We start from the raw sequence: 57,671 nt of genomic DNA on the forward strand, positions 1-57,671 counted from the left end.
CGCTTACCGGGCCAACAGATGCACGAACGTAGGCCGGGTAAGGCAAAGCCGCCACCCGGCAATCACAGCTAAAATGCCTGCCCCACTTTCAGTACCGCCGCGATGTTTCTGGCGGCCATCCTGACGTTCTCGCTGGCGTTTTCCAGCGCATCTTCCAGCGAGCAAATGGTGTAAATCACGCTGAATACCGCGTCGATACCGTGATCGTGCACCACGCCGACGTCCGCCGTCAGGCTGCCGGCGATCCCGATAACCGGTTTGTTATAGCGTTTCGCGACCCTGGCTACCCCAACGGGCACTTTACCGTGGATAGTCTGGCTGTCGATTCGCCCTTCGCCGGTAATCACCAGATCCGCGTCCGCTACCTGTTCATCCAGGTGCAGCGCGTCTGTGACGATTTCAATCCCCTGACGAAGCTGGGCACCGCAGAAGGCGTAAAGCGCAGCGCCCATTCCCCCTGCCGCACCGCCACCCGCAAGGTGCAGCACATCGATGTCTAAATCCCTGGCGATGACCTGCGCGTAATGCTCCAGCGCGTTATCCAGGGTGACGATCATCTCCTGCGTGGCCCCTTTCTGCGGGCCAAAGATCGCGGATGCGCCCTCTTCGCCAGTCAGCGGATTGGTGACATCGCAGGCCACCTCGATCCGGCAATCCGCCAGGCGGCGATCGAACTCACTCACGTCGATACGCACCAGGTTAGCGAGCTCACCGCCACCCTGTCCGACAGGCTGCCCGTGGGCGTCCAGCAGTTTTGCGCCCAGCGCCTGCACCATGCCCGCGCCACCGTCGTTGGTCGCACTGCCGCCAATGCCGATAATAATATGCTTAACGCCCGCATCCAGCGCGTGGCGGATGAGTTCGCCTGTGCCCCACGACGTGGTGATCAGCGGGTTGCGCTTAGACGGTGCGACACGCTCAAGCCCGCTCGCCGCCGCCATTTCGATAAACGCGCTCTGCTCGTCGCCGGACAGGCCGTAAAATCCGTCTACCCGTTCACCCAGCGGCCCCGTCACGTCTACAGGGACAATGCGCCCTCCAGTCGCGGCGACCATGGCTTCAACGGTGCCTTCGCCGCCGTCCGCCACCGGGAGTTTGACGTATTCAGCCGTCGGGAAAATGTCGCGAAAACCGTTTTCTATCGCTGTCGCTACCTCAAGAGCGCTCAAACTTTCCTTGTAGGAGTCCGGTGCGATAACAATTTTCATAAGCCGTCCTTACGCATATTAGTTACGTTAAGCATATACCACCCAAGAGACCGCTCATGGGAGCGGTCCCAGTTGGTTTATCGTACCATGCACGGGCGCTTATTGTCGAATGTCCAGTTCGGGATCAGGTACTGCATCGCGGTGGCATCATCGCGCGCGCCGAGGCCGTGCTGGAGATACAGTTCATGGGCTTTCATAACGCGATCCATATCCAGCTCGACCCCCAGGCCCGGCGTGGCAGGGACCTGCACCATCCCGCCCTTAATTTCAAACGGCTGCTTAGTCAGACGCTGGTTGCCTTCCTGCCAGATCCAGTGGGTATCGATGGCGGTGATCTTGCCGGGCGCAGCAGCCGCAACATGGGTAAACATCGCCAGCGAGACATCGAAGTGGTTATTGGAGTGTGAGCCCCAGGTCAGGCCGAACTCATGGCACATCTGCGCCACGCGAACCGATCCCTGCATCGTCCAGAAATGGGGGTCAGCCAGCGGGATATCGACAGACTGCAGCGACAGGGTATGCCCCATCTGGCGCCAGTCGGTGGCAATCATGTTGGTTGCAGTCGGCAGGCCTGTGGCGCGGCGGAATTCCGCCATCACTTCCCGGCCAGAGAACCCCTGTTCCGCACCGCACGGATCTTCTGCATAGGCCAGAACGCCCTTCAGCTGTTTGCCGATGTTGATGGCTTCTTCCAGAGACCAGGCACCGTTCGGATCCAGGGTGACGCGTGCCTGTGGAAAACGTTTAGCCAGCGCCGAAATGGCCTCGGCTTCTTCTTCACCAGCCAGCACGCCGCCCTTCAGCTTGAAGTCGTTGAAACCATATTTTTCGTACGCGGCCTCAGCCAGGCGCACCACCGCATCCGGGGTCATCGCCTCTTCATGACGAACGCGATACCAGTCGCAGGTTTCGTCCGGCTGGCTCTGATACGCCAGCGGCGTCAGCTTGCGGTTGCCGACGAAGAACAGATAGCCCAGCATTTCCACTTCGCTGCGCTGCTGCCCGTCGCCCAGCAGAGAGGCGACGTTCACGCCCAGGTGCTGGCCCAGCAGATCCAGCATTGCGGCTTCGATACCGGTTACAACGTGAATGGTGGTGCGCAGGTCAAAGGTTTGTAGCCCGCGCCCGCCCGCATCGCGGTCAGCAAAGGCGTTACGCACCGCGTTCAGAACATTTTTATATTCGCCCAGCGTTTTACCCACTACCAGCGGAATGGCATCCTCCAGCGTTTTGCGGATCTTTTCGCCGCCGGGGATTTCGCCCACGCCGGTATGCCCGGCGTTATCCTTCACGATCACGATGTTGCGGGTAAAGAATGGCGCGTGTGCGCCGCTCAGGTTCATCAGCATGCTGTCATGGCCCGCAACCGGAATGATCTGCATGGAAGTGACTACAGGGGTAGAAAATGTGCTCATCGTTCAATCCTTTATCAGTGACGTCCAAATACCGGGCGCTTGCGGTCAAATGTCCAGCCGGGGATCAGGTACTGCATCGGGCCTGCGTCGTTGCGCGCGCCGCCCGGCAGTTTTTTATACGCCTCATGCGCTTTGTGGATCTGATCCCAGTCAAGCTCGACGCCCAAACCTGGCGCATCCGGTACGGTAATGTTGCCATTTTTGATTTCCAGCGGATTTTTGGTCAGGCGGGCTTCCCCTTCCTGCCAAATCCAGTGGGTATCAATCGCGGTCGGGTTACCCGGTGCCGCTGCGCCAACGTGGGTGAACATCGCCAGCGAAATATCGAAATGGTTATTGGAGTGGCAGCCCCAGGTCAGGCCCCAGTCGTCGCAAAGCTGCGCCACGCGGACCGCACCAGAGAGCGTCCAGAAGTGCGGGTCGGCTAAGGGGATATCGATCGCATTGAGCATCACCGCGTGGCCCATTTCGCGCCAGTTGGTGGCAATCATGTTGGTGGCGACCGGCAGCCCGGTGGCGCGGCGGAACTCCGCCATCACTTCGCGCCCGGAGAAGCCCTGCTCGGCACCACAAGGGTCTTCTGCGTAGGTCAGCACATCACCCAGCCCTTTACACAGAGCGATGGCCTCATCCAGCAGCCATGCCCCGTTCGGATCAACGGTGATACGCGCATCCGGGAAGCGTTTCTTCAGCGCGCGGGCGGTGTCAATTTCCTGCTCACCGGGCAATACCCCGCCCTTCAGCTTGAAATCTTTAAACCCGTAGCGATCCTGCGCCGCTTCGGCCAGGCGGACCACCGCCTCGCTGGAGAGCGCCTCCTGGTGGCGCAGGTGATACCATTCATGGCTGCCCGGCGAACGCGACAGATAAGGCAGGTCGGTTTTTTCACGATCGCCGATGTAAAACAGGTAACCGAGCACCGTCACCGCGTCGCGCTGTTTGCCCGGCCTTAACAGCTCGCAGACCGGCACGTTCAGCGCTTTGCCCAGCAGATCGAGCAGGGCCGCTTCCAGCGCGGCCACCGCGTTAACGCGCAGCTCAAAGGTCCAGGCCCCCTTGCCGAAGGTGTCGAAATCCGCCGACTGGTTGCCCTTGTGCACCCGCTGAACCACGTTGTTCAGACGAGCCACTTCATGACCAACAACCTGCGGGATGGCATCGACCAGCGTCTGGTAAATGACCTCACCTCCCGGCGCTTCACCGACGCCCGTATTTCCGGCGCTATCGGTGAGCACCACGATGTTGCGGGTGAACCAGGCGTTATGCGCGCCGCCGATATTGAGCAGCATACTGTCCTGCCCGGCCACCGGAATGACCTTCATCTCAGTAACGACAGGGGTTGATTGGGTTGTCATCATCCACGCTCCGCAACAGGTTTCAGTTCAACACGTTTGATATCCCCTACCAGCACCAGATAGCTCAGTACTGCGACCAGGGCATGCACGCCAACGTAAATCAGCGCGCCGTTAAATGAGCCGGTCGTGCCAACGATGTAGCCGATGGCGATTGGGGTGACGATCCCGGAAATGTTGCCGAACATATTGAACAGGCCACCGCTCAGGCCGCTGATCTCTTTCGGTGCGGTATCCGCCATCACCGCCCAGCCCAGCGCGCCAATCCCTTTGCCGAAGAAGGCCATCGCCATAAAGCCGATAATCATCCACTCTGCGCTGACGTAGTTACAGAACACCATGGTCATGGAAAGCAGCATACCGAGCACAATCGGCGTTTTACGGGCGATATTTAGCGAGCCGGTGCGGCGCATCAGCCAGTCGGAAATTACGCCGCCCAACACACCACCGACGAATCCGCAGATCGCCGGAACCGAGGCGACAAACCCCGCTTTGAGGATCGACATGCCGCGAGCCTGCACGAGATAAACCGGGAACCAGGTGATGAAGAAGTACGTCAGGGCGTTAATGCAATATTGGCCAAGATAGATCCCGATCATCATGCGCGATCCGACAAGCTGTTTGATCTGCGCCCACTTCTGGCTGAACGGTACTTTTGCCTTTTCGGATTTCTGATCCATGTTGATCAGCGCCCCGCCTTCCGCAATGTACTCCAGCTCCTTCTTGTTCACGCCCGGATGCTGGTTCGGTTCGTGGATAACCTTCAGCCAGATAAAGCTGATGACGATCCCCAACCCGCCCATGAAGAAGAAGACGTGTGACCAACCTACCTCATGCGTCAGCCAGCCCATGATCGGCGCGAAGATCACCGTGGCGAAGTATTGGGCCGAGTTAAAGATCGCCACCGCCGTGCCCCTCTCCTGCGCCGGGAACCAGGCCGCCACAATTCGGCTGTTGCCGGGGAAGGAAGGCGCTTCCGCGAGCCCCACCAGGAAGCGCAGGGTAAAGAGCGCAACGATAATGCCAAAGCCGCTAAAGATATCGACGAAGCCCTGCAGCAGGGTAAACATCGACCAGATAAAGATGGACCAGAAGTAAACGCGTTTGGAGCCAAAACGGTCGAGCAACCAGCCGCCAGGGATTTGGCCGATCACATAGGCCCATGAAAATGCCGAGAAGACGTAACCCATGCCGACCGGATCAAGCCCGATATCTTTTGCCATTTCGGAACCGGCAATCGACAGCGTGGCGCGGTCGCCGTAGTTGAAGGATGTGACGATAAACAGCATCACCACTATCCAGTAGCGAGCGTTGGTGCGCTTTTCAGCGCCGCTCGCGGCCTGGCTTAATGTACTCATAGTTGCACTCCTGAATCATGGCTTGCGCCAGTTCATTCTGTACAGCACCTGTAGGGTAATCAGAATGAGAGGTTAGTGTTGGGCAGTTTTGGTACGGCTCAGCGCCGTTTTATAGTGAAGCACTGCCTTTTCTGGTAACTGACGGGAAAAGTATATGAAGGAGTGACGCGCTTCCTCACCGTGCATCGACACAACATTCAACGGGGAGGAAGACGTGGTTTGGGGCATAAGCCCAAAGCAGTTGAAGATACTTCACGGAATTGCGGTTTTAATGCGGCTTTATGGCCGGGTGGCGGCTTCGCCTGACCCGGCCAGTAAACCCTGCCGCCGGGCAGGGATTAGCTGAGAAGTGTGGCCCAGTGCTCAACCCACGGGTTTGATTCGCTTTCTGGCTCCGGGTGTTCACCCGCATCAATCAGCAGCATCTCACCGACGCGCTGGGCGCTCTGTTCCTGCAGGAGCGCATCGAACTGTTTACCGCCGCCGCAGAAATTGGCGTACGAACTGTCACCCAGAGCAATGATGCCGTAGTGAACGTCGGGCTGATAACCAAGCCGATCTTTAATGCCCTGGTAAAGCGGAGCGATGCTGTCCGGCAGATCGCCCTGCCCGGTTGTCGACGTCACGACGAGGATGTATTTATCCTGGTACTTCTTCCAGTCGTCCAGCTCAGGATCTTCGTATACCGTGGCCTTATGGCCCTGATTCACAAGGATTGCCTCTGCCTCTTCTGCTACCAGCAGCGAGTTGCCGTACATTGTGCCGACAAAAATGCCTACTTCAGCCATGCGTTGTTCCCTTGATTAATGCGCCTGCTGTTCATCCTGAACGTTGCCTGCCGCAAACTCAACCCTTTCATTTTCGGGGAGTTGTCCCCGCCAGCCAAACTGTGACAGCGCCTGCATCCAGACATCGTCCAGCCCCGCGCGGATGCTCAGCGGTTCACCGGTGAACGGGTGCGTCAGGCTCAATTCGCTGGCGTGCAGCATCAAACGGTGACAGCCAAAATGTTCGGCCGCACTGCGGTTCTGACGCAGATCGCCGTGCTTGCTGTCGCCGATAATGGGGTGGCGAAGATGCGCAAGGTGGCGGCGCAACTGGTGTTTACGCCCGGTTTTAGGCAAAAGCTCCACCAGGCTGTAGCGCGTGGTGGGAAATTTGCTGGTGGCGACCGGCATTTCCGTGGTCGCCATTGCGCGATAATCGGTCACCGCAGGCTGCGGGCCTTTATCGTCGCGGGCAAATTTATCGGCTATTTTATCCAGCTCTTCAACCAGCGGATAATCCAGCGTGCCGGATTCCGTCAACCAGCCGCGCACGATGGCGTGATAGCGCTTCTGCATCTGGTGCTGCTCAAACTGTTGGGAGAGCAAACGCCCTGCCTCGCTGGATAACCCCATCAGCAGTACGCCAGAGGTCGGCCTGTCCAGACGGTGCGCGGTAAAAACATGCTGACCAATCTGGTCGCGCACGGTCTGCATCACGACGACCTTTTCGTCGCGATCCAGCCAGCTTCGGTGCACCAGCCAGCCTGACGGTTTATTCACCGCCACCAGCCACTCATCCTGATAGAGGATTTCAAGGGTCATGCATCGTCACCGGCAAACAGCGCATCGAGACGAGCCAGCTCGGCCAGCATGACGTCGCGGGCTGGATGGCTGGCCTCAAGCGCCATTTCATAATAGGGAGAAACCACAAATGCCTGCGGCAGCGGATGCCCGCCGTCCAGCAGTGCATGCATGCGGGGGATCAGCACCCACTGCAGCCACTCAAAGGGTTCCAGCGTATCGAGACAGAAAGGTTGTGTACTCGCGAATGCCTCTGGCTGCGGCGCGCTTGCCTGCCACAGCTGATGCTGGCGCAAAAGGGCTTCGATGGTGTGCAGCTGAGCACGAACGCTATCGTGATTCGTCATAAGAACCTCAACGTAAATACGGAACGGCGCGCAGCATAGCATTGCGGGAAGAAGAAATAAAAAAAGGGAGCACTGTATAAACAGTGCTCCCGGTTCGTTCCGCAGCATTCCAGCTACAATTCGTGCTCCCTGCTCATCCGTGACAACTTTTCCTGATGCCCGAAGGGCGTTGGTTATCCGTTAACCGTTGCATCCTGCTCACATCATCCTGATGTGTGTGTTTCGTCCTGAAACGTCCTGGCCTTCCTGACCCACCGACCATCCTGACCGGCTCTCGTTCTCCTTCCTGGAGGTGTCCCTTACGCATCCTGCGTTATCCACTTTGCTTCATCCTGAAGCCTTCCTGCAGCGCCATCCTGACGAGTCCTTGCTGAGATACGCCATCATCCTGATGTTCGTTTCTCGTGTCGGCGTCCTGTCGACAGAGATAGAATCCGCTATTCCGCCGCATCTTACAACCCACCTACTACGCCCTGTAAGCCATCAGAGATGCTGTGAGATCGCGTCATTTGTCTTTAATGTCTTGAAAAATAAGACGATACTTATCTTAAACCTTTGAGACAAAACTCAACGTTCCAGCGATCTCTCACAAAGCGTGTAAGAGATCTCTCACACGCGCAGTAGCAACATGGATTACAGAACAGGCTCAAGTCGGGTGAGGAAATCCGCAAGTGAAGGGGCGAGGACATCGCGGTTGCGGGTGCCGATCGTCTCTTTGACCACTTCCCCGGACAGGTTGCAAACGGAGATAACGTCCAGCTCGCTGTCGAGTGTGGCAATAAAGAGCGTCGGAGAAAGCTTAAGGCGCTTTTGCGTGACCAGGTGACCAATCAGGTTTTCCTGAACACGCTGGAGGTCGACCTCACTCCAGGTTTGCAGCAACGTCAGCGCGATATCGGCAAAGCGCGCGGTCATATCCCCGGCAAACTGCGCGGTATAATACGCGTGAACCGCTGGTTGTACCACAAGGTCCATTGCGCGTTCAACCGCATTTACATTCTGCTCAACCGTGAAGGGTTTGGGCTGCCAGAGCACGCTGTCTTCAAGCGTGGTGATAATGCACGGCGACGGCACGCCGTAAAGATCGGCGCTCTGCGGCCACGTCCCATGCTGTTCATGCCATGCATCGCAGTAGCGGGTGGTGAAAGTAGTTAGGGCATGTGCAGTTTCGATATCCACCGATTTCTCTCTTCTTGTAAGACAGGATAAACTCAGCCCATAAGTGTACCTGTAAAGTGGCTATGAAACATGTCTTACGAAAATCATCAGGCGTTAACGGGCCTGACGCTGGGCAAAACGACCGATTACCGCGACACCTACGATGCAAGTCTGTTGCAGGGCGTTCCCCGCAGCCTGAACCGCGACCCACTGGGCCTGCACGCCGATGCGCTGCCGTTTGTCGGCGGCGATATCTGGACGCTGTACGAACTCTCCTGGCTTAACGCCCGCGGCCTTCCGCAGGTGGCGGTCGGCCACGTTGAGCTGGATTACGCCAGCCAGAACCTGATCGAATCCAAAAGCTTTAAGCTGTATCTCAACAGCTTTAACCAGACCACATTTAACAGCTGGGAAGATGTACAGCACACGCTGCAGCGGGATTTAAGCGCCTGCGCGCAGGGCGACGTGGCGGTGTCGCTCTATCGCCTGCATGAACTGGAAGGCCAGCCCGTTGCCCACTTCCACGGTACCTGCATCGACGATCAGGATATCGGGATCGACAGCTACGAATTCAGCGCCGACTACCTCGAAAATGCGGCAAGCGGCAAGGTTGTCGACGAGACGCTGGTCAGCCATCTGCTCAAGTCTAACTGCCTGATTACCCACCAGCCCGACTGGGGCTCGGTGCAGATCCAGTATCGCGGTCCGAAGATCGATCGCGAGAAGCTGCTGCGCTATCTGGTGTCGTTCCGCCACCATAACGAATTCCACGAGCAGTGCGTGGAGCGCATCTTCAACGATATCATGCGTTTCTGTCAGCCGGAGAAGCTGAGCGTCTACGCGCGCTACACCCGCCGCGGCGGCCTGGACATTAACCCGTGGCGTACCAACACCGATTTCGTGCCTGCCACGGGCCGGCTTGTGCGTCAGTAATCTAAATATTTTCACAATATGCGGGCGGTATTCCGCCCCGGGTGTTGTGAAACGTCATAAGCCAGGGCTATTGTAATCTACAGGGAAAGACGATCTTCGTCCCGTAAGGAGCTCACTTGATTACACATATTAGCCCGCTTGGCTCAATGGATATGTTGTCGCAGTTGGAAGTCGACATGCTTAAACGCACGGCCAGCAGCGACCTTTATCAACTGTTTCGCAACTGTTCACTTGCCGTACTGAACTCCGGAAGCCTGACCGACAACAGCAAAGAGCTGCTGTCCCGCTTTGAAAGTTTTGATATCAACGTGCTGCGCCGCGAGCGCGGCGTAAAACTGGAAGTGATTAACCCACCGGAAGATGCCTTTGTTGACGGGCGCATTATTCGCTCCCTGCAGGCAAACCTCTTCGCCGTGCTGCGCGATATCCTGTTCGTTAACGGGCAGATCAGTAACGCCGGGCGTTTCCAGCATCTTGACCTTGAAAGCTCGGTTCATATCACCAACCTGGTGTTCTCTATTTTGCGCAACGCCCGCGCGCTCCACGTTGGTGAAGCGCCCAATATGGTTGTGTGCTGGGGTGGTCACTCCATTAATGAAACCGAATATCTCTACGCGCGCCGCGTGGGGACCCAGCTTGGCCTGCGCGAGCTGAATATCTGTACCGGCTGCGGTCCGGGCGCGATGGAAGCGCCGATGAAAGGTGCCGCCGTAGGTCACGCGCAGCAACGCTATAAAGAGGGGCGCTTCATTGGCATGACCGAGCCGTCGATCATTGCGGCTGAGCCACCGAACCCGCTGGTTAACGAGCTGATTATTATGCCGGATATTGAAAAACGTCTTGAGGCGTTTGTCCGTATCGCGCACGGCATTATTATCTTCCCGGGCGGCGTCGGCACAGCGGAGGAGTTGCTCTATCTGCTCGGCATTCTGATGAACCCGGCCAACAAAGATCAGGTTTTACCGCTGATCCTCACCGGGCCAAAAGAGAGCGCCGACTATTTCCGCGTGCTGGACGAGTTTATCGTGCATACGCTGGGTGAAGACGCGCGCCGTCACTATCGCATCATCATCGACGACGCTGCGGAAGTGGCGCGCCAGATGAAAAAAGCGATGCCGCTGGTCAAAGAGAACCGCCGCGATACCGGAGATGCCTACAGCTTTAACTGGTCAATTCGCATTGCGCCCGACCTGCAGATCCCGTTCGAGCCGTCCCACGAAAACATGGCGAACCTGAAGCTTTATCCGGATCAGCCGGTGGAAGTGCTGGCCGCCGATCTGCGACGCGCCTTCTCCGGCATTGTGGCGGGTAACGTCAAAGAGGTGGGCATTCGTGCGATCGAAGAGTTTGGCCCGTATAAAATTCACGGCGATCCTGACATGATGCGCCGAATGGATGACATGCTGCAGGGCTTTGTCGCCCAGCACCGTATGAAGCTACCGGGTTCTGCCTATATCCCGTGCTACGAAATCATCAAATAACGCTTTAGCGATCCTCTGCCAGGCCGGAATGCGACGTCTCGCTTTCCGGCTTTTTTTATTCGTGAATTAATTCATAGACATCCCTTATGTCATTTACAAATCCATCACCTGCGCAAACGTTTACTCCCTTTTCCAACCATCAATTATCAGCCTTAATCCAAATTACCTGCCACAAAACACTAAAATCCCATTTTTTTATAGCGTAAGCCACCTAACTCAGGGGCGACTTCTTCACGCCATATGTTGTTAATGGTAGCCTTCGCGCCCGTAAATTCTCTTTGATGTTTTTTTGACAGATAAATGGTCTAAATATGCCCATCCTGAAAGTATATTATTGCAATTGGGATCAGGATCACTGATAGATTCATAACTAGAATGTATCTTTCCGCCCGCCAATAGTTACGGGCAAAAATTATTAAAAAACCGTCACTGAACGAATTTCATATTACCGTCAGGCACTTTTTCATCGGATTTGACTAAAAACCTGACAATTTGCTTCCTCCAGGAGATACAGATGGAAACCACTCAAACCAGCACCGTTGCTTCGATTGATTCCCGAAGCGGTTGGCGCAAAACGGATACCATGTGGATGCTTGGCCTTTACGGCACAGCAATCGGCGCTGGTGTACTGTTCCTTCCTATCAACGCAGGCGTTGGCGGCTTAATCCCGCTGATCATCATGGCGATTATCGCCTTCCCGATGACCTTCTTTGCACACCGCGGTCTGACCCGCTTCGTGCTGTCCGGTAAAAACCCGGGTGAAGACATCACCGAAGTGGTTGAAGAGCACTTTGGCGTGGGCGCGGGTAAACTGATTACCCTGCTCTACTTCTTCGCAATTTACCCGATTCTGCTGGTGTACAGCGTGGCGATCACCAACACCGTGGAAAGCTTCATGACGCACCAGCTGCAGATGACGCCGCCACCGCGCGCCATCCTTTCGCTGATCCTGATCGTGGGTATGATGACCATCGTGCGCTTCGGCGAGCAGATGATCGTAAAAGCGATGAGCATTCTGGTGTTCCCGTTTGTCGCCGCCCTGATGGTGCTGGCCTGCTACCTGATCCCACAGTGGAACGGGGCGGCGCTGGAAACCCTGTCTCTGAGCAGCGCATCCGCAACCGGCAACGGCTTGCTGTTGACCCTGTGGCTGGCAATCCCTGTCATGGTGTTCTCCTTCAACCACTCGCCAATCATCTCTTCTTTCGCGGTTGCGAAGCGTGAAGAGTACGGCACCGGTGCAGAGAAGAAGTGCTCCAGCATCCTGGCACGCGCCCACGTGATGATGGTACTGACCGTTATGTTCTTCGTATTCAGCTGCGTGCTGAGCCTCTCCCCGGCAGACCTGGCGGCGGCGAAAGAGCAGAACATCTCTATTCTGTCTTACCTGGCAAACCACTTTAACGCACCGCTGATTGCGTGGATGGCACCGATCATCGCGATTATCGCTATCACCAAATCCTTCCTCGGCCACTATCTTGGCGCACGTGAAGGCTTCAACGGTATGGTGATTAAATCTCTGCGCGGTAAAGGTAAGAGCATTGAAATCAACAAGCTGAATAAAATCACCGCGCTGTTCATGCTGCTGACGACCTGGGCAGTCGCCACGCTGAACCCAAGCATCCTGGGCATGATTGAAACCCTGGGCGGCCCGGTTATCGCGATGATTCTGTTCCTGATGCCGATGTACGCGATTCAGAAAGTACCTGCGATGCGTAAATACAGCGGCCATATCAGCAACGTTTTCGTTGTGGTTATGGGTCTGATTGCCATCTCCGCTATTTTCTACTCGCTGTTCAGCTAATACCTCCTGCGCCGTCTTCGGGCGGCGCACTCCTCCCCTCTGACTGATAGCAATGGACGCATCATGATTAGCGTATTCGATATCTTCAAAATCGGTATTGGTCCTTCCAGCTCTCACACCGTCGGACCAATGAAGGCCGGTAAACAATTCACGGATGACTTGATTGCACGCGGCATTTTGCACGACATCACCCGCGTGGTTGTCGATGTATACGGTTCCCTTTCCCTTACCGGTAAAGGCCACCATACCGATATCGCCATTATCATGGGCCTGGCGGGAAATCTGCCGGACACCGTTGATATTGATGCGATCCCTGGTTTTATCCAGGACGTCAATACCCATGGCCGCCTGCTGCTGGCAAACGGCGATCACGAGGTTGAATTCCCGGTTGATCACTGCATGAATTTCCATGCGGATAACCTGTCGCTGCACGAAAACGGCATGCGTATTACCGCGCTGGTTGGCGATAAAGCGGTTTACAGCCAGACGTATTATTCCATCGGCGGCGGTTTTATTGTCGACGAAGACCACTTTGGTCAGACCAACAACGCGGCGGTTGAAGTGCCGTACCCGTACAAAAACGCTGCGGATCTACAGCGTCACTGTCAGGAAACGGGTCTGTCCCTGTCCGGCCTGATGATGAAAAACGAACTGGCGCTGCACAGTAAGGAAGCGCTGGAGCAGCACTTCGCCAACGTCTGGGAAGTGATGCGCGGCGGTATTGAGCGCGGGATCACCACCGAAGGCGTACTGCCGGGTAAACTGCGCGTACCGCGCCGTGCGGCAGCGCTGCGTCGTATGCTTGTCAGCACCGACAAAACCACCACCGACCCGATGGCGGTCGTGGACTGGATCAACATGTTCGCGCTGGCAGTAAACGAAGAAAACGCGGCGGGCGGCCGCGTCGTCACGGCACCGACCAACGGTGCCTGCGGCATCGTCCCGGCGGTTCTCGCGTATTACGACAAGTTCATCCGTGAAGTGAACGCTAACTCGCTGGCGCGCTACCTGCTGGTTGCCAGTGCGATTGGCTCCTTGTACAAAATGAACGCCTCCATTTCCGGTGCGGAAGTGGGCTGTCAGGGTGAAGTCGGCGTGGCCTGTTCTATGGCGGCGGCGGGTCTGGCTGAACTGCTGGGCGCAAGCCCAACTCAGGTCTGCATCGCGGCGGAAATCGGCATGGAGCATAACCTTGGCCTGACCTGCGATCCGGTCGCCGGACAGGTGCAGGTACCGTGCATTGAACGTAACGCGATCGCCTCCGTGAAAGCGGTGAACGCGGCACGTATGGCGCTGCGCCGCACCAGCGAGCCGCGCGTGTGCCTCGATAAAGTCATTGAGACCATGTACGAAACCGGTAAAGACATGAACGCCAAATACCGCGAAACCTCCCGCGGTGGTTTAGCCATGAAGATTGTCACCTGCGATTAAGCCTCAAAAAGAAGCCTCGTTTTGCGAGGCTTCTTCCCGTTTTACCCACCGCACATAGTTTCATACTGCTGACAGTGTTACCCTTCACCCATTAGATAGAAGGGAGATTATCTGTGGCTGTTCATTTGCTTATCGTCGACGCGCTTAATCTGATCCGCCGAATCCATGCGGTACAAGGCACGCCCTGCAAGGATACCTGCCTGCACGCGCTGGAACAGCTTATTCGCCACAGCGAACCGACTCACGCGGTTGCGGTGTTCGATGATGAAGCGCGTAACACCGGCTGGCGACACCAGCGGCTGCCCGACTACAAGGCCGGACGCGCGCCCATGCCTGACGATCTTCACGCTGAAATGCCCGCCATCCGGGCAGCCTTTGAACAGCGCGGCGTGCCCTGCTGGGGCGCGCACGGCAACGAGGCGGACGATCTCGCGGCCACGCTTGCCGTTAAAGTGGCAAGCGCGGGGCATCAGGCCACGATAGTCTCGACCGACAAAGGCTACTGTCAGCTGCTTACCCCCACCATCCGTATCCGCGATTATTTCCAGAAGCGCTGGCTTGACGCACCGTTTATCGCCAGTGAGTTTGGCGTCTCACCCGCGCAACTTCCTGACTACTGGGGTCTGGCGGGCATTAGCAGCTCTAAGGTTCCAGGCGTGGCAGGCATAGGCCCGAAGAGTGCCGCGCAGTTGCTAACGGATTTTCAACATCTGGAAGGGATCTACGCCCGGCTGGATGAGGTGCCGGAAAAATGGCGCAAGAAGCTGGAGGCGCATAAGGAGATGGCGTTTATCTGCCGCGAGATTGCGACGCTACAGACGGATTTACAGCTGGACGGGAATTTGCAGCAGTTGCGGTTAGAGCGTACCTGACGGGCGTCCGTTGGCACCGTGCTTATTGGGCCTGCTAAACCGTCCCCTCTCCCTGTGGGAGAGGGTTAGGGTGAGGGGAACTATCGCTCGTCGCGACGCCCACCCACAGCCGCCCACCAGCGACGAACATGCACCGTCACCTCTTCGCGGTCGTGATACAGCTGGCGCGCCTGGATCACCACGTTAATACCGTGCTCATCCATCTGTTCCTGAATGTAGGCCAGGTTCTGGGAAACTTCCTCATAGCGCTTTTTCATTGGCAGCTTGAGGTTAAAGATGGTTTCACGACACCAGCCGTTTACCAGCCACGAGGCCATCAGCGCGGCCACTTTTGCGGGCTTCTCAACCATGTCGCACACCATCCACGAGATGTTGTTGCGGGTTGGGCGATAGCGGAAACCGTCTTCACGCAGCCAGGTCACCTGCCCGGTATCCATCAGGCTTTGCGCCATCGGGCCGTTATCGACAGAGGAAACCCACATGTTGCGTTTCACCAGCTGATAGGTCCAGCCGCCCGGACACGCACCAAGATCGACCGCGTACATGCCGTTAGCCAGACGCTCGTCCCACTCATCCGCCGGAATAAAGACGTGAAACGCCTCTTCAAGCTTCAGCGTTGAGCGGCTCGGCGCATCTGCCGGGAAGCGCAAACGCGGGATCCCCATAAAGAACGGCGAGTTGTTGGTGGTATACGAGTAGCCCGCGTAGCAGCAGCCAGGCGCGATAAAGAAGATATGCACTACCGGGCGCTTAGGCGTTTCGTAGTTGGTCAGCACGCCTGCGTCGCGCAAGGCCGCACGCAGCGGCACCGTGAATTTACGGCAGAACTTCATCAGCTCTTTGCTTTCGTTGGTGTCGGCAACTTCCACACGCAGGTCGCCGCCCTTCTCCACTACGCCCTGCAGCATGCCAACAATGGGCGTGATGCGGTCTTCAGGCGGAAGATCCTTCAGCAGCTCGCCGGCGACAAACATCTGACGAGCAAAGATCAGCGAGCTGAACGGCAGCTCACGCGCCAGCTTATCGGCATCGTCAGGCTGATAGCACTCAAATATCACATAGCCCGCGTTCTCTTTCACACGGGCAAAGCCGAAGACTTCGCGCTTCGCCGCTTTATCGGTGATTTCCGCGGCGCACTCTTTCTCAAACCCCGGGCGACAATATAAAACAACCTTATTCATGAACAACGCCCTTGCGTTTCAGACGGATGGCTCCGATAAACATTAATACCCACCCCGCCAGGAAGCTGACGCCGCCGACGGGTGTAACAAACGCCCACAGGCGTAAATGAGACAGTGCAAGGCAGTAGAGGCTACCGCTAAACAGTACGGTCCCCAGCGCCAGAAACACGCTGCTCCAGTAAAACCAGATGCTGATCCGGCGCTGCATCGCCACCGCCAGCCCAAAGATAGCCAGGGTGTGAAACGCCTGATATTCGAGGCCGGTCTGGATCCAGCCCATTTCAACCACCCCTAACGATTTGCTTAACACATGCGCGCCAAAGGCACCCAGTGCAACAAAAATAAAGCCACTCACCGCGGCAAAAATCAGCATGAATCGGCTGGTCATGTTTCGGTCCTAAAGTGATGCGTGCTCGGCACACAAAAGTTATTGTTCATACCTGAAGCGGAATTTTTCTTGCTCGTTTGCCGCTTTAGACAGGATCCACTGTCGGAAGGCGGCTATTTTACCCAGTTCTGCCTGACTGTCATGACAAACCAGATAAAACGCATTCTTGCTGACCAGTACATCATTAAACGGGCAGACCAGACGGCCTGCCTCAATTTCGGACTGCGCCATGACGTTATTCGCCAACGCCACGCCCTGTCCGTGAATGGCAGCCTGTAACACCATCGCACTGTGGCTAAAGATGGGTCCCTGCTGCACGTTAATATGGTTAAGACCCAACTGGCGGGTATAAGTTTGCCAGTCGCGGCGGGAAGCATCGTGTAAAAGCGTATGCTTTGCCAGATCGGCCGGCGTTTTGAGCGCTTTTTCACCCGTCAGCAGCATAGGTGAGCAGACCGGCAGCAGATATTCTGCGTATAATTTCTCCACACGCAAGCCCGGCCAGTTGCCCCGGCCATAAAAAATCGCCACATCCACATCGTCCGCAAGTTTATCTTCCTGGCGGTCTACGGCCTGGATTCGAACGTCGATTCCCGGATAAGCTGAGTTAAAGCTTGAGAGTCTTGGCACCAGCCACTGGATCGCAAAACTGGGCAATAAACTGACAGTCAGCGCGCCTTTTGCACTTCGCGCCTGTAGCTTACGCGTGGCTTCGGTGAGCTGTGAAAAAATCTCTTTGATATCCTGAAAATAGCTTTGCCCCTCTTCGGTCAGAAGGAGCGAACGGTTGCGGCGACGGAACAGCTTTAGCCCGAGAAAATCCTCCAGAGACTTGATTTGATGACTTACTGCGGCCTGCGTCACAAAAAGCTCATCGGCTGCGCGGGTGAAGCTCAGGTGACGTGCTGCGGCATCAAAAACACGTAATGCATTAAGAGGGGGCAATCGCTTGGACATGGTTATCTGGCTTAGATGTTAACGGGATTTAACATATAGGAAACAACGTTTAACCTATTAGTTTTTTTTATCTGAGCCATTATAATTTGTCCGTTGAGGAACTACCAGCAAATACCTATAGTGGCGGCACTTCCTGAGCCGGAACGAAAAGCTTTTTTTGGAATGCGTGTTCTGAAGGGCTTTTGGCTTACGGTTGTGATGTTGTGTTGTTGTGTTTGCAATTGGTCTGCGATTCAGACCACGGTAGCAACGCTACCACTTTTTCACTTCCTGTACATTTACCCTGTCTGTCCATAGTGATTAATGTAGCACCGCCAATTTGCGGTGCTTTTTTTTGCTTAAATCGCTATTAATGCTCGATTTCTTTCATCTCTTTCACATCACTGCGATTGATCTGCTGCTTGTTACCGTTGGCATCTTTGTACGAGATCATCCCGGTGTCATTATCGGTCGTCGGTTTCCCTTCAGAGACGATAGATCGACCATCGTTGGTGTGCATCACGTAGTTATTGCCGGAACAGGCGCTCAGCGCGAAGGTAAACGCACAGGCAGAGAGGATGGCGGCTGTCTTTTTCATGCTTATTCTCCTTTAGCAATTAATGCTATTCAAACATCGATTTAAAACAGGCTTAATCATTCACCTAACACTCTTTAGCATAACCTGCTTTTTGAGACTCGCCAGTTTATGCAGACAAATCTTATAGATATCAACCTCCTTGCCCTGCCGCTGAAATTGCGCGACGATCACCGTAATGATAAGAGGAATTCCATGAACGCTTTCAGCCCCTCGCAGTTTCGCGCCCAGTTTCCGGCGCTGGCCGATGCCGGTGTGTATCTTGATAGTGCCGCCACGGCGCTCAAGCCACAGGCGGTCATTGAGGCCACACGACAGTTTTATAGCCTCAGCGCTGGCAACGTACACCGTAGCCAGTTTGCCGAAGCACAACGCCTGACGGCGCGCTATGAAGCCGCCCGGGATCAGGTTGCACGTCTGATTAATGCCGAAAGCGGAAAAAACATCGTCTGGACGCGCGGCACCACCGAAGCCATCAATATGGTGGCACAGTGCTATGCCCGCCCCCAGCTGCGCGCGGGCGACGAAATCATCGTCAGCGAAGCAGAACACCACGCAAACCTGGTTCCCTGGCTGATGGTGGCGGAACAGACGGGCGCGCGGGTCGTTAAGCTTCCTTTAGGTTCTGATTTACTTCCTGACGTGGCTCGCCTGCCCGAGTTCATCACCCCGCGCAGCCGCATTCTGGCGCTTGGGCAGATGTCTAACGTCACCGGCGGCTGCCCGGACCTGGCCCGCGCCATTGAGCTCGCCCATGCCAGCGGCATGGTGGTGGTTGTCGACGGCGCGCAGGGGATCGTGCATTTCCCCGCCGATGTGCAAAAACTGGATATCGATTTCTACGCCTTCTCAGGACATAAGCTGTATGGCCCTACCGGCATCGGGGCGCTGTACGGCAAGCCTGACCTGCTGGCACACATGACCCCGTGGCTCGGCGGCGGAAAAATGATTACCGAAGTGACGTTCGATGGATTTACAACCCAGGACGTGCCTTATCGCCTGGAGGCCGGTACGCCGAACGTGGCTGGCGTCATTGGCCTGAGCGCAGCCCTGGAGTGGCTGGCTGAAACGGACGTGGTTCAGGCCGAAAGCTGGAGCCGGGGCCTGGCGACGCTGGCAGAAGAGGAACTCAAAAAGCGCCCGGGTTTTCGCTCGTTTCGCGTACAGGATTCCAGCCTGTTAGCCTTTGATTTTGACGGCGTGCATCACAGTGATATGGTCACGCTGCTGGCCGGATATGGCATTGCCCTGCGCGCCGGACAGCACTGCGCACAACCGCTGCTGGCGGCGCTTGGCGTGAGCGGGACGCTGCGCGCCTCATTTGCGCCCTATAATACGCAAAACGATGTCGAAGCGCTGGTCGCCGCCGTTGACCGCGCCCTTGAATTACTGGTGGATTAATGACTCGCTCAGACCTGGCCGGACACCCGTTCGGCAGCACAATCACCGAAGAGACGCTCAGGCAGACCTTCGGCCCGCTAAACCAGTGGGAAGACAAATATCGTCAACTGATCCTGCTGGGCAAGCAGTTGCCTGCCCTTCCCGACGCGCTGAAAGCCCAGGCAAAAGAGATCGCCGGCTGCGAGAACCGCGTCTGGCTCGGGTATCGCCTGTCAGGTGACAAACTGCATTTCTTCGGGGACAGCGAAGGGCGCATCGTTCGCGGCCTGCTGGCGGTGCTGTTGACCGCGACAGAAGGTAAAAGCGCGGCGGAGCTGCTGGCACACTCGCCACTGGAACTGTTTGATGAACTGGGGCTTCGCGCGCAGCTAAGCGCCTCGCGCGGTCAGGGGCTGATTGCGCTCAGCGACGCGGTGCTGGACGCCGCGCGCCAGGCTCAGGCCTGACGCTCCGCCTTCGCCATCATCTTCTTCAGGGCGTGTGAGACGGCGACAAAGCCAAAGGATGCGGTCACCATGGTGGCCGCCCCAAAACCGGAGGCACAATCCATCCGTTTTGGCCCTTCCGCCGTGCTTTTCATGGCACACACCGAGCCATCCGCCTGCGGGTAGACCAGCGCCTCAGTCGAGAACACGCAGTCAACGCCCAGTTTACCCTTGGTGTTTTTGACCACGTTAAAGTCGCTCTTTAAGCGTTCACGCAGCTTGGCTGCCAGCGGATCCTGGATCGTTTTTGCCAGGTCGGCCACCTGGATCTGCGTCGGATCGATCTGCCCGCCCGCGCCACCGGTGGTCACCAGCGGCACCTTGAACCGGCGGCAATAAGCGATCAGCGCCGCTTTCGGGCGCACGCTGTCAATCGCATCAATCACGTAGCTGTAACCCCGACTCATGTACTCAGCGACGTTATCTGCCGTCACAAAGTCATCAATCACCGTCACGCGGCATTCCGGGTTGATCAGCCGAATGCGCTCCGCCATCACCTCTGATTTCGCCAGACCAACGCTGTCGCGCAGGGCGTGGATCTGCCGGTTAGTGTTGGTGACGCAGACATCATCCATATCAATCAGCGTGATCGCGCCGATACCGGTTCTCGCCAGCGCTTCTGCCGCCCATGACCCCACGCCACCAATGCCCACGACGCAAACGTGCGCATCCGCAAAAAGCTGCAGGGCTTTTTCACCATAGAGACGTGCCGTGCCGCCAAAACGCTGGCGCCAGGCATCACTGATTACCACAGACATAACACCTCAGATGTAAAAAGGGTGAGGTTTTTCCCTCACCCTGAACAGTAATCCGTATTTCGCTCAGAATACCACAATCAGCCGCTGAATACGTTGCCCGTACCCGGCGCGGCCTTCAGCACCCATACGCGGCCATAGTGGTTATACCAGCCTGCGCGATGGCCTGCATCCGGGCCAATGCCCTGATAAATATCGAAGTGCTGGCCTTTGATTGCCCCGCCGACATCCAGTGCCACCATCAGGCGCAGCTCATACTTGCCGTTGAACTTGCCGTTGTTGTCCAGCAGAGGGACTTCGGCCAGCAGCGTGGTGCCTGCCGGAATGATTGAGCGGTCCGATGCGACGGACGCGCGGCCAATCAACGGTACCGCACTCGCCCCTTTCACCGGCGCAAAGTTTTGCGGTTTAAAGAAGACGAACGACGGGTTCTGCTCCAGCAGCTCGCGCACTTCGGCTTCGCTGTGCTTCTCGCCCCATTCGCGGATGGCCTGCATCGACATATCTTCTTTCTTTACTTCCCCACGGTCGATCAACACTTTACCGATACTGCGGTAAGCATGGCCGTTCTTACCGGCGTAGCTGAAGAAGTTAAGCGGTGAGCCGTCGCCAAAATCAATGTAGCCGCTGCCCTGAACGTCCATGATGAAGTTATCCATCAGCGAGTTGCTGTAGGCGAGGACATAGTTTTCGCTCAGCGCGCCAGCGTAAATCTCTGCGCGAGACGGCAGGCGGCCACGCTTTGGCGGCATACGATAGATCGGGTACTGGAATTCACCCTGACGCGTATGGCGCGCCTGGACAACCGGCGTGTAGTAACCCGTAAACTGGACGTTGCCATAGTTATCCGCCCCTTCCATCTGCCAGGCATCAATACCGAACTGACGCATGTTGCGGGTATCGCCCCCCGCGCGCAGCCAGTCCTGTACCGCACTGTAAACGTTGCTCTGTGAGCCATATAAACGCGGTGACGCATTGCGGATCTGGTAGACCTGCTCAGAGAAATCGCCGGCGTTGATCGGTGCGCCTACGGCATCGGGCTGGTTAACTAATGAGAAAGGCTGGGATAATTTCCCGTCTTTATACTGTTGACCGCGATCGGTCGGTTTGGAAGAGCAGGCCGCAAGAATCGCTACCATTGCGCCTGTCATCAGATACTTCACCCAACGTCCTTTCATTATATCTCGTCTTTTAGTTGCCCATTTCCGCGTTACGAAGATAACAAACCGCCAGGGCTAAGGAAATGCAATCCCTTGCCCTTTGGCAAATTCTGCGCAAAAAATAGGCCAAACAACGCTATATCGTTCAAATTACATACAAAATCATGATTAATGCGAAAAAGGGGTTGCATCACAAACCTATCCGAGTATAGTGCGCATCCACGGACGCGGGGTGGAGCAGCCTGGTAGCTCGTCGGGCTCATAACCCGAAGGTCGTCGGTTCAAATCCGGCCCCCGCAACCAATTAAAATTTGATGAAGTATCTTCTACGACAGTAGAAGTTTTTGCGAAGTAGTTTGAAGCACAGCAAGATGGCGACGCAGTGAATCCTTAGGAACTTACTCCAGTAAGTGACTGAGGTGAACGAGGAAAGCCAGCGCAGATGTGGTTTGAAATACGAAGCAAAAAGACGGACGCGGGGTGGAGCAGCCTGGTAGCTCGTCGGGCTCATAACCCGAAGGTCGTCGGTTCAAATCCGGCCCCCGCAACCAATCAAATTTGAAGAAGTAAGTTTCTGCATAAGTAGAAAGACGGACGCGGGGTGGAGCAGCCTGGTAGCTCGTCGGGCTCATAACCCGAAGGTCGTCGGTTCAAATCCGGCCCCCGCAACCAATACTTCTAAAACAATAAACACCCTCAAGGGTGTTTTTTTGTATCTGCAGTTTATGAAACGGCCGGGCGATAACCCGGCGTGCAGCACTATCCACGACGCGCCAGCGTCGCCCCGTCAGAGAAATAGGCTTTTATTCCCGCCAGAATTGACTCGGCCACTTCCTGCTGGAATTTTGCGGTCTTGAGCTTACGTTCCTCTTCCACGTTACTGATAAACGCGGTTTCGACCAGAATAGACGGAATATCCGGGGCTTTCAGCACCGCGAACCCGGCCTGCTCAACGCTGTTTTTATGCAGCTTATTGATGTGGCCCAACTTGCCCAGTACCGCCTTGCCAAACTTCAGGCTGTCCGTGATGGTCAGCGACTGCACCATATCGAACATAGTGTGGTCGACGTAGCGGTCGCCACTTTTGCTTACCCCACCGATCAGGTCAGAGGCGTTCTGCGTATCGGCCAGGTAACGCGCGGCGGTACTGGTCGCCCCTTTCGTTGACAGCGCAAAGACCGAGGATCCGCTCGGCTGGCGGCTGGTAAAGGCATCGGCGTGGATCGACACGAACAGATCCGCGCGCTGCTTTTGCGCTTTCGCCACGCGGACTTTGAGCGGAATAAACACGTCTTCATTACGCGTCATGTAGGCCCGCATGTTGCCTTCTTTGTCGATTAACGCCTTCAGGCGGCGAGCAATTTGCAGCACCACATCTTTTTCTCGCGTGTGGTATTTCCCCACCGCGCCGGAGTCTTCGCCACCGTGACCGGGATCGAGCATGATCACAATAGGACGGTCGCGCCCCGCTTTGCCCGGTTTTGGCCCGCTTTGCGCTGGCGGAACCTGGCGTTCGAGATCGCCCTTGTTGTAATCCTCAAGCAACGCGAGAAGCGGATCCTGAATGTCCGTGGCATTAGACGGATAAAGATCCATTACCAGACGTTCTTTAAAGGTCGCAACGGGCGCCAGTGCAAACAGCTGCGGCTTCACGTTCTGCTTCAGCTCAAACACCATACGCACGGTGTGTGGATCGAACTGCCCTACGCGCGCCGATTTAATAAAGGGATCGTCACCGCGGATCTGCGCCGCCATCCCTTTCAACACGGAGTTGAGGTTCACGCCTTCGAGATCCACCACCACACGCTCGGGGTTGCTGAGGGCAAATTGCTTATACTTAAGCACGCGATTGGACTCGACCGTTACACGTGTGTAGGTCGACGACGGCCAGACGCGCACCGCGACAACCTGACTGGTGGCGGCAAGACCTACCGGGCTGACGCTGAGCAACCACATTGCCCCGGCCCCTTTTAACAAGCGGCGGCGACTTATTGCTGAATTGGATCCCGACATGCTTCTCCCGAGCAAGAAATCTGATAAATGAACCAAACGTCCAAATTGACCGAAAACTTTAACGAATGACGCATAAACTGTCATCTATAAAAGGGTAAACAATCATACGTTAACGCACGGATTACTTACCCATTTCTTTGGATCGCGGAAAATTTAGGCTTGCGCATCCGGTCATAATCGAATAAAAATACAGAAATTACGAATAAACATTCATTAAGGTTGTGCCATGGTAAAGGAACGCAGAACGGAACTGGTTCAGGGATTTCGCCATTCTGTTCCTTATATCAACGCCCATCGGGGAAAAACGTTTGTCATCATGCTGGGCGGCGAAGCCATCGAGCACGAAAACTTTTCCAGCATCGTTAACGACATTGGCCTGCTGCACAGCCTGGGTATTCGGCTGGTCGTGGTCTATGGCGCCCGCCCGCAAATTGATGCCAACCTTGCGGCGCACCATCATGAGCCGATCTACCATAAGAACACGCGCGTAACCGACGCAAAAACCCTTGAACTGGTCAAACAGGCTGCCGGGCTGCTGCAGCTGGATATCACCGCACGCCTGTCCATGAGCCTCAACAATACGCCGCTGCAGGGGGCGCATATCAACGTTGTGAGCGGCAACTTTATCATTGCCCAGCCTCTCGGCGTGGATGACGGTGTGGATTATTGTCACAGCGGGCGTATTCGCCGCATCGACGAGGAAGCGATCCACCGCCAGCTGGATAGCGGCGCTATCGTGCTTTTAGGGCCGGTTGCCGTCTCCGTGACGGGCGAAAGTTTCAACCTCACTTCAGAAGAGATTGCCACCCAACTGGCCATCAAACTGAAGGCGGAAAAAATGATTGGGTTTTGCTCCTCGCAGGGCGTCGTTAACGATGAAGGGGTAATCGTGCCGGAACTCTTCCCGAATGAGGCTCAGGCCCGCGTTGAAGCGCTCGAAGCCGAAGGCGATTACTACTCCGGTACCGTTCGGTTTCTGCGCGGCGCGGTAAAAGCCTGTCGCAGCGGCGTACGCCGCAGCCACCTTATTAGCTACCAGGAAGACGGTGCCCTGCTGCAGGAGTTGTTCTCCCGGGACGGCATTGGTACGCAGATTGTGATGGAGAGCGCCGAGCAGATCCGCCGCGCCACCATCAACGATATCGGCGGCATTCTGGAACTGATCCGCCCGCTGGAACAGCAGGGTATTCTGGTGCGCCGTTCCCGTGAACAGCTGGAGATGGAGATCGACAAATTCACCATTATTCAGCGCGACAACCTGACCATCGCCTGCGCTGCGCTTTACCCCTTCCCGGAAGAAAAGATCGGCGAGATGGCCTGTGTTGCCGTGCATCCGGATTATCGCAGCTCCTCGCGCGGCGAAATGCTGCTGGAACGTGTGGCGGCGCAGGCGCGCCAGATTGGCCTGAGTAAGCTGTTCGTGTTAACCACGCGCAGCATTCACTGGTTCCAGGAACGCGGCTTCACGCCGGTGGATATCGATTCACTGCCGGAAAGTAAGAAAGAGATGTACAACTACCAGCGCCGTTCGAAGGTGCTAATGGCCGATTTGGGCTAAGATTCTGCCCTCACCTTCCGGTGAGGGCTGTCGCTTACGCGCCGTCAAATATCCTGCTTAAACCGCTTCGGCGCTCGGTACGCGTGGCAATCGCCTGCACCAGAATGCGGTCATCGGTATACAGCGAGAGCCGCTGGCGCGCGCGGGTTATGGCGGTGTAGATCAGCTCGCGGGTGATCACCGGCGAAAGCTGGGTTGGCAGGATCAGCGCCGCATGGTTGAACTCAGAGCCCTGGGATTTATGCACCGTCATTGCCCATGCCGTTTCGTGTTCAGGAAGACGGCTTGGCTGTACGGACTTGACGCTACCATCCGGCATCTGGAACCAGACGCGTAGCCCCTGCCCACGGTCCAGCGCAATGCCAATATCGCCGTTAAACAGGCCCAGGGCGCTGTCATTACGCGAAATCATCACCGGCCTTCCCTCATACCAGCGCGAATACGGCGAACGGTTAATCTTGCGCTTTTGCGCCATCAGCTGCTCTAGCCTTTCGTTCAGCCCCGCCACGCCAAACGGGCCTTCCCGCAGAGCGCACAGAAGCTGGTATTCGCCGAACGCCGCGATAGCCTCCTCCGGCGTGCTTTTCTGCTGCACACCGCGCAGGAAATGCTGATAGCCCAGCAGGGCGTCATTCAGCATCGCCTGGTACTCTTCCCCGGTTTGCAGTGACTTTTTCTCGATATCGGTGAACGTCCCGTCAAACACGCCGCGCGTGGTATGGCGATCGCCGTTGTTCACCGCCGCCGCGAGTTGACCAATGCCGGACTCGCTGCCAAAACGATAGCTTTTTTGCAGCAGGCACAGGCTGTCGCGCAGCGCGCCGGCCTGGGCGGAGGGCTCACCGTTCAGCGGGCAGCCCGTCAGGCGCGACAGCTCTTTTGCGCGCGCCTCGGTATAACCCAGGCTTGCATAGGTGCAGATATCGCCCAGCACCGCCCCCGCTTCAACCGAGGCAAGCTGATCGCGATCGCCGAGGAAGATGACCCGCGCATGGGATGGCAGCGCATCAATCAGACGTGACATCATCGTCAGGTCAATCATTGAGGCTTCATCCACCACCAGCACGTCCAGATGCAGCGGGTTTCCGGCATGGTAACGCAGGCGCTGGCTACCAGGCTGCGCGCCCAGTAAACGGTGCAGCGTACTGGCCTCACTGGGGAACAGGGCAAGCTGATCGTCCGTCAGCGGCAGCTTTTTCAGCGCGCCGCCAAGAGACTCCGTCAGGCGCGCGGCGGCTTTGCCGGTTGGTGCCGCCAGGCGTATACGGCATTTTTGTTCGCCCGCAAGCTGGATCAACGCGGCGAGAAGCTTCGCCACGGTGGTAGTTTTGCCCGTTCCCGGCCCACCTGAAATCACCGATATCCGTCGCGTTAACGCCACAGCCGCGGCCACTTTCTGCCAGTCGACTGCGTCACTGGAGCGAAACAGGGTATCAAGCGTTTCCCGCAGCTGGCCTTCATCACACGGCAACGGGGCGTTCGTCTCACTGAAAAACTGCGCGACCGTAAGTTCATTGCGCCACATGCGGTTGAGGTATAAGCGATCGCTTATCAGGATCATCGGCGTATGACGATCCCCGCAGCCGACCGCCGGAGAATTTGTCAGCGTGCTCTGCCAGTCCAGCGTCTCGTCGAGCAGGGCAAAACAGGCCTGCAACACCGGGGGCATTTTCTCATCAATGGCGAGACGTGAAACCGGCAGGCAGACGTGTCCCTCGCCCGCATCCTTGCTCAGGAGCGCCGCCGCCAGCATCACGGCGGGATGGGCATCCGCAACCAGCATGGCAAATTGCACGTCCAGCGGGCGTAATACGCGTTGTTCTACGGCATCCAGCAGCCGTTCCTGCATCGTCATGCCATCTCCTCCTGGGTTGCGGCAAAAAGGGTATCCATCTTTTCAATCAGCATCGCGTCAGGCCGCGTACTGAAGATGCCGGAACTCGGGTTAGCCGGGTCCACGCCACGCAGGAAGAGATAGATAACGCCGCCAAAATGGTCTTCGTAACGGTAATCCGCCATGCGATGGCGCAGGTAACGATGCAGTGCCAGGGTATAGAGTTGGTATTGCAGGTCATAACGATGCATCTGCATGGCAGAAGCCATGGCCTGTTGGGTGTAGGCGTCGCTGTTTTCACCCAGCCAGTTCGATTTGTAATCAAGCAGGTAGTAACGCCCCTGATGGCGGAACACAAGGTCAATAAACCCTTTCAGCATCCCCTGAACCTGGCGGAAATTGAGCGGCGGGCACCCGGCAGACAACGGATCGTATTCGCGGATCAGCGCATCAAGCGCCTCAGCCCTAAGTGGGCTGGCGATAGGCAGGTAAAACTCCATCTCCACCTGTTTATCTTTGGCCGTCAACTGGCTCAGAGAGATACCCTCTTCCGTCAGCGGCGCCTGCAGGATGGCATTGACCCACTCGGTCAACACGGGCTGCCACTTCGCCTCATAGCCGCCGCTTTGCAACATCTTTTCCACCCACGCCTCCGATACCGGCTGCGTGAAATCCAGCTCTTCAAACAGGCTATGCAAGAACGTACCGGGCGACGCGCCGCGCGGGAACTGATGCGGCGTCAGTACAGGCTCGACAGGCACCTCGCCGACGCCCGCCGCGTCGATATCCAGCTTCGGCATCAGATCCTGAGCAATGCTCTGGCCGTGCTGCTGTAAGCCTGAGTAGCTGGTCACCCGCCAGTCGTCCGCAACGGTTCGGACAATCGGCCGGGCGTTGAGATCAGGCTCGGCCTGCTCAGGTAGATGCCAGCGACGATTGTCGGGAAGCTCGGGGACATGCAGGGCGATATGGTCGCCGCAGAGCGATTCAATACATTGACGCAGCCCAGCCGCATCTTTCGGTTCGCCGCGCTGGATAAGCCGCCCCAGGGCGCTCAAATGGAAATCCGTCTCGCCTGTTTTTTCACCCCGGCGGCGAAAGAGCGGTGCAACCCCCAGGCTGCAGTGCCAGACGGAACGGGTAAGCGCCACGTACAGCAGACGCAGATCTTCCGCCAGCCGTTCGGCTTCTGCCAGCTCCACGCTGGTTTCGGCTTTGCTGAGGTCAAGCACCGCCTCAAAGGTCTCACGATCGTGATAAAACGCCTGATCCTGCACGCGGTAGTTAGCGATAAACGGCAGCCAGACCAGCGGGTATTCAAGCCCTTTAGATTTGTGAATAGTGACGATTTGCACCAGATGTTTATCGCTTTCAAGGCGCATCTGTTGGCTTGACGCGTTGCTGTTCGGATCGGCAATTTGCTGCGACAGCCAGCGCACCAGGGCGTGTTCGCTTTCCAGCTGAGAACCGGCTTCCTGCAGCAGTTCGCTGATGTGCAGGATATCCGTCAGGCGGCGCTCTCCCCCTGCCGTCGCCAGCAGATTCTCCGCAATACGGCGTTGCGCCATCAGTTCACGCAGCATCGCCATCACGCCGCGTTTTTGCCAGCGCTCACGGTAATGAACAAACTCGTCCACCACCTCATCCCACGCGGTTTCATTGTTATTGAGTGCGTCAATGTCGCGGGCATTGAGCCCCAGCATAGAGCTCGCCAGCGCGCTGCGAAGCGTGCTTTCACGTTCAGGCGCCAGCACCGCCTGCAGCAGCCATAGCATCTCCTGCGCTTCCAGGGTGTCGAATACGCTGTCGCGGTTTGAGAGATAAACAGAAGGAATGGTGAGCAGCGTAAGCGCATCGCGGATCAGCGCCGCCTCCTGACGGCTGCGCACCAGCACCGTGATATCAGAGGCTTTAACCGGCGTGGCGTTCTCCCCCTTCCACAGCAGCGCTTCGCCACGCGAACCTGCGCTCAGCCAGTCACGGATTTGCGCGGCACAGTGCTGCGCCATCGCGGTTTGATAGTCAGCCACGCCGTAGCCTTCACCGTCCAGCAGCCAAAAACGCATGGCAGGCTGCACCGCGCCGTTATATTCAAAACGCAGATCGGCGTTCTTCGAGGCGGACTTAACCGGCTTGAAGGGAATTTCCCGGAACATAAATGCCGCATCCATCCGTTCAAACAGCGCGTTGACGCTTTCAACCATGCCGGGAGAGGAGCGCCAGTTGGTATCGAGCGTATAGTGCGCCTCGACTTCACTGCGTGCCTTCATATAGGTGAAAATATCCGCCCCGCGAAAAGCGTAAATAGCCTGTTTGGGATCGCCGATCAGCAGCAGTGCGGTTTCAGGCTGCTGTCGCCATATGCGCCGGAAAATACGGTACTGCTGGGGATCGGTATCCTGAAATTCATCAATCATCGCCACCGGAAAACGGGTACGGATAGCGTGAGCCAGCGCTTCGCCATTTTCACTGCGTAGCGCCTCGTCCAGCCGGCTCAGCATATCGTCAAATCCGAGTTCGCCCCGTCGGCGTTTCTCCCGCGCCACAGCGTCGCGAATTTCAGCCATCGCGCGGGTAATAATCAGGTCATTGAGCGAGAGCGGCTCAGCCAGCAGCGCCTCAATGGAAACAAATAAGGGGTGTTCAGGCACAATGCCATCGGCTTTGGTCCGCTCCGCAAGGAAGCGCTGAGAGAATTTTTCCAGCGCGTCCGGGAGCTGATAGCCCCGCGTCTCTTCCTGCGCCCAGGCGCTGATCTTCTCGATCCACTTGCCCTGATTACCGCGATTGAACTTGCGCCTGTCGATACCCGAGTTTTCAATGATCGCATCGATATCGCCAACGGACTCATTCCACTTCTGCTTTAATCCGACGATTTGCGCGATGATCTTTTCATGACGCGAGGCCAGCGTTTCATCTGCTGGCGGCGGGGATTTGATCACCGGTGCTTCACCCTGCAGGTAGCGGCCAATGGCGCGCAGCAGATCTTCCGGACCTTTCCACAAAGCATGCACCGCTTCTGCAATGTCGCGCGGTAGCGGATAACAGTGACGACGCCAGAAATCCGCACAGGCCTGGTAGCGAATCTCCGACTCATCTTCGATGAGCTGCTGTTCAAACAGCATGCCAGATTCAAAGGCATTCAGGCTCAACATACGCTGACAAAAACCGTGGATGGTGAAGACGGAGGCGTCGTCCATTTGCCGTTCGGCTAACAGTAGCCACTGGGCCGCCTGCTGCTTATCAGCAATTTCTTCGAGCAGACTCGCATAGAGAGGGTTATCCGTGGTCTGGCGCAGGCAGGCGATGCGCAGCTCATGGATGTTGGCGCGAATACGGCCGCGCAGCTCGGCGGTGGCGGCCTCGGTGAACGTCACCACCAGCAGTTCTTCCACGCTTAACGGGCGTGGAAACGCGGCATTGCCGCCCAGCCCCAATAACAGGCGAAGGTAAAGCGCGGCGATGGTGAAGGTTTTTCCCGTTCCCGCTGAGGCTTCAATCAATCGTTCACCCTGTAGCGGCAAACGTAAGGGATCAAGGGACTCAGCGGTATCGGTCATTCTTTCTTACTCCAGGGCATAGATTGTTGCAGCGCGCTGATGCTCTTCCAGACTTTCCAGCCTTTCGGGTCAACGAATTCTGCTTTCCCGCTCTGGCTGCCGGAAACCTCAGACAGGATAGCCATTCCCTGCGGTTTGACCACCGCCTGATGGAAGAAATCGGCAACCTTCTGAGGGGTCAGCTGTTTTATCTCGGCCACTACTTTATCACGCGAATCAAACTTCATATTACCGCGATCGAAATCTTTGCTCAGCTGTGAGGCTTCTTCACCCAACGTCTGCGGCGACTGCATAACCTGTGCGATAACGGCTTGCTGGATCTGGGCAAACTCGTCCGGCTTCATGGCGCGCAGCTTCGCTTCGACCTGCGGGAAGAAGGCCTGATAGCGCTGCCAGAGATAGGCCGGTTGCTTATCACTGCTTTGCAACAGGAACCCGAGGCCCCACTGACGCCCTACGTTCATCGAAAACGCAAAGACCGCATAGCCGAGCTGTTCTTCGGTGCGCAGTTGGTTATAGAACCACGGCTGGATAATTTGCCCCAGCACGGCGCTCTGCGCAGAGCTGGCATATTCGTCATATCCCGTTGGCACAAAGACGGCAGCCAGCGCGGAATCCGTACTGCCACCCGTTTTTTCGAAAATCACATTCTGTTTTTTCTCAACCAGCACATCCTGATTGCGACACCACACCTCGCCTTTCGACCCCAACTGGGTACGCACATTTTGCGCCAGGGTTTTCGCGGCCTCTTCACTCATATTCCCCACAATCAGGAACTCGGGCCGGGTGTTGGTTTTCAGTAACGCCCGGTACGCCAGCACATCGTCTAATGATATGGAGGGCAGCAGCGCGCGGCGTTCATCCCGCTGGAAATAGGGGATCTGCGACAGCATCTGCGGCGGCATGATCGCCTGTTCGTAGGCTTTGCCTTTCTCCGCGGAATCCATCATCTGCGCATACCAGGACTTAGCCTGCTCAAGCTGCTCCTGGGTTGGCGTATAGCTGAAATAGCCTTCGAGCAACGCCTGGAACAGCTGCGGCAAACGCTGGGTGTAGCCGTTAGCGTTAAGCATCAGACCGTTGTTGGCATTGGTAGAGAAGCTAATACCCCCCACGGCGGCCTGATTGCTAAGCTGGTCTAAAGCGATACCCGCCAGATAGTCATTAAGCGCAAAGATCACCTGATTTCTGGCCGTGTCCATCGCCTTCGGGTTGCGCAGCACAACGCTGACATCGGCTTTCGGTTCGCTCGCAAAATAGCGGCTTGGGGTGTAAACCACGCGCAGCGTTGGTTCATCAACAATGAGTTCCGGGTGCGGATAAGCTTTGGTGGTCTTAATCAGCGTGAAGTCGTCCGGAATGTAGGGATTAAGCTCCGGCAACGCCAGGGCAATCCCGGCGGACTGCTTCTGCCACTTCGCAAAGGTCTCCTCGCCGATCTTATCAACCTGATAAGGCGCATCCACGAAGTAGGCCGTTTTATTGTGCGGCTCGTTCGGGCTGATATACCAGATACGTGCGTTCTCCGGGGTCATCATCGCCAGACGTGCTTTTAACGCCCCGGCGTCGTACTGGTCAGCAATGTTGACAGCATCAAGCGTGTGGGCCACCGGCACGCGGATCATGGTATCGGCGAGCCATTCAACATAGTCCATGTCACGCGTAATCGAGGGATAGCGGAAATCGAGATCCAGCACATGCGCCAGTTCATCAAAGTAACGTTTATCCACCCCTTTCTCACGCAGCAAAGAGAGATAGCTGAAGATCGCAGCAACCACCTCATCGCGGTTCGCGAGGCCTTTATCGGTCAGGGTTGCGGAAATCGCCAGCACACCGCTGTTGCCGTTTACCACCGGATCGGAGTCGGCACGGATCCCCTCGACCAGCCCCTGCTTTTGCAGCCAGTCAGAGAGCGTACCAGGGCTGCGGTTACCGATAAGATAGGTCACCAGTTCATCGGTTTTACTGCGGAACTGGGCGGTATTGTTATCGATACGGAACTCAACGCGCAGGACCTTACGCGGCAGCGCCGGCACGTAGTGGATCACGATCCCCTTTTGCGCGTCGGTTACCACCGGCACGTTAATCTGCGGCAGATCGATATTTTTATTCGGCACCCGGCCAAAGGTCTGGGCCGCCATGTTCGCCAGCTCAGGCAACGGCTTGTTGCTGTAGATGACGGCTTTCATCAGGTTGGCTGAGTAATATTTATCGCGAAACGTATGCAGCGCCTTGAGCACGGGGCTGTTCGGCTTATCGCTTAACGTCTCTCGGTTACCACCGGAAAAGCGCGCGCCGGGGTGCGCCGGGTTGATGGTTTCAGCGCTGACCTGCGCCATGCGCATGCCATCGCGCGTGCGGGCCATGGTCAATTCCGCATTCACCGCGTTTCGTTCGCGGTCGGCGTATTTTTTATCCAGTAGCGGCGCGGCGATAGCGTCAGCGAGGCGGTCCACCGCCCCTGCCAGCGCATCATTTTCCACTTCAAGGTAGAACGCCGTGCGATAAGGCGCCGTACTGGCGTTGTGGCTGCCGCCATGCATTTTCAGGAATTCTGACAGGCTATCCGGCTGCGGGTACTTTTTCGACCCCATCAGCGTCATGTGTTCAAGATAGTGAGCCAGACCCGGGTGCGCCTCAGGATCTTCCAGAGACCCAACCGGCACCACCAGTGCAGAGAGCGATTTCACCGCCTGGGGATCGGAAACCAGCAGCACGGTCATCCCGTTATCAAGGCGAATGGCCTGATACTGGCGGGTATCTTTCTCGCTTTTGCGAATCGTTTCCTGGATGGGTTGCCAACCGGAATCTACCTGAGTGAAGGGGGCCCAGAGGGCGACAAACAATACAAACGCTTTAAACAAGGTGCTGCCTGGCATTACGACCTCTTTATCACGGCTACATCATTAACAAACTGCGTGCTGGACACGCCAGCATCTCTTTCTTTTGGTACATCACTCCGTGATAAGAGCTGCATAATAAATGAACGCCAAAATCAGCGCAATTTTTATACAGCCGTCAGGACTGATTAAATTTAAACAACGGTAACAGGTAGCGCTGTGCCTCCTGCGTGATGGCGTCAAAGAATTCTGGCTCAAGCGTTCTCCATAAGCGCTGATACCAGACATCGTCACCTTCACCGCGTACCATCATGTTCCCTTCGTAGGCCTGCAAAAATTTACTCCGCGCTTTTTGCAGGGAGGCCTCGTCCGTTAACATGGCATCATTCTGCGCGTCGTAACAGGCTTTTATCCACGCCCCACCACTTTCTGGCAGTAGCAGCAACGGTTTGTTCATTCCCTGCCGGTAGCCTTCAATGTACAACGATAAATATGCCAGCGCCTGCTCAGCCTCCATGGGCGGGAAGCGCCACTCACCGTCTTTACGCAGGAATAACCGGCTCTCTCCCTTATTTCCCTCTGCGCTGTAGACAAGATGTTCGAGCCAGAGTTGCAAACCTTGTGAAACGCTGAGCATGGAGGGCCGCCAGCGCAGCAGGCCATCAGACTGCACATGGGTCAGCCAGCCGGTGAGTTGCACGCCGTTACAGTCGAGATCGATCTCAATACTTTGTCCGGGTTGTCGGCATGCAATCACGCGCTCCGCCAGAGTCGTCATCTCCTGGCACTGCGTATCCCAGACAATCTCACCAAACGCGCCATAAGGCAGTTGTCCCGCCGCGCGGTAGCGGCGATAAAGCAGTTGAGCATCTTCCTCGTCAACCAGGGCATTCAGCAGTTGAAGGTTAAGCTGGTAGCGTTCCAGCCCATCAAGGGTAAAGGGTTCCGCATCGGGGATTTCACTCTCTTCAGAGCGGAAGTTGACCTGCAGGCGCTGCTGGAAAAATGCCCGTACCGGGTGCGCCCAAAATCGCGAAAGCTGCTCGAACGTCAGGGTGTCAATTAAGCGGGGCTCCAGCTCCTGAATAAAATCGGTGTGTGCCGTGCCTTCCCGTTTCGCCGCCGGGAGCCATTCCTGGGCATAGCTCTGCTGTTCATTCCTGGCGTAGTTAACCGGATCAAACGGCATGCGGCTGTGGTGAAACGTAATATGATCTTTCACGCGCCGTTCACTTTCGTCACAGTTGCGGGCTTCGTCACCCGGCAGATAGTGGCTCTGCCCGATATAATCCACCAGTTCCTGTACCAGCACAGAGGGAAAGCGTTCGCTGTTGTCCTGAATCGAGCGCCCGATATAGCTGATGTAGAGCTTGCTCTGCGCCGAGATGAGCGCTTCCAGGAACAGGTAGCGGTCGTCGTCACGGCGGCTGCGGTCACCCCGCTTCGGCTGAGCGCTCATCAAATCAAACCCCAGCGGTGGCAGCGCGCGTGGATAGATCCCGTCGTTCATCCCCAGCAGGCAAACCACGCGGAAGGGGATCGAACGCATGGGCATCAGGGTACAAATATTGATGGGGCCGGCCAGGAACCGCTGGCTGATCCGCTCCTGATCGAGGCGTTGCGTCAGTTCATCGCGCAGAAGCGACAGCGGAACCGCCTCGGAGTAGTGTGAATTGACCCCCTCTTCGATGATGGCCTGCCACTGTTTTTCAATGAGCGCCATCGCGGCTTCTGTTTCGTCGTCCGGCAGGAAGAAAGCATTAAGCATTTCGCGGCAGACGGGAAGCCACTCGACAAGCGGGCGAGGCTGCATTAGCTCACGACGCCAGCGGTTAAGCTGCATCAGCAGCGAGGCAAGATGGCCCACCAGCTCAGCGATGAGACCGCTGGATTCATCGTAGGGGAGCACCTCGTTCCACTCACCGTGGAGGCTCTCCATCGCGTAGCCCAGCAGCATACGCGTCAGGCCAAACCGCCAGGTGTGCTGGCCCGTCGGCGGAAGCTCGAACTCCTGAACGTTGTCATCGTCCAGCCCCCAGCGAACACCGGACTCATTCACCCACTGGCGAAGGTAGCGCAACCCCTCTTCGTTAACGTCAAAACGGGCCGCCAGGACCGGGACATCCAGCAGCGCCAGCACGTCTTCAGAAATAAAGCGGCTGTCCGGAAGTGAGAGCAGGCTGATAAAAGCCTGCAAGGCAGGATGCGACTGGCGCGCACGGCGGTCAGAAATGGCGTACGGCAGATACCGCTCGCCCGTGGCGCTGCCAAATACAGCCTGAATAAACGGGCTGTAGCTGTCGATATCCGCCACCATAACCACGATGTCGCGCGGCGTCAGGGTCGGGTCATCCTGCAGCATCGCCAGGAGCCTGTCATGAAGGATCTCAACCTCTCGCTGCGGGCTGTGGCAAACGTGCACGGTGATGCTTCGGTCGTCAGGATCCAGCAGGCGTTTACCGTCGCTGCGAACAAATTCCTCTGACGAGATCCCCATGACGGCGCGGTTTTCCAGATCCAGAATATCAATCTGGATGTTGTGCAGCAGGCTGTCCGGCGCAATCTCTGCGAAGGCATCCACATCCCCTTCGCCAGAAGAGGTGATGTCGGAGAGCATATGAATATAGTCGCGCCCGAGTTTTCCCCAGGAGGCAAGCAGCGGATTGGGCAAGTTTTGCATGCCGTCTTCATCGAAGAGCTGCGCGGCGGTTGCGCTGTCTTTAAACAGGGGAACGCTGCGTTCTTCAAAAAGGCGGCGACGTTGCCGGGTGACTAACCGGGCGAGCCAGCGGGCGTCCTGAATATCCCCCCAGTAGTGGCGGCAGGGGTTAGTAAAAAGAATGTGGATATCAATATGCTGGCCGAGCGCTCGCAGTGCATTCAGGTACACAGGCGGAAGGGCGGATATTCCGCAGATAAACACCCGCGACGGCAGACGGGCCGGACGCTCGGTAGCCTGTTCAAGGATCGAAATAAAACGCTGGTACAGGTTGGCACGGTGCCATTTTGGCTGGCCGAGTTTCTCCGTGTGTTCCACCAGCGCTTTCCAGAGTGGCGCCTGCCAGATTTGCGCGTCGGGTAAGCCCTCCACCCGCTCACCGGCTTCCCAGGCCGTCAGCCACTCAGGACGGTACACCAGATACTGGTCAAACAGATCGGCGGTACGTGAGGCCAGCTGGAACAGCTTGCGTTTATCGGTATCGTCATTGAGATAGTGACGCAGCATCGTGAATTCATCGTGCGTCAGCATATCCGGTAACAGGGTCATCAGCTTCCAGCTCATGCTCTGTTTGTTGAAGGCGCTCTGCTCAGGGATGTCGGGCAGCACGCGAACAAACATCTCCCAGATAAAGCTCGCGGGCAGCGGAAAGTCGATGTTCGCCGCAATGCCAAACTTCTGCGAGAGGGACATTTGCAGCCACTGCGCCATACCGGTACTTTGCACCAGCACCATTTCAGGCTCAAAAGGATCGTCGAGGCGATCGCGCTCGACAATAAATTCCATCAGTGCTTCCAGCACATCAAGACGATTTGAGTGGTAGACCCTTAACATAAACGCTCCAGACTACTGACTAACCGGGCAATGCAGACGTGTTATTTCGCCGCGTCGTCCCAGAGGAGAAATAAGTGAGACCGTGATGCTGACACATCCGGACCGCGTTGTCTGCATTCGGCTCGCCTGCCAGCCAGTCGGTGACGTAAAGGTTGAGAGCTGCGACAAATTCCAGACATGGTGCCAAAGCTGGCGGGTCTGATTCAGCGCCGAATAGCGCGTCGCCAGCACCCGCTGATAACCCGATAGCGCCGTCACAATAATAACCAGCAGCATCATCGCCAGCAGGACTTCGACCATGCTAAACCCTTTTTGTCTGCTCAGGGTAACTGACATAGTGCACTCTCCTTAAGCGGGCAGAAATCGCTCCAGCCGTGAGGGGAAAAACGTATGCGCCCGTCAGTTATCTCTCCAGCGCGCCATAGCAGCGTGTCATCGCTACCGGCTATCAACAACACGCGCCCCTCGTTCAACAATCGCAAACAGACATGCCAGTCTTTGTTCGCTTTACACTGCACCCCGGACTGTAAGGCCCAGTTCTGCATCCGCCCCCATTCCAGCGCTGACTGTGCGGCCATCTGCTCCCGAAGCGAGCGGGTCTCGCCCCCGACCAGGGCGCTAAGGCTATCAAGCTGCTGACTGAGGCCGGTCAGGATCAGGGTGCCGAGTACCAGCAAAAGCACGACCAGCGCCAACGACGACATTCCCTGCTGACGGTTCACAGATTGAATCCCGTGACGGTATAGCGCGCGGCAAACGGCGCGGCTAACGCGCCTTGCCGAAGGGCAACCAGCTCAACAGTCAGTTCCGGCGCAAAACCGGCGTGTTCCACTTTGCTTACTTTTAACTGCTGGATCGCAATCCGGTCTGGATCGGTAAGCTTTTCCCATCCTCGCCCTTCACAGCTGGTCGCCCCGCGCAGCGTTTCCAGCGCGCCCGACTCCAGGCGAAATCCGGTGCTGTCGTTTTCAGAGGAGGACGCGTCCCAGGCCCCATTGCTGTTGGCATCCCATTTTACGATGGCACAACTGCCCTGTCGGCCAATGGTCAGCCCCGTTCCCTGGCAATTTCCTGCACAGTAGCCCGCCCGCTGAAGCTGCTTACCGATGGAAAACAGACGCTGCCAGACCTCCTCCTCAAGCTCCTGTTGCCCGGATTGCAGCAAAACCGCACGGTGTAACGCCGGCAAAAAACGCGATGTGCTGACCAACAAAATGCTGCTGATAGCCATAGCCATCAGCATCTCCGTAAGCGAAAAGCCGCTCTGGTTCATCGACACGCTCCCTGAACTGCTGCATTACACATTCTGATTCGTCCTGCGTTTGAGATAATAATCAGCCACTCACCCGCGCGACTTTTCACCCCTACCCGCCCGGCCCAGGCGGTATCTCTCAGCCCAAAGAACCCCAGCGACGGTGTTATCTCGCTGATGACGACCTCAGGCCAGAGCGGCACCATCACGAAGGGACCACCGCTTTCGCAATCCATTACGATGGAACTCACCAGGCAGTTTCTGTTTTCATCCCGCTGAAGCGTGACCAGGTGGTCGCGGTTATGGCGGTTAGCATCGTTACGCAAAAACACCATGTAATCGCGCACCTGCCCTGCGGTTTGCCATAGCCGCTGCTGGCGTTGCCAGCTGTCCCAGCCGTAAAGCCCTGTAGCGCTCAGGATCACCACAAGCGTAAGGGCAATCAGTGTTTCAATCAGCGTAAAGCCGTTCTCATTTTTCATGCCGGGAGTGTGACGACGGTAGAGATATTTAACGAGGGACGAATGTGAAGTTTGCGAGCCGCTTTCAGGTGTTTTTTGTCTTTTGCAACAGATTGCAACGGCCGCGGAATGCGCCTCGTAAAAGGCATTGAGGACGAAAAAAAACCGGCGCTAAAAAGCGCCGGCTGTGTAACGATTTACCGCATCAGATTGCAACCGGGGCTTTGATACCCGGGTGCGGGTCGTAACCTTCAATCTCGAAATCGTCGAAACGATAATCGAAGATCGATTCAGGTTTGCGTTTGATAACCAGTTTCGGCAACGCACGCGGTTCGCGGCTCAGCTGAAGATGCGTTTGATCCATGTGGTTGCTGTACAGGTGGGTGTCCCCGCCCGTCCAGACAAAATCACCCACGTCCAGATCGCACTGCTGCGCCATCATGTGCACAAGCAGCGCGTAGCTGGCGATGTTAAACGGCAGGCCGAGGAACACGTCGCAGGAGCGCTGATAAAGCTGGCAGGAGAGCTTACCGTCCGCCACATAGAACTGGAAAAACGCGTGGCACGGTGCCAGCGCCATTTTGTCCAGTTCACCCACGTTCCAGGCAGAAACGATGATACGGCGCGAGTCCGGATCGTTTTTCAGCTGGTTCATTACGGTGGTGATCTGGTCGATATGGCGGCCGTCAGAGGTAGGCCATGCCCGCCACTGCTTGCCGTAAACCGGACCGAGGTTGCCATTCTCATCGGCCCATTCGTCCCAGATGGAGACGTTGTTTTCGTGCAGATACGCTACGTTGGTGTCGCCTTGCAGGAACCAGAGCAGTTCATGAATGATCGAGCGCAGATGGCAGCGCTTCGTCGTCACCAGAGGGAAACCTTCCTGCAGGTTGAAGCGCATCTGGTGGCCAAAAATAGAGAGCGTCCCGGTGCCGGTGCGGTCATTTTTTGGCGTGCCCTCATCGAGCACTTTTTTCATCAATTCAAGATACTGTTTCATGGTTCCTCAGGAAAGTTGTTGCTGTGGACGACGGCGGTAGGCCCAGATCATCATAACGGCACCCGCGACAATCATCGGAATGGAGAGGATCTGCCCCATACTGATGTACTGTACCCATTCGCCGGTAAACTGCGCATCCGGCTGGCGGAAGAACTCGACGATGATACGAAACGCGCCGTAGCCAATCAGGAACAGGCCAGAAACCGCCCCCGTTGGGCGTGGCTTGCGGATGAACAGGTTAAGAATGATAAACAGCACTACGCCTTCAAGCGCCAGTTCATAGAGCTGGGACATGTGGCGCGGCAGAACGCCGTAGGTATCGAAAATGGATTGCCATTCAGGGTGAGACGGCAGCAGCGCCAGGTCTTCTGCACGCGAACCCGGGAACAGCATCGTAAACGACACGCTCGGATCGACACGCCCCCAAAGCTCCCCGTTGATGAAGTTACCCAGACGACCCGCGCCCAGCCCAAACGGGATCAGAGGCGCAATAAAATCAGCCACCTGGAAGAAGTTACGCTTGGTGCGTTTGGCAAAGATGAGCATCACTAAGATCACGCCAATCAGGCCGCCGTGGAAGGACATGCCGCCGTCCCAGACGCGGAACAGATAGAGGGGATCGCTCAGGAAAACCGGGAAGTTATAGAACAGAACATAGCCGATGCGCCCACCCAGGAACACACCGAGGAAGCCCGCATACAGCAGGTTCTCGACTTCGTTCTTCGTCCAGCCGCTACCCGGACGATTAGCGCGACGCCCTGCGAGCCACATGGCAAAAATAAAACCGACCAGGTACATCAGTCCGTACCAGTGAAGCGCTACAGGTCCTACTGAAAAAATGACCGGATCAAATTCCGGAAAATGCAGATAACCACTGTTCATCTGTCACCACAAGATGTTGTTATTCCGCTGAAAGTGGACAGCGGTAGAATTGCATTCCCGCCACTGGCAGGTGCTCCAAGGTTGCGAATAATAGCATAAGGCAGCCCAGGTGGATGCGTCTGAGATGTAAAAGATGTGTATAGAGTATTGTGCGCACCGATACCTGGATGACGCCCCTCCCCCACAGGAAGAGGGACGATAGCCGCTAGCGGCCGCCGCGGATCAGGCCGCCCATACCGCGTCGCTCCATAAAGGCCGCTACCTGGTGGCGTACTTCGGTTGCCAGTTGCGCGTCGAGACTGCGTTCTGCCAGCTCCCGCGCATCGTCAAAATCGATGTGGCGTAACAGGTATTTTACGCGGGCAACGGAACGACCGTTCATCGACAGATGACGATAGCCCAGGCCGATCAGCACCGCCACACACATCGAATCGCCGGCCATCTCACCGCACAGACGCAGATCGAGGCCATACTGCTCGGCCTCACGGGCGATCATTGCCAGGGCACGGAGCATAGCCGGATGGAGGCTGTCGTAAATACTGGCTACGCGCGTGTTGTTACGGTCGACGGCCAGAATGTACTGGGTTAAATCGTTAGTGCCGACGGAGATAAAATCAACGCGATTGGCCAGCTGTGCGATCATAAAGACCATCGACGGGACTTCGAGCATGACGCCAATCCGGGGTTTAGGGATTGCATAGCCGATCATCTCTTCGACTTCACGCCCCGCGCGCTCAATCAACCGACGGGCCTCGTCGATTTCATCGATGCTGGTCACCATCGGCAGTAAAATGCTGAGGTTTCCCGTCGCCGCATTGGCGCGCAGCATCGCGCGGACCTGGATCAGAAAGATCTCCGGCTGATCGAGCGTAATGCGGATCCCGCGCCAGCCCAGGCACGGGTTCTCTTCGCTGATCGGCATGTACGGCAACTGCTTATCGGCACCAATGTCCAGGGTACGCAGCGTCACCGGTTTGTCGTTAAACATCTGCAGCATGCCCTGGTACTGCGCCACCTGCTCCTCTTCGGAGGGGAAGCCGCTCTGCAACATGAAAGGAATTTCGGTGCGGTACAGGCCAATGCCGTCGATACGGCTGCCAAGCTTCTCTTCGTGTTCAGGGCTTAAGCCCGCGTTGAGCATCACCTTGACGCGCTCGCCGCTTTTGAGCTGCGCGGGCAGGTTGACGTCGTCTTCCGCCAGCTTGCTTAATTCGTTCTCTTCACTGATTAACCGCTGATATTCCTGAAGCAGCACCGGTTCCGGGTCGACTAACAGCTCACCGCGATAGCCGTCCACAACCAGGGTGCGTCTGTGCAGGACTGAGGGCTGGATATCCGCGCCCATCACGGTCGGGATGCCCAGCGCACGGACCATGATGGCCGCATGGGAGTTGGCCGCGCCATCGCGCACGACAACGCCCGCGAGCCTGTCCTGCGGCAGTTCAGCCAGCGTCGTTGCCGACAGCTCATCGGCCACCAGCACAAAGCGTTCAGGCCAGGCATTTGCGCCCTGATTGGTATCGTCGAGATGGAACAGCAGTCGCTGCCCCAGCGTGCGTAAATCCCCCGCGCGCTCCTTAAGATACCCGTCCGTTAATGACGCAAACTGCTCGGCAAACTTTTCGATAACCTTTTTTACCGCCCACTCCGCGACCGCGCCTTTATCAACTTCGGCAAACAGTTCACGCCGCAGACGCGCATCGGAAAGCAGGTGGGAGTAGAGGTCAAAGATGGCCGCCGTCTCTTTTTGGGCACCTGCCGCAAAACGCTTGCTGTAGCGGCGAAACTCGTTCGCCGCCTCTTCCAGCGCAGCGGTGAGGCGTTCACGTTCGAGCGCTTCGTCAAGCGTTGAGGCCTCGTACACCTGCTCCATCAGCGGCAGGGTCGCATCCATCCAGCCTTCCGCAATCGCCACGCCAGGCGAGGCCGGAAGTGCACGTATGCGCGTATGGCGATACTGACCAAAGAGGGCAGCCAGCTGAGACTGCGACAGGATCGCCGCCATCTGCGTTGCCAGCGTAACCAGAAACGACTCTTCGCTCTCATCGTACTGTCGAAGCTCGCGCTGCTGAACCACCAGCACGCCAAGCAGCTGACGACGCTGAATGATAGGCACGCCGAGGAATGCGCGGAAACGCTCTTCTTTAACGGAGGGGATGTATTTGAAGCTGGGGTGTTTTTGCGCATCGGCAAGGTTGATAGGTTCAGCGAGGCGCCCAACCAACCCAACGATGCCTTCATCAAACGCAAGCGTGACGGTACGGCCACGTGGTTTTTTTAAACCACGGGTCGCCATCAGGTAATAACAGCGTCGGTCATGGTCGGCCAGATACACCGAACAGACGTCGGTTTCCATCGCAAGACAGATGTCAGTGACCAGAATATTCAACGCCTCGTTGAGGCGAGGCGCACTGGCCACCTTTTCGACTATTTCTCGCAAGCGGGTGAGCATGATTTGCGTAGCTTAACCTCTTTTACGTCGCCAGGCAGGTGCACTCTGCGGCTTAGGAGGCGTCTCCTGAAGCTGCATCACAACACTTGCAAACTCTTTCATCACCCTGCGGTATACATCGCGCTTAAACGACACGACCTGACGAACAGGATACCAGTAGCTTACCCACCGCCAGCCATCGAACTCAGGCGTACTGCTGGTTTGCATGTTGATATCCGAATCGTTGCCCACCAACTGCAGTAGAAACCATTTCTGTTTCTGGCCGATACAAACCGGCTTTGTGTCCCAACGCACCAAACGTTTCGGTAACTTGTAACGCAACCAGTTGCGGGTCGAAGCCAGGATACGCACATCCTTTCGGCTTAAACCGACTTCTTCAAACAGCTCCCGGTACATCGCTTGTTCTGGGGACTCCCCTGGGTTGATCCCGCCTTGCGGGAACTGCCAAGAGTGCTGACCATATCGTCGTGCCCACATGACCTGGCCCTGACGATTACAAATTACGATTCCTACGTTTGGGCGGTAGCCATCGTCATCAATCACCGGACTACCCCAATATAAACCTTATATATGAATGATTGTTTCACACTACAGGGAGGCGGTAAACCACTCTCTTACGGGCCTGTAACCTAATAACATTTGAATAACTCACAAAATTCACGGGAGTTATAAACAGATGAGGCACCGTAAAGCCAATTTTATTCACCTTTTCTGTGGATATAGTTGTGAAGAAGTATGGAATTACCGATGGACAACCTTCATGCATCGAAAAAGCGCCACAGACAGCCCTCCTGATAAGCGATTTAATTTCATCATGTTACATCCAAAACCATGGCCTGAAAACAGGATAACGTGACGATCGTCACACCAGAGATCCTCCCACTGATGAAAGATCGAGCAGCGTCGGTTTTATCCACAGATTGTGCCAATAAGTTAGTCACAATTTGTGTGAAAATTCGATTTTCGTCGCACGTCAAGGCTGTAAATTGAAACAGTAGTGAGGGTTATTCCCAGTTATCCCATTTTTCTGTGGATAACATGGTGTAAGATCCTGTTCATTGTCAGTGACCAGTTTTGAACAACCTGTTTTTGCCACGCCATTTGCCTTTTTAAAACTGACAAAATAACCTATAAATCATGGACATGGCATTGTTACCCAGAAATCGGTAAACTCTATCCACATGCCCCCATTTATCCGCTCATTTTTTAACCAGATGGATGTATTTATGATTTCGCTTGCGCCACTGACCTCTCCTCCTGGAAGTGAAGCTCAACTGCTGCATCAGGCGCAGCGTCTGGCGGGCTATTCGCTTGGGGAACTTGCGGCTATGGCGGGGTTAGCCATTCCGGGGGATCTCAAGAGAGATAAGGGGTGGATCGGTATGCTGCTGGAGCTGTGGCTCGGGGCAAGCGCAGGCAGCAAGCCTGAACAGGATTTTGCCGCGCTGGGCGTAGAGCTAAAAACCATCCCTATAGACGGTCAGGGCAGGCCGCTGGAAACCACTTTCGTGTGCGTTGCCCCGTTAACCGGTAACAGCGGCGTGACATGGGAAACCAGCCACGTACGCCACAAGCTAAAGCGCGTGCTGTGGGTGCCGGTAGAGGGAGACCGGCAGATCCCGCTGGCGGATCGACGCGTGGGCGCGCCTCTGCTGTGGAGTCCCAGCGAAGAGGAAGATCGTCAGCTGTCTCAGGACTGGGAAGAGCTGATGGATATGATTGTTCTTGGTCAGGTGGAGCGCATCACCGCCCGACACGGCGAGGTGCTACAGATCCGCCCGAAAGCGGCGAACAGCAAAGCCCTTACCGAGGCAGTCGGCGCGCGGGGTGAACCGATCCTGACATTACCGCGCGGCTTTTATCTCAAAAAGAATTTCACCGGGGCGCTGCTCGCTCGCCATTTCTTACTGAATACATAGCTTTTTAACCATTTTTGCGCTCTACCTAACACAATCGACTGGTTTTTAAGATTTTACCGCTTCCTCCTGACGAAATATCAGGTTATTACTACACTATGATTTGATACGAGCCAGGTGAGGACGATAACGATGAAAAAATGGGCAGTGATAATCTCGGCAGTGGGTTTAGCGTTTGCGGTATCGGGTTGTAGCAGCGATTATGTCATGGCGACAAAAGACGGGCGTATGATTTTGACCGATGGTAAACCTGAAGTCGACGACGATACCGGTCTGGTGAGTTACCGTGATCAGGCGGGCAACAACCTGCAGATTAACCGCGACGAAGTCTCCCAGATTATCGAGCGTTAAACGATTAAGGTCAGTAACCTGCTGGCCTTTTTGATTTTTCCCTTCCCCTTTTGCTTCCCCTCTGCCATGTTTATATTCCTTTGTCGGGAGGTTCCTGACGCGGTCTACATGTCTAATGAAGGAAGCCGGCTATGCATTATCACCGTATCCCCCACAGCGCTCTGGAAGTTAGTCAACTGGGGTTGGGCACGATGACATTTGGTGAACAAAACAGCGAAGCCGATGCCCATGCACAACTCGATTATGCCGTCAGCCAGGGCATTAACCTGATTGACGTAGCAGAGATGTACCCTGTCCCTCCCCGCCCGGAGACGCAGGGACTTACCGAAACCTACGTCGGTAACTGGCTGGCGAAACGCGGTAACCGCGAAAAGCTGATCCTCGCCTCCAAAGTCAGCGGCCCGTCGCGCAATAACGACGCAGGGATCCGCCCCAACCAGATCCTCGATCGCAAGAACATCCGTGCCGCTCTGGATGCCAGCCTCAAGCGCCTGCAAACGGATTATCTCGATCTTTACCAGGTACACTGGCCGCAGCGTCCAACCAACTGCTTTGGCAAACTAGGCTACAGCTGGAATGAGAGCGCTCCTGCCGTGAGCCTGCTCGACACGCTGGAAGCGCTGACGGAGTGCCAGCGCGCGGGCAAGATCCGCTACATTGGCGTCTCGAACGAAACGGCGTTTGGCGTGATGCGTTACCTCCACCTGGCGGACAAGCACGATCTGCCGCGTATTGTGACCATTCAAAACCCCTACAGTCTGCTGAACCGCAGTTATGAAGTTGGTCTGGCCGAAGTGACGCAGTATGAAGAAGTGGAATTACTCGCCTATTCCTGTCTGGGGTTTGGCACGCTGACGGGCAAATACCTGAATGGCGCAAAGCCCGCCGGTGCGCGTAATACCCTTTTCAGCCGCTTTACCCGCTACAGCGGTGAGCAGACGCAAAAAGCGGTTGCTGCCTACGTGGATATCGCGAAACGTCACGGACTCGATCCCGCGCAAATGGCGCTGGCGTTTGTGCGCCGTCAGCCGTTTGTGGCCAGCACCCTGCTGGGCGCGACCACCCTGGAACAGCTGAAAACCAATATTGAGAGTTTCCACCTGAACCTGAGTGAAGAGGTGTTAGCGGAGATTGAAAGGGTGCATCAGGTTTATACCTACCCTGCGCCGTAGCCCGATGCTTTTGCCCGGTGGCGCTCCGCTTACCGGGCCTACAAGTGCACAAACGTAGGCCGGGTTAGGCGAAGCCGTCACCCGGCAATATCTCTCAACGGCGACGCTGCCAGAGCCACAAGCCTGCAATCGCCAGCGCAAACAGCGCGCCAAACCCGATGCCAATCCCAACCACTGGTGCACCCGCTTTAACCGCCAGCGAGTAGAGCCCCAGCATCAGCAGCATCGCCATGTTTTCGCCCAGGTTTTGCACCGCAATCGCATTCCCCGCGCCGACCGTCTGCTTGCCCCGCGCCTGCAATAGCGCGTTCAGCGGCACCACAAAGAAACCGCCCAGTATCCCGATCAGGACCAGCAGTGCGTAGGCGGGCAACAACGCGTGTTGAAGCGAGAAGAACAGAACACCAACGCCGATCAGGATCCCCGCAGGCATACAGCGCGCCACAGTCTCGAGCGTTACCAGCTTCGCCGCCGCGCCCGCGCCGACGACAATCCCGACGGCAACCATTGCGTTAAGGTAGGTAGGCGTCGCGTTGTCCACGATCCCCAGCGCCACCGGAACCCACAGCACCAGCAGGAAACGCAGGGTCACGCCCGCCCCCCAGAACATGCTGGTGCCCATCAGCGAGAAGCGCGTTTCGCCGTTACGCCACAGCACGCGACAGGCATTAAAGAAACTCCCGGTCATCGGCGCGAAACGCCAGGATTGTCCCGGACGCGCCACCGGCAGTTTGGGAATGAACAGGTTGGCCACCACCGCGCCGCCGTACACCACCGCACACACGCCCAGTGCCGCCAGCACATGCCAGTCCGCCAGTACCCCGCCCGCCACCGAGCCGAGCAGGATCGCCGCAATGGTGGATGACTCCATCAGGCCGTTGGCTTTAACCAGCTTATCACCCGTCGTCAGTTCGCCCAGAATGCCGTATTTCGCCGGCGAGTAAGCGGCCGCGCCAACGCCCACCAGCGTATAGCCGATAAACGGGTTGATACCAAAGCAGATACTGGCCGCGCCCAGCAGCTTCAGGCCGTTCGCAAACATCATCACCCGGCCTTTCGGGAAACTGTCCGCGACCTGCCCCACAAACGGCGCAAAGATAATGTAAGCACCCACAAACACCATCTGGAGGACAGGCTGACTCCAGTCGGGGTAAAACTCAGCTTTTAACAGCGCCAGGGTCGCGAACAGTAAGGCATTGTCCCCGAAGGCAGAGAGAAACTGGGCGGCCGTCACCGCCAGCATGCCTCTCGACCAGAGGGAGGTGTTAGTGTGTACTGACTCACGCATTTTGCTGTTCTGCCTCTTCAACCATGCCTTTGAGGGTCACGAAGTCGGGCTTGCCGCTGCCCAGTACCGGAAGTTGCTTGAGATAACGAATGTCGCGCGGCACCGCCAGTTCAGGAATGCCGTGCTCGCGCGCATGCTTAAGCAACTGCTCGCGCTTCAGTTCGCTGTCGGTGGTAAAGAGCACCAGCGCTTCGCCTTTGCTGGCATCGCTTTTCACCACGGTGGCGTGCAGCTTATCGGCAGAGACCGCCGTCGCCAGCATCTCCACCATTTCCAGAGAGACCATCTCCCCGGCAATTTTGGCAAAGCGTTTTGCCCGGCCCTGGATCTGCACAAAGCCCTGAGCATCAAAGCGGACGATATCGCCGGTGTCGTACCAGCCGGCCTCTGTTTCACCCTCAACGTTTTCCGCCGTCGGGGCTTCGAGGACACCCGGGTTTTCCACACGCAGGTAACCGTTCATCACATTCGGCCCTTTCAGCTGCAGTCGGCCGCCCTCTTCAATACCCGGTACCGCCAGCAAGCGAGCGTCCATTCCCGGCAGAATACGCCCGACCGTGCCAGGCTTCGCCGCCATCGGCACGTTGATGGAGACCACCGGCGCGCACTCCGTCACGCCATAGCCTTCGAGGATGCGCAGGCCAAACTTGTCCTGCCAGATCTGGCGCGTGCTCTCCTGCAGTTTTTCCGCCCCGGCGACGACATAGCGCACCCGGAAGAAGTCATACGGGTTGGCAAAGCGCGCGTAGTGGCCGAGGAAGGTGGACGTCCCGAACAGCACGGTGCAGTTACGGTCATACACCAGCTCCGGCACGATGCGGTAGTGCAGCGGGCTTGGGTAAAGGAACACCTCCGCGCCGGTCAGGAGCGGCGTAAAAAGCCCAACCGTCAGGCCAAACGAGTGGAACAGCGGCAGGGCCGACATAAAGCGGTCCTTCGCCGTAAAGTCGGCGATGGTTTTGATCTGCTCGACGTTAGCCAGAATGCTTTTATGGCTGTGCACCACCCCCTTCGGATTGCCTTCCGAGCCAGAGGTAAAGAGGATGATCGCGTCATCTTCCGGCTGCTGTTTCACCTGCGCCAGGTGCGGCATCAGCAGGTGAGCAAAAATCCACAGCTTGTCGCCGGGGGTGACGTCGGCTTTCAGATCTTCCAGGAAAACCCAGCGCACCTGCGTGAGCTGCTCCGGCAGGTGCCACAGCTTGCCTTTGTCGAGGAACTGGCGAGACGTAAACACGGTTTTGATTTGCGCAGCGGTAATCGCGCTGGTCAGCCCTTTCACGCCCGCCGTGTAGTTCATCATTGCCGGGATACGGCCACGCGACACCGCGCCAAAAATGACCGCCGCGCTGATGCCTGCGTTAGGCAGCATCAGACCAATTTTTTCACCCTGCTTGCTGTACTTCTCGAGGATGCGGCCAACAAACAGCGTTTTCGTCAGCAGTTTGCGGTAGGTGTCCGGCGTAAAGTTAACGTCTTCGATGCAGTTTTTGTTCGCACCATAGCGGTACTGGGCCGACAGCAGCGATTCGTAGAGCGTTTCGCGCGGGCGAACGGCCATGCGCGCTTCCATCATAATCTGGTGCAGCATTTCACCAGCGATTTTGCGGCGATCCCGCGCGCGCGGCGCCTCGGGCATCGGCAATGAGGTCGGGGGAAGAATATGCAGGGTGATGGCGGGGAACAGTCGCTGTTTCACGAGCCCTTTCAGGCGGCTGAACCGGGTAAGCTCGGCACCTTCAATGCGCATCGGCACCACGGTGGCCTTTGACTTTGCGGCAACAAACCCCGCGCCGTCGTAGATTTTCATCAGCGAGCCGGTCACCGAGATCCGCCCTTCCGGGAAAATAACCACCGGACGCCCCTGCTCAACCAGGCGCACCAGGTGTTTGATCATCATCGGTTTTGTCGGGTCGAGCGGCACAAAATCGATCAGCGGCGCCAGCCAGCGCATAAACCACTTTTCGCTGATGGAGCTGTAGACCGCAAAGACCGGGCGCACCGGCAAAAACAATGCCAGCAGAATGCCGTCAATAAAGGAGACGTGGTTTGGCGTGATCAGCACGCGTTCGCCAAAAAACGCCTGCGGATCGCCGGTTACGCGAATACGAAAGAGGATACGGAACAGTGTACGGAAGAACCCAAAAAGCATCTCAACTCCCTTTGCCAGCCAGTGTGGAGGGTGACTAAATGGTGGCAGATTACACGAGAAGTCGTTAGGGAGCGACAGCAAAAAAAGAGGCAAAAAAAAACCTGCGCATCCGCGCAGGTTGGTGCAAGAGATGAGTACGAAACCGTACTAAGAATTCTCACCAATCAATACCTCTGGGATCTTGATTGTGGCTGTTCACCCTGTGCTTCGCCACCTGGAAAACGCAAAGGAATGAGCCTAAGTGCAACCAGGTGTGAATATTCTCTGTTGCTGTTACAGGTTGAACTTACAGGCAAAAAAAAACCTGCGTAAAACGCAGGTTGGTGTAAATCGTGTTAATCAACCGGAGTTGATACCACCTATCAATACCTCTGGGATCTCGACTCTATCAACCCACTCCGGGACTCTGCTATCAGACAATCGCAACAGCCTGAGGCAAAGTGTAACTAAAGGTTCAGAATCACACGGCTTTGACATGAGTCTGCGTGTAACGATTACACCGTCCGGGGTGGTCTGGGTCACGTTTGTTGAGGCGTCCCGCCTGCTCCCCTTGAATGCGCGCCACTTTTCCGCAACACTGTTTACGTGTAAACGCTTACCCCAAATAAGAAGGTATTGAATGGCGACAATAAAGGATGTGGCTCGTCTGGCCGGTGTTTCCGTCGCGACCGTCTCGCGCGTGATCAATAACTCCCCGAAAGCCAGCGATGCATCACGCCAGGCCGTGCAGGACGCCATGGAAAACCTGAATTATCACCCCAACGCCAACGCGCGTGCGCTTGCCCAGCAGTCTACCGAGACGATCGGGCTGGTGGTGGGCGATGTCTCCGACCCTTTTTTCGGCGCCATGGTCAAAGCCGTGGAGCACGTCTCTTACCAGACGGGCAATTTTCTGCTGATCGGCAATGGCTATCACAACGAGCAAAAAGAGCGCCAGGCCATTGAACAGCTGATGCGCCACCGCTGCGCGGCGCTGGTGGTCCATGCCAAAATGATCCCCGATGCCGAACTGATTCATCTGATGAAGCAGATCCCCGGCATGGTGATCATCAACCGTATCATTCCCGATTTTGAAGAGCGCTGCGTGGCTCTCGACGACCGCTACGGCGCGTGGCTCGCGACGCGTCACCTTATTCAGCAGGGCCATACCCGCATCGGTTATCTCTGCTCAAACCACCCCATCTCCGATGCCGAAGATCGTTTGCAGGGCTATTACGACGCGCTGCGCGAACACGGTCTGCCGTGCAACGACCGGCTGGTGGCGTACGGTGAACCCGACGAGAGCGGCGGCGAGCAGGCCATGACGGAACTGCTGGGCCGCGGGCGCAACTTCACGGCCATCGCCTGCTATAACGATTCGATGGCCGCCGGTGCGATGGGGGTGTTGAATGACAATGGCGTTGAGGTGCCGGCTGAAATTTCGCTGATTGGTTTTGATGATGTGCTGGTGTCGCGCTACGTTCGCCCTCGCCTGACCACGGTGCGTTACCCGATCGTCACCATGGCGACCCAGGCCGCCGAGCTGGCGTTAGCCCTGGCAGAGAATCGCCCGCCGCCGGAAATTACCCATCTGTTCAGCCCAACGCTGGTGCGCCGTCACTCCGTAGTCCCCCCGGCAGAGGCATCCGAGGCGTAGCGGTAGAGGTGAACCCTTTTGTCAGGGTATTCGAGCGCGTCACCGACGTATTGCCAGCCGTAGCGTTCGTAGAAGTCACGGCAGGCAGACCAGAGGTGCAGCTCAGTAAACCCGGCCTGCGCGGCATAGGCGATGACATGCCGCTGCAGTTGCCCCGCCAGGCCTTGTCCCCGCGCCGCCTCGTCGACGTATAGCGCGGCGAGCCACGGGTATAGATCCTGACGGCTGATCAAGTCGCAGCGCCACAGCCCGACCGTGCCCAGCAGGTTGTCTCCGTCGATAGCGATAAAGGTGAGCGGCAACGCATCGGGCGTCTGGCTATGGTCGACAATGCTCTGGAAAAAGGCGCGCGGCAGCCCGTCGCCAAACGCCTGCCAGATCCAGTCGGTTACCCGGTCCGCAAACTGCGGCGCGGAATATAGCGGCAGAATGTTCACACCAGCTTACCCTGAAAAATAGGCACCGATTCAAAGAGATACCCGTCAAAATCGGGCGCGTCTTCGTCGGACAGTTCCAGCAGACTCTTTTTCACATTCTCAAGATGCTGGAACATCGCCTGCCAGGCGCCCATCACATCCCGGCGGCGCAGCGCAGCGAGAATGGTTTGCCTGTCGCCCAGCCATTTCAGGCGCCAGGCCCGGCTGGCAATATGGACGTTAAACTGCTGCCACAGTGGGCTGCTGTCCATGTGATGCCAGACGCTCTCTACGGTCGCCAGCAGCATCTGGTTTTGCGTGGCCCTGGCCAGCACCAGATGGAACATCTTGTTATTGTCCTGGCTGTTATCGTCCGCGGCAATCGCCCGCTGTTCCTGTTCGATTATGCGGCGCAGATTGTCGATATCCGCCCGCGTTGCCATTTTGGCGGCAAACGCGGCGATATTGCTTTCCAGCAGCTGGCGCGCCTGAAGGATCTCAAACGGGCCGACGTCGCTGTTAAGAAAGCGCTCTTCCTCGTTTTCGTGCTCCTCAGGAATGCGCATGACATAGACGCCAGACCCCTGGCGGATATCCACGGTGCCCTGCAGCTCAAGCATCAGCAGCGCTTCCCGCACGATGGTGCGGCTCACGCCGTAGGTTTCAGCAATGTTGCGCTCGGGCGGCAGACGCGACCCAACAGGATAGTGCCCCTGGATAATTTGCGTCCGTAAATCCTCGCCAATTTCCTGGTACTGTTTTTTTTCCGGCAGGATGACAGCCTTATCCACGTGATCACCTGTGATTGTCAGTTAATGCGCAGGCCGGGCATCCTCCCGGCCAGTTTGTGCGCTATTTTATCAGAACCCGCACGCTTTTCGCCTACTTCCATTCATCATCAACCGTGAGCGTGAGCTCGCGCGCATCGCGCAACTGCCGGAACCAGGCCGCCGATTTTTTCGCACGCCGGGCGCGATTGTCGTTGAGATCGATCTCAATCAGGCCATAGCGGTTTTTGAACGCGTTCATCGGAGAGACGTTGTCGGTAAACGCCCACAGCATATAGCCGTGACAATTTGCCCCTTCTTCGCGCGCCAGCAGCGTGTAATAGAGGTGCTCACTGATAAAATCGATGCGGTAAGTGTCTTCGATAATGCCGTCACGGTTGCGAAACTGCGCTTCGTTCTCCACGCCCATTCCGCTTTCCGCCACGAACCAGTCGATGTTGCGATAGTCTTGTTTTATTCGCATCGCCATGTCGTAGATAATGCGTGGGTATATCTCCCAGCCGCGGGAGGCATTCATCCGCCGCCCAGGCAGTTCGAACGGCTCATAATAGTACGCCGGGTGGAACGGCGTCTCCGGGTGCCAGGCGCGGGAAGGCGCTTTCACGCGGTGCGGATAGTAGAGGTTGATGCCCAGTTCATCGACGGTGTTGTCGGCAATCAGCGCCAGTTCGTCTGCGGTGTAATCCCACTGAACCTGATGCTGCTCCAGCAGGGAGAAAAGTGCCTGCGGATAGCGCCCATGGACCAGCGGATCAAGAAATACGCGGTTATAGAACAGGTCGTACATCTCTGCGGCGCGCACGTCATGCGGCGCGCGCGAGCGCGGATAGGTCACTTCCGGGTTGAGGATGCACCCCACCGTCCCCCGATAACCCTTGTCACGAAACAGCTTCACCACCTTTGCCGTCGCCAGCACCTTGTGGTGGTTCCACTGCATCCATGTGCCGGTATTCTGCTCATAGGGCCAGCGCAGGGCGTCGAGATAGACGCGGGTTTGTACCACAATGGGCTCGTTGAAGGTAAACCAGCGGCTGACCTTGTGGTGATAGCGTTCAAACACCTTTTCGGCATAACGCGTGAACAGCTCAACCACGTGCTTTGACGCCCAGCCGCCATAGTTCTGCAGCAGTACGCCCGGCAGCTCGTAGTGCTCAAGGCAGATCATCGGCTCAATGCCCTGACGGTGCATCTCATCGAACAGCGCGTCGTACCAGGCCGCGTACTCCTCGTCTACCGTTACGTTTTCGTAGTCGATGAGAAAGCGTGACCAGTTGATTGAGGTGCGGTAGTGCGTTAACCCCGCCGCCTTCATCAGCGCCACGTCTTCGCGAAAGCGGTTGATAAAGTCGGTGGCCACGGCCGGGCCGTAGCCGTTATGCCAGACGTGTCGGTCATTTTTGTACCACAGATCGATCCATGAATCCTGCCCCGCTTTCTTGCCACTCCAGCCTTCGGTTTGCCAGGCCGAGGCCGCCGCGCCAAGAATGAAATCCTGCGGTATCGTCATCTTTTTTATGCTCATAGCGTCCTCAAGCGTTGTCGGTGGCGTGTTGCAGCGCGGCCTGCTCTGCGCGGCGCGAGGCAATCTTTACAAACGGCAGGTAGATCAGGACGGCGGTGACAATACAGATAAGCTGGGTCACCACCGCCCCCATTGAGCCTGCCGTAGAGAGCCAGGCGTTAATCAGCGGCGGCGTGGTCCAGGGCACCATCACCACTGCCTTACCGGCAAAACCTGTCACCGTGGCAAAGTAACCAATCGAACCGGTCACCAGCGGAGTGATGATGAAGGGAATGGCGAGGATCGGGTTGAGCATGATTGGCATACCGAAGATCACCGGCTCGTTGATGTTAAACAGGCCCGGCCCGATAGAGAGCTTGGCGATCTCTTTCATCTCTTTGCGTTTGGTGGCGATCATCACGGCGATCAGCAGGCCGATGGTCAGGCCGGAGCCGCCGATGCTCATGTACACATCCCAGAACGGCATGGTGATGATGTTCGGCACCTCTTTCCCCTGCTCGAACGCGCTCATGTTGACGGTGATCGCCCCCAGCAGCAGCGGCTCGCGGATCGGTTTGATCATCTGGTTGCCATGAATGCCGATCACCCAGAACAGCTGAGCCACGAACATCAGCAGCAGGATGCCAGGCAGGCTCTGCACCACGCGCTCCAGCGGCTGTTGCACAACCTGGTACACCGCGTCGTAGAGGTACATGCCGGTGGTTTGATGGAAAATAAAGCCAAAGGTCGCAATGGCCGTGGTGGTAATAATCGCCGGGATTAGCGCGGAGAACGAGGCCGCCACGTTAGGCGGTACGGTATCCGGCATCTTAATTTTTAGCCCTTTACGGTTTTCCAGCCAGCAATACACCTCTACGGAAAGAATGGCGATAAACATGCCGAGGAACAGGCTTCGGGTATCGGAGAACTGGCGCAGCAGCACGTCTTTCACCACGTGCATTTCGCCGTCCACCAGCATCTCGACCGTCGTCGGCGTAACGCAGATAAAGCAAATCACCGCCAGCAGCCCCGGAAACAGCGACTTGATGCCGTTAATGCGCCCGAGCTCCACGCCGATGAGAAACACCGCGCCAATGTTGAGGAAGTTCAGCGTGGCGTAGTTCAGCGCGCTGGTGATGGGCTTAAGTGCGGCGAGAAACGACAGCGACTGGAAGCTGGCCAGGCCGTTTTTTGGATCCAGCACCATGTTGGAGATCAGCACGGAGAAAGCCCCCACGATGATGACCGGCATGAGGGTGATAAAAGCGGATTTGATCGCCATGATATAGCGATAGCTGTTGAATTTGGTGGCGAAACTGCCCAGAGCGTCGATCAGTTTTTCCTGTAATGCCATAGGGTAATACCTCAGTAAAAGGGCTTTTATTGAAAAAGGTGTACAGCCGGCTACTATTGGCATACCAAAAATAGACGCATGACGGGTTTTGTTCTGTGATTCGGCTCTCAGTGCCGCCAGAGGTATTCCAGATTGCGATTTACTACCAATTTGGCATACCACTTACAGGCAATTATTCCGCTCAGGCAGAGCGTTACCGAAAAGCGTGATCGTGATGGGGGTTTTGCCCTTGCCGCGTCGCTTATGCGCCGTGGGGTCTGTGTTAAACTGCAGGCATTACGTGGAAGCAGGAATTACTCATGGCAACAATGCTGGATGTCTCATTACGCGCGGGCGTGTCGAAAGCCACCGTCTCGCGCGTGCTGAACGGCACGGGTCAGGTTAAAGAGAGTACGCGTCAGCAGGTGTTCACCGCGATGGAAGAGCTGGGCTATCGCCCGAACTTTCTCGCGCGTTCGCTGGCGAACCAGACCAGCAACAGCATTGGTCTGGTGGTCTCCACCTTTGACGGTTTTTACTTTGGTCGCCTGCTGCAGCAGGCTTCCCGGCAGACCGAAACGCACGGCAAGCAGCTGATCGTCACCGACGGTCATGATGCGCCCGAGCAGGAAGAGCAGGCCGTTCAGATGCTGGCGGATCGCAAGTGCGACGCCATCGTTCTCTATACACGCTACATGAGCGAAAAGGCGATCATGAAGCTCATCAACACGGTGCAAACCCCGCTGGTGGTGATCAACCGTGAGGTTAGCCAGGCGGCGGATCGCTGCGTGTTCTTCGAGCAGCAGGATGCCGCGTTTAAAGCCGTGGATTACCTGATAAGCCAGGGCCATCGCGAGATCGCCTGCATCACCGTTCCCATTCATACTCCTACCGGTAAAGCCCGCCTGATGGGCTACCGCAAAGCGCTGGAGAAGCACGGCATCCGTCTTGACGAACGACGGATTAAATACGGCGATGCGGGAATGACGCGGGGTTATGAGCTGTGCAAGGAGCTTATCGCCGACGCCGTGCCGTTCAGCGCGCTGTTTGCCTGTAACGATGATATGGCGCTGGGTGCGTCCAAAGCATTACACCAGGCCGGGCTGAAGATCCCGCAGGATATTTCGCTGTTTGGGTTTGATGATGCGCCGAGCGCGAAATGGCTGGAGCCCGCGTTGTCCTCGGTTTATCTGCCGATCGACAACATGATCGTCACTGCTATCGATCAGGCGATCCGGCTGGCGAAGAACCAGCCGGTGGAGGCGATCCCGCCGTTTACCGGCACGCTGGTTTTGCGCGACTCGGTGACGACGGGGCCGTATTTCACTCAGAACAGCTCCAGCGCCAGCAGTTCCTGAATGGTCTGGCGGCGACGGATCAATCGTGCCACGCCGCGATCAAACAGCACTTCCGGCAGCAGCGGGCGGCTGTTGTAGTTAGAGGACATCGACGCCCCGTACGCGCCGGTATCGTGCAGCACCAGATAGTCACCCGGCTTCACTTCAGGCAGCGCGCGGGTTTCCACTTTACCGCCCTCCTGCTGGGTGAACACGTCCCCGGATTCACACAGCGGACCGGCGACCACCGTCTCCACGCGCGGTGCGTTCAGCAGATCGCGCCCGTCGGCGGCGAGCGCCGTAATGTGGTGATAGCTGCCGTACATGGAGGGGCGCATCAGATCGTTAAAGCCCGCGTCGATCAGCACAAAATGGCGCGATCCCATCTCTTTCACGCTGCGCACCTGCGCCACCAGCACGCCGGACTCCGCCACCAGGAAACGCCCCGGCTCAATTTCCAGCTTCACCGCGTGGCCCAGGTGAGCCGCAATTTTGTCGCGCGCGGCGCTCCACAGGCCGTAATAGTGATCGGTATCGATCGCCTCTTC

At 56.8% G+C, this 57,671-nt stretch carries 47 protein-coding genes, 3 tRNA genes and 1 pseudogene (1 of these 51 running past the window's edge); 17 read left to right on the forward strand and 34 right to left on the reverse strand.

Going from position 1 to position 57,671, the window contains the following annotated elements; genetic code table 11:
- Positions 1-68: 68 nt before the first annotated feature.
- From ACWKX3_RS22700 to syd, 8 genes are all read right to left on the reverse strand, one after another.
- Entirely contained in the window at positions 69-1,208 is a 1,140-nt protein-coding gene (locus ACWKX3_RS22700) for a glycerate kinase (RefSeq protein ID WP_454542518.1), read from the reverse strand.
- Positions 1,209-1,285: 77 nt separating this feature from the next.
- Complete coding sequence (gene gudD / locus ACWKX3_RS22705; protein ID WP_058608537.1) at positions 1,286-2,623, reverse strand: glucarate dehydratase; 1,338 nt, start codon at positions 2,621-2,623, stop codon at positions 1,286-1,288.
- A gap of 14 nt (positions 2,624-2,637) precedes the next feature.
- Positions 2,638-3,978 carry an enolase C-terminal domain-like protein gene (locus ACWKX3_RS22710; RefSeq protein WP_454542529.1) on the reverse strand — a complete coding sequence of 447 codons (1,341 nt, stop codon included), beginning with the start codon at positions 3,976-3,978 and terminating at the stop codon, positions 2,638-2,640.
- Positions 3,978-5,333, reverse strand: coding sequence for a galactarate/glucarate/glycerate transporter GudP (gudP, locus tag ACWKX3_RS22715; RefSeq protein ID WP_058608538.1), 1,356 nt, complete (start codon positions 5,331-5,333; stop codon positions 3,978-3,980). The genes ACWKX3_RS22710 and gudP overlap by 1 nt, the downstream gene beginning before the upstream one ends.
- 338 nt (positions 5,334-5,671) lie before the next feature.
- On the reverse strand, positions 5,672-6,121 hold the full coding sequence (locus ACWKX3_RS22720) for a flavodoxin (RefSeq protein ID WP_006178273.1): 450 nt from the start codon (positions 6,119-6,121) through the stop codon (positions 5,672-5,674).
- Between the two features lie 15 nt (positions 6,122-6,136).
- Complete coding sequence (gene truC, locus ACWKX3_RS22725) at positions 6,137-6,922, reverse strand: tRNA pseudouridine(65) synthase TruC (protein WP_006178275.1); 786 nt, start codon at positions 6,920-6,922, stop codon at positions 6,137-6,139.
- Positions 6,919-7,248 (reverse strand): YqcC family protein, encoded by a 330-nt coding sequence (locus tag ACWKX3_RS22730; RefSeq protein ID WP_454542519.1) that lies wholly within the window; start codon positions 7,246-7,248, stop codon positions 6,919-6,921. The genes truC and ACWKX3_RS22730 overlap by 4 nt, the downstream gene beginning before the upstream one ends.
- 633 nt (positions 7,249-7,881) lie before the next feature.
- Positions 7,882-8,427 (reverse strand): SecY-interacting protein, encoded by a 546-nt coding sequence (syd, locus tag ACWKX3_RS22735; protein WP_454542520.1) that lies wholly within the window; start codon positions 8,425-8,427, stop codon positions 7,882-7,884.
- A 69-nt stretch (positions 8,428-8,496) separates the two neighbouring features.
- On the opposite strand from syd, the gene queF reads away from it, so the two are divergent.
- The 5 genes from queF (at position 8,497) to xni (ending at position 14,927) form a co-directional block, all read left to right on the forward strand.
- Entirely contained in the window at positions 8,497-9,339 is an 843-nt protein-coding gene (gene queF, locus ACWKX3_RS22740) for an NADPH-dependent 7-cyano-7-deazaguanine reductase QueF (protein WP_088208623.1), read from the forward strand.
- A gap of 116 nt (positions 9,340-9,455) precedes the next feature.
- Positions 9,456-10,820, forward strand: a complete 1,365-nt coding sequence (ppnN, locus tag ACWKX3_RS22745) for a nucleotide 5'-monophosphate nucleosidase PpnN (RefSeq protein WP_042321829.1) — start codon at positions 9,456-9,458, stop codon at positions 10,818-10,820.
- Positions 10,821-11,334: 514 nt separating this feature from the next.
- The gene (locus ACWKX3_RS22750; RefSeq protein WP_042321831.1) at positions 11,335-12,624 is read left to right on the forward strand and encodes an HAAAP family serine/threonine permease; all 1,290 of its coding nucleotides are present in this window, start codon (positions 11,335-11,337) and stop codon (positions 12,622-12,624) included.
- A 63-nt stretch (positions 12,625-12,687) separates the two neighbouring features.
- A complete protein-coding gene (locus ACWKX3_RS22755; RefSeq protein WP_006178282.1) occupies positions 12,688-14,055 on the forward strand; it encodes an L-serine ammonia-lyase in 1,368 nt (455 codons plus the stop codon).
- A 113-nt stretch (positions 14,056-14,168) separates the two neighbouring features.
- Positions 14,169-14,927, forward strand: coding sequence for a flap endonuclease Xni (gene xni, locus ACWKX3_RS22760; protein WP_058608544.1), 759 nt, complete (start codon positions 14,169-14,171; stop codon positions 14,925-14,927).
- An 80-nt stretch (positions 14,928-15,007) separates the two neighbouring features.
- Here the strand turns inward: xni and rlmM are convergent, their stop codons facing one another.
- The 4 genes from rlmM to ACWKX3_RS22780 all read right to left on the reverse strand — a co-directional run bounded on the left by rlmM (position 15,008) and on the right by ACWKX3_RS22780 (position 18,030).
- Positions 15,008-16,108, reverse strand: a complete 1,101-nt coding sequence (gene rlmM, locus ACWKX3_RS22765; RefSeq protein ID WP_006178285.1) for a 23S rRNA (cytidine(2498)-2'-O)-methyltransferase RlmM — start codon at positions 16,106-16,108, stop codon at positions 15,008-15,010.
- Complete coding sequence (locus tag ACWKX3_RS22770) at positions 16,101-16,496, reverse strand: DUF423 domain-containing protein (RefSeq protein WP_003862756.1); 396 nt, start codon at positions 16,494-16,496, stop codon at positions 16,101-16,103. Before ACWKX3_RS22770 ends, rlmM begins: the two co-directional genes overlap by 8 nt.
- Positions 16,497-16,535: 39 nt before the next feature.
- On the reverse strand, positions 16,536-17,453 hold the full coding sequence (gene gcvA / locus ACWKX3_RS22775) for a glycine cleavage system transcriptional regulator GcvA (protein WP_006178288.1): 918 nt from the start codon (positions 17,451-17,453) through the stop codon (positions 16,536-16,538).
- Positions 17,454-17,802: 349 nt separating this feature from the next.
- Complete coding sequence (locus ACWKX3_RS22780) at positions 17,803-18,030, reverse strand: YgdI/YgdR family lipoprotein (protein ID WP_006178289.1); 228 nt, start codon at positions 18,028-18,030, stop codon at positions 17,803-17,805.
- A 192-nt stretch (positions 18,031-18,222) separates the two neighbouring features.
- Here ACWKX3_RS22780 and csdA point away from each other — a divergent pair, with 192 nt between their 5' ends.
- Entirely contained in the window at positions 18,223-19,428 is a 1,206-nt protein-coding gene (csdA, locus tag ACWKX3_RS22785; RefSeq protein ID WP_058608545.1) for a cysteine desulfurase CsdA, read from the forward strand.
- Positions 19,428-19,874, forward strand: a complete 447-nt coding sequence (csdE, locus tag ACWKX3_RS22790) for a cysteine desulfurase sulfur acceptor subunit CsdE (RefSeq protein ID WP_006178291.1) — start codon at positions 19,428-19,430, stop codon at positions 19,872-19,874. The genes csdA and csdE overlap by 1 nt, the downstream gene beginning before the upstream one ends.
- Here the strand turns inward: csdE and tcdA are convergent.
- Complete coding sequence (tcdA, locus tag ACWKX3_RS22795; RefSeq protein WP_220710561.1) at positions 19,865-20,671, reverse strand: tRNA cyclic N6-threonylcarbamoyladenosine(37) synthase TcdA; 807 nt, start codon at positions 20,669-20,671, stop codon at positions 19,865-19,867. The two genes, csdE and tcdA, sit on opposite strands and share 10 nt — an antisense overlap.
- Before the next feature lie 77 nt (positions 20,672-20,748).
- Complete coding sequence (gene mltA, locus ACWKX3_RS22800; protein ID WP_006178293.1) at positions 20,749-21,846, reverse strand: murein transglycosylase A; 1,098 nt, start codon at positions 21,844-21,846, stop codon at positions 20,749-20,751.
- A gap of 208 nt (positions 21,847-22,054) precedes the next feature.
- Between mltA and ACWKX3_RS22805 the strand changes: the two genes are divergently transcribed.
- From ACWKX3_RS22805 to ACWKX3_RS22815, 3 genes are all read left to right on the forward strand, one after another.
- Positions 22,055-22,131: transfer RNA gene (locus tag ACWKX3_RS22805), tRNA-Met, on the forward strand.
- Between the two features lie 171 nt (positions 22,132-22,302).
- Positions 22,303-22,379, forward strand: a tRNA-Met gene (locus ACWKX3_RS22810).
- Positions 22,380-22,423: 44 nt separating this feature from the next.
- Positions 22,424-22,500: transfer RNA gene (locus tag ACWKX3_RS22815), tRNA-Met, on the forward strand.
- 87 nt (positions 22,501-22,587) lie between these two features.
- On the opposite strand, the gene amiC is transcribed toward ACWKX3_RS22815, so the two are convergent.
- Positions 22,588-23,841, reverse strand: coding sequence for an N-acetylmuramoyl-L-alanine amidase AmiC (amiC, locus tag ACWKX3_RS22820; RefSeq protein ID WP_058608547.1), 1,254 nt, complete (start codon positions 23,839-23,841; stop codon positions 22,588-22,590).
- 226 nt (positions 23,842-24,067) lie between these two features.
- On the opposite strand from amiC, the gene argA reads away from it, so the two are divergent.
- Entirely contained in the window at positions 24,068-25,399 is a 1,332-nt protein-coding gene (gene argA / locus ACWKX3_RS22825) for an amino-acid N-acetyltransferase (RefSeq protein WP_006178296.1), read from the forward strand.
- A gap of 34 nt (positions 25,400-25,433) precedes the next feature.
- On the opposite strand, the gene recD is transcribed toward argA, so the two are convergent.
- The 12 genes from recD to rppH form a co-directional block, all read right to left on the reverse strand.
- On the reverse strand, positions 25,434-27,254 hold the full coding sequence (recD, locus tag ACWKX3_RS22830; RefSeq protein ID WP_058608548.1) for an exodeoxyribonuclease V subunit alpha: 1,821 nt from the start codon (positions 27,252-27,254) through the stop codon (positions 25,434-25,436).
- Positions 27,251-30,793, reverse strand: coding sequence for an exodeoxyribonuclease V subunit beta (gene recB / locus ACWKX3_RS22835; protein WP_454542521.1), 3,543 nt, complete (start codon positions 30,791-30,793; stop codon positions 27,251-27,253). The genes recD and recB overlap by 4 nt, the downstream gene beginning before the upstream one ends.
- Positions 30,790-33,672, reverse strand: a complete 2,883-nt coding sequence (ptrA, locus tag ACWKX3_RS22840) for a pitrilysin (RefSeq protein WP_454542522.1) — start codon at positions 33,670-33,672, stop codon at positions 30,790-30,792. Before ptrA ends, recB begins: the two co-directional genes overlap by 4 nt.
- A 139-nt stretch (positions 33,673-33,811) precedes the next feature.
- On the reverse strand, positions 33,812-37,186 hold the full coding sequence (recC, locus tag ACWKX3_RS22845) for an exodeoxyribonuclease V subunit gamma (RefSeq protein ID WP_454542523.1): 3,375 nt from the start codon (positions 37,184-37,186) through the stop codon (positions 33,812-33,814).
- Positions 37,187-37,198: 12 nt separating this feature from the next.
- Positions 37,199-37,522, reverse strand: a complete 324-nt coding sequence (locus tag ACWKX3_RS22850) for a prepilin-type N-terminal cleavage/methylation domain-containing protein (RefSeq protein ID WP_006178301.1) — start codon at positions 37,520-37,522, stop codon at positions 37,199-37,201.
- On the reverse strand, positions 37,507-37,908 hold the full coding sequence (locus ACWKX3_RS22855) for a DUF2509 family protein (protein WP_102890268.1): 402 nt from the start codon (positions 37,906-37,908) through the stop codon (positions 37,507-37,509). Before ACWKX3_RS22855 ends, ACWKX3_RS22850 begins: the two co-directional genes overlap by 16 nt.
- On the reverse strand, positions 37,905-38,459 hold the full coding sequence (locus ACWKX3_RS22860; RefSeq protein WP_006178305.1) for a prepilin peptidase-dependent protein: 555 nt from the start codon (positions 38,457-38,459) through the stop codon (positions 37,905-37,907). The genes ACWKX3_RS22855 and ACWKX3_RS22860 overlap by 4 nt, the downstream gene beginning before the upstream one ends.
- Positions 38,456-38,920 carry a prepilin peptidase-dependent protein gene (locus ACWKX3_RS22865; RefSeq protein WP_442780163.1) on the reverse strand — a complete coding sequence of 155 codons (465 nt, stop codon included), beginning with the start codon at positions 38,918-38,920 and terminating at the stop codon, positions 38,456-38,458. Before ACWKX3_RS22865 ends, ACWKX3_RS22860 begins: the two co-directional genes overlap by 4 nt.
- A 184-nt stretch (positions 38,921-39,104) precedes the next feature.
- The gene (gene thyA, locus ACWKX3_RS22870; RefSeq protein WP_454542524.1) at positions 39,105-39,899 is read right to left on the reverse strand and encodes a thymidylate synthase; all 795 of its coding nucleotides are present in this window, start codon (positions 39,897-39,899) and stop codon (positions 39,105-39,107) included.
- Between the two features lie 6 nt (positions 39,900-39,905).
- On the reverse strand, positions 39,906-40,781 hold the full coding sequence (gene lgt / locus ACWKX3_RS22875) for a prolipoprotein diacylglyceryl transferase (protein ID WP_006178309.1): 876 nt from the start codon (positions 40,779-40,781) through the stop codon (positions 39,906-39,908).
- Positions 40,782-40,986: 205 nt separating this feature from the next.
- A complete protein-coding gene (ptsP, locus tag ACWKX3_RS22880; RefSeq protein ID WP_368746949.1) occupies positions 40,987-43,233 on the reverse strand; it encodes a phosphoenolpyruvate--protein phosphotransferase in 2,247 nt (748 codons plus the stop codon).
- Between the two features lie 12 nt (positions 43,234-43,245).
- Positions 43,246-43,776: an RNA pyrophosphohydrolase gene (gene rppH, locus ACWKX3_RS22885; RefSeq protein WP_003862791.1), complete on the reverse strand. Its 531-nt coding sequence runs from the start codon at positions 43,774-43,776 to the stop codon at positions 43,246-43,248.
- Positions 43,777-44,230: 454 nt separating this feature from the next.
- Here rppH and ACWKX3_RS22890 point away from each other — a divergent pair.
- The 4 genes and pseudogenes from ACWKX3_RS22890 to ACWKX3_RS22905 all read left to right on the forward strand — a co-directional run.
- A pseudogene (locus ACWKX3_RS22890) lies at positions 44,231-44,308 on the forward strand (hypothetical protein); the annotation flags it as partial.
- A gap of 151 nt (positions 44,309-44,459) precedes the next feature.
- Positions 44,460-45,152 (forward strand): DNA mismatch repair endonuclease MutH, encoded by a 693-nt coding sequence (mutH, locus tag ACWKX3_RS22895; RefSeq protein ID WP_058608555.1) that lies wholly within the window; start codon positions 44,460-44,462, stop codon positions 45,150-45,152.
- Between the two features lie 129 nt (positions 45,153-45,281).
- Positions 45,282-45,500 carry a YgdI/YgdR family lipoprotein gene (locus tag ACWKX3_RS22900; RefSeq protein ID WP_006178316.1) on the forward strand — a complete coding sequence of 73 codons (219 nt, stop codon included), beginning with the start codon at positions 45,282-45,284 and terminating at the stop codon, positions 45,498-45,500.
- Positions 45,501-45,631: 131 nt separating this feature from the next.
- Positions 45,632-46,672 carry an NADP(H)-dependent aldo-keto reductase gene (locus ACWKX3_RS22905; protein ID WP_088208608.1) on the forward strand — a complete coding sequence of 347 codons (1,041 nt, stop codon included), beginning with the start codon at positions 45,632-45,634 and terminating at the stop codon, positions 46,670-46,672.
- Positions 46,673-46,766: 94 nt separating this feature from the next.
- Here ACWKX3_RS22905 and lplT read toward each other — a convergent pair whose 3' ends face one another.
- A complete protein-coding gene (gene lplT / locus ACWKX3_RS22910; RefSeq protein WP_058608557.1) occupies positions 46,767-47,960 on the reverse strand; it encodes a lysophospholipid transporter LplT in 1,194 nt (397 codons plus the stop codon).
- A complete protein-coding gene (gene aas / locus ACWKX3_RS22915) occupies positions 47,953-50,112 on the reverse strand; it encodes a bifunctional acyl-ACP--phospholipid O-acyltransferase/long-chain-fatty-acid--ACP ligase (RefSeq protein WP_454542525.1) in 2,160 nt (719 codons plus the stop codon). Before aas ends, lplT begins: the two co-directional genes overlap by 8 nt.
- A gap of 619 nt (positions 50,113-50,731) precedes the next feature.
- Here aas and galR point away from each other — a divergent pair.
- Positions 50,732-51,748: an HTH-type transcriptional regulator GalR gene (gene galR, locus ACWKX3_RS22920; protein WP_058608559.1), complete on the forward strand. Its 1,017-nt coding sequence runs from the start codon at positions 50,732-50,734 to the stop codon at positions 51,746-51,748.
- Here the strand turns inward: galR and ACWKX3_RS22925 are convergent.
- The 4 genes from ACWKX3_RS22925 to ACWKX3_RS22940 all read right to left on the reverse strand — a co-directional run bounded on the left by ACWKX3_RS22925 (position 51,709) and on the right by ACWKX3_RS22940 (position 55,807).
- A complete protein-coding gene (locus ACWKX3_RS22925; protein ID WP_368746946.1) occupies positions 51,709-52,185 on the reverse strand; it encodes a GNAT family N-acetyltransferase in 477 nt (158 codons plus the stop codon). The genes galR and ACWKX3_RS22925 overlap by 40 nt on opposite strands.
- Entirely contained in the window at positions 52,182-52,955 is a 774-nt protein-coding gene (locus ACWKX3_RS22930) for a GntR family transcriptional regulator (protein ID WP_102890262.1), read from the reverse strand. The genes ACWKX3_RS22925 and ACWKX3_RS22930 overlap by 4 nt, the downstream gene beginning before the upstream one ends.
- A gap of 91 nt (positions 52,956-53,046) precedes the next feature.
- A complete protein-coding gene (locus ACWKX3_RS22935) occupies positions 53,047-54,474 on the reverse strand; it encodes a glycoside hydrolase family 1 protein (protein WP_454542526.1) in 1,428 nt (475 codons plus the stop codon).
- A 7-nt stretch (positions 54,475-54,481) separates the two neighbouring features.
- Positions 54,482-55,807, reverse strand: coding sequence for a PTS sugar transporter subunit IIC (locus ACWKX3_RS22940; protein WP_006178326.1), 1,326 nt, complete (start codon positions 55,805-55,807; stop codon positions 54,482-54,484).
- A 299-nt stretch (positions 55,808-56,106) separates the two neighbouring features.
- Here ACWKX3_RS22940 and ACWKX3_RS22945 point away from each other — a divergent pair, with 299 nt between their 5' ends.
- Positions 56,107-57,144, forward strand: coding sequence for a LacI family DNA-binding transcriptional regulator (locus ACWKX3_RS22945; protein WP_006178327.1), 1,038 nt, complete (start codon positions 56,107-56,109; stop codon positions 57,142-57,144).
- Here ACWKX3_RS22945 and lysA read toward each other — a convergent pair.
- On the reverse strand, positions 57,114-57,671 hold the 3' portion of the coding sequence (lysA, locus tag ACWKX3_RS22950; protein ID WP_058608563.1) for a diaminopimelate decarboxylase. 705 nt of this gene lie beyond the right edge of the window; the window shows 558 of its 1,263 coding nt (coding positions 706-1,263); the start codon falls outside the window, past its right edge; it ends in the stop codon at positions 57,114-57,116. The two genes, ACWKX3_RS22945 and lysA, sit on opposite strands and share 31 nt — an antisense overlap.

Source organism: Enterobacter sp. UPMP2052 (genome assembly GCF_053709675.1).

Excerpts from the sequence above, each read along its gene's own strand:
- ACWKX3_RS22730 (WP_454542519.1), bottom strand. The coding sequence starts at position 7,248 with ATGACGAATCACGATAGCGTTCGTGCTCAGCTGCACACCATCGAAGCC.
- ACWKX3_RS22905 (WP_088208608.1), top strand. The coding sequence starts at position 45,632 with ATGCATTATCACCGTATCCCCCACAGCGCTCTGGAAGTTAGTCAACTG.
- rlmM (WP_006178285.1), bottom strand. The coding sequence starts at position 16,108 with ATGAATAAGGTTGTTTTATATTGTCGCCCGGGGTTTGAGAAAGAGTGC.
- ACWKX3_RS22940 (WP_006178326.1), bottom strand. The coding sequence starts at position 55,807 with ATGGCATTACAGGAAAAACTGATCGACGCTCTGGGCAGTTTCGCCACC.
- recB (WP_454542521.1), bottom strand. The coding sequence starts at position 30,793 with ATGACCGATACCGCTGAGTCCCTTGATCCCTTACGTTTGCCGCTACAG.
- mutH (WP_058608555.1), top strand. The coding sequence starts at position 44,460 with ATGATTTCGCTTGCGCCACTGACCTCTCCTCCTGGAAGTGAAGCTCAA.
- gudP (WP_058608538.1), bottom strand. The coding sequence starts at position 5,333 with ATGAGTACATTAAGCCAGGCCGCGAGCGGCGCTGAAAAGCGCACCAAC.
- thyA (WP_454542524.1), bottom strand. The coding sequence starts at position 39,899 with ATGAAACAGTATCTTGAATTGATGAAAAAAGTGCTCGATGAGGGCACG.
- ACWKX3_RS22720 (WP_006178273.1), bottom strand. The coding sequence starts at position 6,121 with ATGGCTGAAGTAGGCATTTTTGTCGGCACAATGTACGGCAACTCGCTG.
- queF (WP_088208623.1), top strand. The coding sequence starts at position 8,497 with ATGTCTTACGAAAATCATCAGGCGTTAACGGGCCTGACGCTGGGCAAA.
- argA (WP_006178296.1), top strand. The coding sequence starts at position 24,068 with ATGGTAAAGGAACGCAGAACGGAACTGGTTCAGGGATTTCGCCATTCT.
- ACWKX3_RS22750 (WP_042321831.1), top strand. The coding sequence starts at position 11,335 with ATGGAAACCACTCAAACCAGCACCGTTGCTTCGATTGATTCCCGAAGC.
- tcdA (WP_220710561.1), bottom strand. The coding sequence starts at position 20,671 with ATGTCTGTGGTAATCAGTGATGCCTGGCGCCAGCGTTTTGGCGGCACG.
- mltA (WP_006178293.1), bottom strand. The coding sequence starts at position 21,846 with ATGAAAGGACGTTGGGTGAAGTATCTGATGACAGGCGCAATGGTAGCG.
- ACWKX3_RS22700 (WP_454542518.1), bottom strand. The coding sequence starts at position 1,208 with ATGAAAATTGTTATCGCACCGGACTCCTACAAGGAAAGTTTGAGCGCT.
- ACWKX3_RS22860 (WP_006178305.1), bottom strand. The coding sequence starts at position 38,459 with ATGAACCAGAGCGGCTTTTCGCTTACGGAGATGCTGATGGCTATGGCT.
- aas (WP_454542525.1), bottom strand. The coding sequence starts at position 50,112 with ATGCTTTTTGGGTTCTTCCGTACACTGTTCCGTATCCTCTTTCGTATT.
- ACWKX3_RS22710 (WP_454542529.1), bottom strand. The coding sequence starts at position 3,978 with ATGACAACCCAATCAACCCCTGTCGTTACTGAGATGAAGGTCATTCCG.
- gudD (WP_058608537.1), bottom strand. The coding sequence starts at position 2,623 with ATGAGCACATTTTCTACCCCTGTAGTCACTTCCATGCAGATCATTCCG.
- ACWKX3_RS22770 (WP_003862756.1), bottom strand. The coding sequence starts at position 16,496 with ATGACCAGCCGATTCATGCTGATTTTTGCCGCGGTGAGTGGCTTTATT.
- gcvA (WP_006178288.1), bottom strand. The coding sequence starts at position 17,453 with ATGTCCAAGCGATTGCCCCCTCTTAATGCATTACGTGTTTTTGATGCC.
- ACWKX3_RS22780 (WP_006178289.1), bottom strand. The coding sequence starts at position 18,030 with ATGAAAAAGACAGCCGCCATCCTCTCTGCCTGTGCGTTTACCTTCGCG.
- recD (WP_058608548.1), bottom strand. The coding sequence starts at position 27,254 with ATGACGATGCAGGAACGGCTGCTGGATGCCGTAGAACAACGCGTATTA.
- lgt (WP_006178309.1), bottom strand. The coding sequence starts at position 40,781 with ATGAACAGTGGTTATCTGCATTTTCCGGAATTTGATCCGGTCATTTTT.
- ptrA (WP_454542522.1), bottom strand. The coding sequence starts at position 33,672 with ATGCCAGGCAGCACCTTGTTTAAAGCGTTTGTATTGTTTGTCGCCCTC.
- lplT (WP_058608557.1), bottom strand. The coding sequence starts at position 47,960 with ATGCGTGAGTCAGTACACACTAACACCTCCCTCTGGTCGAGAGGCATG.
- truC (WP_006178275.1), bottom strand. The coding sequence starts at position 6,922 with ATGACCCTTGAAATCCTCTATCAGGATGAGTGGCTGGTGGCGGTGAAT.
- amiC (WP_058608547.1), bottom strand. The coding sequence starts at position 23,841 with ATGTCGGGATCCAATTCAGCAATAAGTCGCCGCCGCTTGTTAAAAGGG.
- ACWKX3_RS22900 (WP_006178316.1), top strand. The coding sequence starts at position 45,282 with ATGAAAAAATGGGCAGTGATAATCTCGGCAGTGGGTTTAGCGTTTGCG.
- ACWKX3_RS22945 (WP_006178327.1), top strand. The coding sequence starts at position 56,107 with ATGGCAACAATGCTGGATGTCTCATTACGCGCGGGCGTGTCGAAAGCC.
- ptsP (WP_368746949.1), bottom strand. The coding sequence starts at position 43,233 with ATGCTCACCCGCTTGCGAGAAATAGTCGAAAAGGTGGCCAGTGCGCCT.
- ACWKX3_RS22865 (WP_442780163.1), bottom strand. The coding sequence starts at position 38,920 with ATGAAAAATGAGAACGGCTTTACGCTGATTGAAACACTGATTGCCCTT.
- ACWKX3_RS22935 (WP_454542526.1), bottom strand. The coding sequence starts at position 54,474 with ATGAGCATAAAAAAGATGACGATACCGCAGGATTTCATTCTTGGCGCG.
- csdE (WP_006178291.1), top strand. The coding sequence starts at position 19,428 with ATGACTCGCTCAGACCTGGCCGGACACCCGTTCGGCAGCACAATCACC.
- ACWKX3_RS22850 (WP_006178301.1), bottom strand. The coding sequence starts at position 37,522 with ATGTCAGTTACCCTGAGCAGACAAAAAGGGTTTAGCATGGTCGAAGTC.
- ACWKX3_RS22755 (WP_006178282.1), top strand. The coding sequence starts at position 12,688 with ATGATTAGCGTATTCGATATCTTCAAAATCGGTATTGGTCCTTCCAGC.
- galR (WP_058608559.1), top strand. The coding sequence starts at position 50,732 with ATGGCGACAATAAAGGATGTGGCTCGTCTGGCCGGTGTTTCCGTCGCG.
- recC (WP_454542523.1), bottom strand. The coding sequence starts at position 37,186 with ATGTTAAGGGTCTACCACTCAAATCGTCTTGATGTGCTGGAAGCACTG.
- csdA (WP_058608545.1), top strand. The coding sequence starts at position 18,223 with ATGAACGCTTTCAGCCCCTCGCAGTTTCGCGCCCAGTTTCCGGCGCTG.